Annotated in this window: 49 protein-coding genes and 3 pseudogenes; 22 read left to right on the top strand and 30 right to left on the bottom strand. The window is 41.4% G+C overall.

Annotated features, from left to right (window positions below):
* Both V7L12_RS21325 and cax read left to right on the top strand, forming a co-directional pair.
* On the top strand, positions 1-919 hold a 919-nt coding region (locus tag V7L12_RS21325; RefSeq protein WP_335087281.1), incomplete at its 5' end, for a HEAT repeat domain-containing protein.
* Positions 920-1864: 945 nt separating this feature from the next.
* Positions 1865-2986 carry a calcium/proton exchanger gene (gene cax / locus V7L12_RS21320; protein WP_335087280.1) on the top strand — a complete coding sequence of 374 codons (1122 nt, stop codon included), beginning with the start codon at positions 1865-1867 and terminating at the stop codon, positions 2984-2986.
* A gap of 88 nt (positions 2987-3074) precedes the next feature.
* Here the strand turns inward: cax and V7L12_RS21315 are convergent, their stop codons facing one another.
* Positions 3075-4589: a phenylacetate--CoA ligase family protein gene (locus V7L12_RS21315; protein WP_335087278.1), complete on the bottom strand. Its 1515-nt coding sequence runs from the start codon at positions 4587-4589 to the stop codon at positions 3075-3077.
* Between the two features lie 215 nt (positions 4590-4804).
* Between V7L12_RS21315 and V7L12_RS21310 the strand changes: the two genes are divergently transcribed.
* Complete coding sequence (locus V7L12_RS21310) at positions 4805-6502, top strand: serine/threonine-protein kinase (protein WP_335087276.1); 1698 nt, start codon at positions 4805-4807, stop codon at positions 6500-6502.
* A 64-nt stretch (positions 6503-6566) separates the two neighbouring features.
* Entirely contained in the window at positions 6567-8732 is a 2166-nt protein-coding gene (locus tag V7L12_RS21305; protein ID WP_335087274.1) for a serine/threonine-protein kinase, read from the top strand.
* A gap of 250 nt (positions 8733-8982) precedes the next feature.
* On the opposite strand, the gene V7L12_RS21300 is transcribed toward V7L12_RS21305, so the two are convergent.
* The 3 genes from V7L12_RS21300 to V7L12_RS21290 form a co-directional block, all read right to left on the bottom strand.
* A complete protein-coding gene (locus V7L12_RS21300) occupies positions 8983-9864 on the bottom strand; it encodes a TauD/TfdA dioxygenase family protein (RefSeq protein WP_335087272.1) in 882 nt (293 codons plus the stop codon).
* Between the two features lie 129 nt (positions 9865-9993).
* The gene (locus V7L12_RS21295) at positions 9994-10611 is read right to left on the bottom strand and encodes an NUDIX hydrolase (protein WP_335087270.1); all 618 of its coding nucleotides are present in this window, start codon (positions 10609-10611) and stop codon (positions 9994-9996) included.
* A 292-nt stretch (positions 10612-10903) separates the two neighbouring features.
* Positions 10904-12106 (bottom strand): phosphoglycerate kinase, encoded by a 1203-nt coding sequence (locus tag V7L12_RS21290; protein WP_335087268.1) that lies wholly within the window; start codon positions 12104-12106, stop codon positions 10904-10906.
* Between the two features lie 89 nt (positions 12107-12195).
* On the opposite strand from V7L12_RS21290, the gene V7L12_RS21285 reads away from it, so the two are divergent.
* A complete protein-coding gene (locus V7L12_RS21285; RefSeq protein ID WP_335087289.1) occupies positions 12196-12606 on the top strand; it encodes a universal stress protein in 411 nt (136 codons plus the stop codon).
* Between the two features lie 263 nt (positions 12607-12869).
* Here the strand turns inward: V7L12_RS21285 and V7L12_RS21280 are convergent, their stop codons facing one another.
* The 4 genes from V7L12_RS21280 to V7L12_RS21265 form a co-directional block, all read right to left on the bottom strand.
* Entirely contained in the window at positions 12870-13157 is a 288-nt protein-coding gene (locus V7L12_RS21280) for a CPBP family glutamic-type intramembrane protease (RefSeq protein WP_335087267.1), read from the bottom strand.
* Between the two features lie 33 nt (positions 13158-13190).
* Positions 13191-13463 carry a hypothetical protein gene (locus tag V7L12_RS21275; RefSeq protein ID WP_335087265.1) on the bottom strand — a complete coding sequence of 91 codons (273 nt, stop codon included), beginning with the start codon at positions 13461-13463 and terminating at the stop codon, positions 13191-13193.
* 135 nt (positions 13464-13598) lie between these two features.
* The gene (locus V7L12_RS21270; RefSeq protein WP_334924277.1) at positions 13599-14309 is read right to left on the bottom strand and encodes a GDYXXLXY domain-containing protein; all 711 of its coding nucleotides are present in this window, start codon (positions 14307-14309) and stop codon (positions 13599-13601) included.
* A 163-nt stretch (positions 14310-14472) separates the two neighbouring features.
* Positions 14473-15894 carry a DUF2157 domain-containing protein gene (locus V7L12_RS21265; protein ID WP_335087263.1) on the bottom strand — a complete coding sequence of 474 codons (1422 nt, stop codon included), beginning with the start codon at positions 15892-15894 and terminating at the stop codon, positions 14473-14475.
* A 185-nt stretch (positions 15895-16079) separates the two neighbouring features.
* Here V7L12_RS21265 and V7L12_RS21260 point away from each other — a divergent pair, with 185 nt between their 5' ends.
* Positions 16080-17066 carry an RsmB/NOP family class I SAM-dependent RNA methyltransferase gene (locus V7L12_RS21260; RefSeq protein WP_335087262.1) on the top strand — a complete coding sequence of 329 codons (987 nt, stop codon included), beginning with the start codon at positions 16080-16082 and terminating at the stop codon, positions 17064-17066.
* Positions 17067-17070: 4 nt separating this feature from the next.
* Here the strand turns inward: V7L12_RS21260 and V7L12_RS21255 are convergent, their stop codons facing one another.
* The 7 genes from V7L12_RS21255 to V7L12_RS21225 all read right to left on the bottom strand — a co-directional run bounded on the left by V7L12_RS21255 (position 17071) and on the right by V7L12_RS21225 (position 25572).
* Complete coding sequence (locus V7L12_RS21255; protein WP_335087260.1) at positions 17071-18579, bottom strand: radical SAM/SPASM domain-containing protein; 1509 nt, start codon at positions 18577-18579, stop codon at positions 17071-17073.
* A complete protein-coding gene (locus V7L12_RS21250; RefSeq protein WP_335087258.1) occupies positions 18572-20197 on the bottom strand; it encodes a tetratricopeptide repeat protein in 1626 nt (541 codons plus the stop codon). The genes V7L12_RS21255 and V7L12_RS21250 overlap by 8 nt, the downstream gene beginning before the upstream one ends.
* Before the next feature lie 33 nt (positions 20198-20230).
* Complete coding sequence (locus tag V7L12_RS21245; protein ID WP_335087256.1) at positions 20231-21364, bottom strand: NACHT domain-containing protein; 1134 nt, start codon at positions 21362-21364, stop codon at positions 20231-20233.
* A gap of 51 nt (positions 21365-21415) precedes the next feature.
* Positions 21416-23071 carry a hypothetical protein gene (locus V7L12_RS21240; RefSeq protein ID WP_335087254.1) on the bottom strand — a complete coding sequence of 552 codons (1656 nt, stop codon included), beginning with the start codon at positions 23069-23071 and terminating at the stop codon, positions 21416-21418.
* Between the two features lie 25 nt (positions 23072-23096).
* Complete coding sequence (locus V7L12_RS21235; protein WP_335087253.1) at positions 23097-23987, bottom strand: trypsin-like peptidase domain-containing protein; 891 nt, start codon at positions 23985-23987, stop codon at positions 23097-23099.
* Between the two features lies 1 nt (position 23988).
* Positions 23989-24330, bottom strand: a complete 342-nt coding sequence (locus tag V7L12_RS21230; RefSeq protein ID WP_335087251.1) for a CU044_2847 family protein — start codon at positions 24328-24330, stop codon at positions 23989-23991.
* Between the two features lie 996 nt (positions 24331-25326).
* Entirely contained in the window at positions 25327-25572 is a 246-nt protein-coding gene (locus V7L12_RS21225) for a hypothetical protein (protein ID WP_334819024.1), read from the bottom strand.
* 229 nt (positions 25573-25801) lie between these two features.
* Between V7L12_RS21225 and V7L12_RS21220 the strand changes: the two genes are divergently transcribed.
* Together V7L12_RS21220 and V7L12_RS21215 are read left to right on the top strand one after the other, a co-directional pair.
* The gene (locus V7L12_RS21220) at positions 25802-27778 is read left to right on the top strand and encodes an AMP-dependent synthetase/ligase (protein WP_335087249.1); all 1977 of its coding nucleotides are present in this window, start codon (positions 25802-25804) and stop codon (positions 27776-27778) included.
* A 42-nt stretch (positions 27779-27820) separates the two neighbouring features.
* Positions 27821-28270 (top strand): YlqD family protein, encoded by a 450-nt coding sequence (locus V7L12_RS21215; protein WP_012412623.1) that lies wholly within the window; start codon positions 27821-27823, stop codon positions 28268-28270.
* Positions 28271-28325: 55 nt separating this feature from the next.
* Here the strand turns inward: V7L12_RS21215 and V7L12_RS21210 are convergent, their stop codons facing one another.
* Entirely contained in the window at positions 28326-28847 is a 522-nt protein-coding gene (locus tag V7L12_RS21210; protein ID WP_334819028.1) for a hypothetical protein, read from the bottom strand.
* 625 nt (positions 28848-29472) lie between these two features.
* Here V7L12_RS21210 and V7L12_RS21205 point away from each other — a divergent pair.
* A pseudogene (locus V7L12_RS21205) lies at positions 29473-30270 on the top strand (NmrA family NAD(P)-binding protein); the annotation flags it as partial.
* Positions 30271-30503: 233 nt separating this feature from the next.
* On the opposite strand, the pseudogene V7L12_RS21200 reads toward V7L12_RS21205, so the two are convergent.
* From V7L12_RS21200 to V7L12_RS21175, 6 genes and pseudogenes are all read right to left on the bottom strand, one after another.
* Positions 30504-30836, bottom strand: a pseudogene (locus tag V7L12_RS21200) (ISAs1 family transposase); the annotation flags it as partial.
* Between the two features lie 192 nt (positions 30837-31028).
* Positions 31029-31514, bottom strand: a pseudogene (locus tag V7L12_RS21195) (Uma2 family endonuclease); the annotation flags it as partial.
* Between the two features lie 153 nt (positions 31515-31667).
* Positions 31668-32045 (bottom strand): DUF2358 domain-containing protein, encoded by a 378-nt coding sequence (locus V7L12_RS21190; protein WP_335087247.1) that lies wholly within the window; start codon positions 32043-32045, stop codon positions 31668-31670.
* Between the two features lie 53 nt (positions 32046-32098).
* On the bottom strand, positions 32099-32662 hold the full coding sequence (locus V7L12_RS21185; RefSeq protein WP_335087245.1) for a hypothetical protein: 564 nt from the start codon (positions 32660-32662) through the stop codon (positions 32099-32101).
* 156 nt (positions 32663-32818) lie between these two features.
* Positions 32819-33493 carry a HupE/UreJ family protein gene (locus V7L12_RS21180; RefSeq protein ID WP_335087243.1) on the bottom strand — a complete coding sequence of 225 codons (675 nt, stop codon included), beginning with the start codon at positions 33491-33493 and terminating at the stop codon, positions 32819-32821.
* Between the two features lie 280 nt (positions 33494-33773).
* Positions 33774-34517, bottom strand: a complete 744-nt coding sequence (locus V7L12_RS21175) for an SGNH/GDSL hydrolase family protein (RefSeq protein ID WP_335087241.1) — start codon at positions 34515-34517, stop codon at positions 33774-33776.
* Between the two features lie 240 nt (positions 34518-34757).
* Between V7L12_RS21175 and V7L12_RS21170 the strand changes: the two genes are divergently transcribed.
* Positions 34758-35870, top strand: a complete 1113-nt coding sequence (locus tag V7L12_RS21170) for an endonuclease/exonuclease/phosphatase family protein (RefSeq protein ID WP_335087239.1) — start codon at positions 34758-34760, stop codon at positions 35868-35870.
* Here the strand turns inward: V7L12_RS21170 and V7L12_RS21165 are convergent.
* Positions 35864-36802: a phosphoribulokinase gene (locus V7L12_RS21165; protein WP_335087287.1), complete on the bottom strand. Its 939-nt coding sequence runs from the start codon at positions 36800-36802 to the stop codon at positions 35864-35866. The genes V7L12_RS21170 and V7L12_RS21165 overlap by 7 nt on opposite strands.
* Before the next feature lie 217 nt (positions 36803-37019).
* Between V7L12_RS21165 and V7L12_RS21160 the strand changes: the two genes are divergently transcribed.
* Both V7L12_RS21160 and V7L12_RS21155 read left to right on the top strand, forming a co-directional pair.
* Entirely contained in the window at positions 37020-37244 is a 225-nt protein-coding gene (locus V7L12_RS21160) for an SDR family oxidoreductase (protein ID WP_335087285.1), read from the top strand.
* Between the two features lie 301 nt (positions 37245-37545).
* Positions 37546-39147: an FAD-dependent oxidoreductase gene (locus V7L12_RS21155; RefSeq protein ID WP_335087237.1), complete on the top strand. Its 1602-nt coding sequence runs from the start codon at positions 37546-37548 to the stop codon at positions 39145-39147.
* Between the two features lie 182 nt (positions 39148-39329).
* On the opposite strand, the gene V7L12_RS21150 is transcribed toward V7L12_RS21155, so the two are convergent.
* Positions 39330-39452: a hypothetical protein gene (locus V7L12_RS21150; RefSeq protein ID WP_334924197.1), complete on the bottom strand. Its 123-nt coding sequence runs from the start codon at positions 39450-39452 to the stop codon at positions 39330-39332.
* A 442-nt stretch (positions 39453-39894) separates the two neighbouring features.
* On the opposite strand from V7L12_RS21150, the gene V7L12_RS21145 reads away from it, so the two are divergent.
* Positions 39895-40557: a class I SAM-dependent methyltransferase gene (locus tag V7L12_RS21145; RefSeq protein WP_335087233.1), complete on the top strand. Its 663-nt coding sequence runs from the start codon at positions 39895-39897 to the stop codon at positions 40555-40557.
* Positions 40558-40703: 146 nt separating this feature from the next.
* On the opposite strand, the gene aroA is transcribed toward V7L12_RS21145, so the two are convergent.
* Complete coding sequence (gene aroA / locus V7L12_RS21140) at positions 40704-41984, bottom strand: 3-phosphoshikimate 1-carboxyvinyltransferase (protein WP_335087231.1); 1281 nt, start codon at positions 41982-41984, stop codon at positions 40704-40706.
* A 165-nt stretch (positions 41985-42149) separates the two neighbouring features.
* Between aroA and V7L12_RS21135 the strand changes: the two genes are divergently transcribed.
* Both V7L12_RS21135 and obgE read left to right on the top strand, forming a co-directional pair.
* The gene (locus tag V7L12_RS21135; RefSeq protein ID WP_335087229.1) at positions 42150-43439 is read left to right on the top strand and encodes an RNA-guided endonuclease InsQ/TnpB family protein; all 1290 of its coding nucleotides are present in this window, start codon (positions 42150-42152) and stop codon (positions 43437-43439) included.
* Between the two features lie 100 nt (positions 43440-43539).
* Complete coding sequence (gene obgE / locus V7L12_RS21130) at positions 43540-44568, top strand: GTPase ObgE (RefSeq protein ID WP_334819056.1); 1029 nt, start codon at positions 43540-43542, stop codon at positions 44566-44568.
* 149 nt (positions 44569-44717) lie between these two features.
* Here the strand turns inward: obgE and V7L12_RS21125 are convergent, their stop codons facing one another.
* Positions 44718-47759, bottom strand: a complete 3042-nt coding sequence (locus V7L12_RS21125) for a PAS domain-containing sensor histidine kinase (protein WP_335087227.1) — start codon at positions 47757-47759, stop codon at positions 44718-44720.
* An 89-nt stretch (positions 47760-47848) separates the two neighbouring features.
* The gene (locus tag V7L12_RS21120; protein ID WP_334819060.1) at positions 47849-48043 is read right to left on the bottom strand and encodes a hypothetical protein; all 195 of its coding nucleotides are present in this window, start codon (positions 48041-48043) and stop codon (positions 47849-47851) included.
* A gap of 86 nt (positions 48044-48129) precedes the next feature.
* On the opposite strand from V7L12_RS21120, the gene V7L12_RS21115 reads away from it, so the two are divergent.
* From V7L12_RS21115 to V7L12_RS21105, 3 genes are read left to right on the top strand one after another with little or no spacing between them, the layout of a single operon-like run.
* The gene (locus V7L12_RS21115) at positions 48130-48735 is read left to right on the top strand and encodes a vWA domain-containing protein (RefSeq protein ID WP_335087225.1); all 606 of its coding nucleotides are present in this window, start codon (positions 48130-48132) and stop codon (positions 48733-48735) included.
* Between the two features lie 54 nt (positions 48736-48789).
* Entirely contained in the window at positions 48790-49395 is a 606-nt protein-coding gene (locus tag V7L12_RS21110) for a vWA domain-containing protein (RefSeq protein ID WP_334924209.1), read from the top strand.
* 26 nt (positions 49396-49421) lie between these two features.
* Entirely contained in the window at positions 49422-49814 is a 393-nt protein-coding gene (locus tag V7L12_RS21105; protein ID WP_335087223.1) for a salt stress protein, Slr1339 family, read from the top strand.
* A 91-nt stretch (positions 49815-49905) separates the two neighbouring features.
* On the opposite strand, the gene V7L12_RS21100 is transcribed toward V7L12_RS21105, so the two are convergent.
* A complete protein-coding gene (locus V7L12_RS21100; RefSeq protein ID WP_334908199.1) occupies positions 49906-50247 on the bottom strand; it encodes a winged helix-turn-helix transcriptional regulator in 342 nt (113 codons plus the stop codon).
* A gap of 272 nt (positions 50248-50519) precedes the next feature.
* Between V7L12_RS21100 and V7L12_RS21095 the strand changes: the two genes are divergently transcribed.
* The 3 genes from V7L12_RS21095 (at position 50520) to V7L12_RS21085 (ending at position 53215) form a co-directional block, all read left to right on the top strand.
* Positions 50520-51134, top strand: a complete 615-nt coding sequence (locus tag V7L12_RS21095) for a hypothetical protein (protein ID WP_335087221.1) — start codon at positions 50520-50522, stop codon at positions 51132-51134.
* Positions 51121-51516, top strand: coding sequence for a type II toxin-antitoxin system death-on-curing family toxin (locus V7L12_RS21090; protein ID WP_335087219.1), 396 nt, complete (start codon positions 51121-51123; stop codon positions 51514-51516). The genes V7L12_RS21095 and V7L12_RS21090 overlap by 14 nt, the downstream gene beginning before the upstream one ends.
* A gap of 973 nt (positions 51517-52489) precedes the next feature.
* Entirely contained in the window at positions 52490-53215 is a 726-nt protein-coding gene (locus V7L12_RS21085) for a group II intron maturase-specific domain-containing protein (RefSeq protein ID WP_335087283.1), read from the top strand.
* Between the two features lie 312 nt (positions 53216-53527).
* Here the strand turns inward: V7L12_RS21085 and V7L12_RS21080 are convergent, their stop codons facing one another.
* On the bottom strand, positions 53528-54274 hold the full coding sequence (locus V7L12_RS21080) for a ferritin-like domain-containing protein (RefSeq protein ID WP_335087218.1): 747 nt from the start codon (positions 54272-54274) through the stop codon (positions 53528-53530).
* Between the two features lie 185 nt (positions 54275-54459).
* On the opposite strand from V7L12_RS21080, the gene V7L12_RS21075 reads away from it, so the two are divergent.
* A complete protein-coding gene (locus tag V7L12_RS21075) occupies positions 54460-55029 on the top strand; it encodes a thermonuclease family protein (RefSeq protein ID WP_335087216.1) in 570 nt (189 codons plus the stop codon).
* Positions 55030-55105: 76 nt separating this feature from the next.
* On the opposite strand, the gene V7L12_RS21070 is transcribed toward V7L12_RS21075, so the two are convergent.
* Positions 55106-55987 carry a carbohydrate ABC transporter permease gene (locus tag V7L12_RS21070; RefSeq protein ID WP_335087214.1) on the bottom strand — a complete coding sequence of 294 codons (882 nt, stop codon included), beginning with the start codon at positions 55985-55987 and terminating at the stop codon, positions 55106-55108.
* Positions 55988-56372 lie beyond the last annotated feature (385 nt).

The following is a 56372-nucleotide window of genomic DNA, read 5'->3' as shown; positions in this document are numbered from 1 at the left end:
GCTAGTGGCAGAAAGCTTAGGGAAAATTGACCCTGGCAACCAAAAAGCGATTGATGCTTTGGTGGAGTTAATCGGCAATCCACAACTGGATGATACTACCCGATGGCTAGTGGCAGAAAGCTTAGGGAAAATTGACCCTGGCAACCAAAAAGCGATTGATGCTTTGGTGGAGTTAATCGGCAATCCACAACTGGATGATAATACCCGAAGGCAAGCGGCAGAAAGCTTAGGGAAAATTGGCTCTGGCAACCAAAAAGCGATCGCTGCTTTAGTGGAGTTAATCGGCAAACCAGATACTACCCGAAGGCTAGCGGCATATAGCTTAGGGAAAATTGACCCTGGCAACCAAAAAGCGATTGATGCTTTGGTGGAGTTAATCGGCAAACCACAACTGGATTTTTCTACCCGATGGCTAGCGGCATATAGCTTAGGGAAAATTGACCCTGGCAACCAAAAAGCAATTGATGCTTTGGTGGAATTAATCAGCAAACCACAACTGGATTTTTCTACCCGATGGCTAGTGGCAGAAAGCTTAGGGAAAATTGACCCAGGCAACCAAAAAGCGATTGATGCTTTGGTGGAGTTAATCGGCAAACCACAACTGGATTTTTCTACCCGATACGAAGCTGCAGAAAGCTTAAGGAAAATTGGCTCTGGCAACGAAAAAGCGATCGCTGCTTTGGTGGAGTTAATCGGCAAACCACAACTGGATCATTCTACCCGAAGGCTAGCGGTATCTAGCTTAAGGCAAATTCTGTCAGAGAAACAGATGCCGAGTGTTATCACCGTGTTGAAGGATTACTTATCACCTGAAACTTACAAAAATGACTTTGAGCAATTTAATAATTGCTACAAAGTTATCTGGAAGTACGCCCAAAGTATGCCCTACTCTGCTTTTTATCAAGCTTGGCATCAATAAGAGAAAGTGAAAGATGGAGAGTAGGAAAGAAAAATACTTCCTCCAGCCAAAACATAAGGGAAATGTAGAAACAGCAATCTCTTGTAAAGACGCGATTCATCGCGTATCGTAAGCGTCTCGTAAATCTATCGCGTCCGATCTTTCCGCAATCTAGGGAATGCGTAGGCGTAGCCCGTCGCAGACATCGCCCCTAGTAAAACAGATATTGTAAATAGAATGGCAATGCGATTGTTTTTGCGATCGCCGCGATAAGTTAATTAAAAGACTTCAAATAAAAAAATATCCCAAAACTGACGCAAAAATCTTCTCTATTTCTCCTCTCTCTGCGTCTCTGCGGTTAGTTTATTTGGATAATTTATTTCTTGGAAATCCCTAACGCTCTTTTAAGAGTGATGGAAAAGCGTTAATTGTAATAAGTAGCAATTACAGCAGTCAAAGGGATTAGTTTATTTACCAGCTTCATCCATCTTTAGCCAGTTAGCAAAGTTTTTCGCAGCAGATAAAATTCTTTAGGGAAAGGAAATTTATATACTGTAAGTTCTTTAGTAAGTGTTACAGACAAAGAAAACTGCTTCTATTGTGCAGTTACAGCGTATTTCAGGTAAATGAAGTACACGGGTAGGGGCACAACATTGTTCATACGTGTCAACTTAAGTTCAAACGCTTATCCCGCAGGCCTTTTACCCCCCTTAATCCCCCCTTAGAAAGGGGGGAAACAAGAAAATCCAGTTCCCTCCCCTTTCCAAGGGGAGGGTTAGGGTGGGGTAACGCGGATCGTGATGGGAAGCCAGAGAACTGAATATCACGTCTTTATAAGGGTTTTACGTTAAGTTGATACCAATGAACAATGTTGTGCCCTTACGATAATCTGTACCTCACGCCTGTTGCAATCTGCTGTATTTCAATGAATTAAACAATAGTTATCATTATTAGAGTTATATACTCATGCCAACCGAACTCAAAAATATACAAACTAAAAATCTAATTTCAATAGGTTTGCTAGTTTTCGTTCCTATTGCTATTGTGGCAGAAAAGTTAGAATGGGATGCATTAACGGTGTTTGGACTTTCAGCACTTGCAATTATTCCGTTAGCAGTTTGGCTGAGTAAGGCCACAGAAGAAATTGCTGTGGTTTTAGGGCCTTCTATAGGAGGCTTGTTAAATGCAGTCTTCGGGAATGCAACTGAGCTAATTATTGCTCTAGTAGCTCTCAAAGCAGGCTTGGTAGATATTGTTAAAGCCAGCATTACTGGGGCTATTATCAGTAATTTACTGCTGGTAATGGGGCTATCTATGTTGCTGGGAGGATTACGCTATAAAGAGCAGACTTTTCAGCCAATGGCAGCGCGAGTCAATGGCTCGACAATGACACTAGCAGTGATTGCAATTGTACTGCCTGCAATGGTGATCACTACATCTAATGTGGTCGAGCAAAGCGCTATTACTAATCTGTCGATTTTTGTAGCAGTCATTTTAATTGTAGTTTATGGTTTTACGCTGTTATTCTCCTTGAAGACTCACAGCTACCTCTACGATGTTGGGGTTGTAGAACTAGAAGGTGTTTCTGAAGACGAGGCCGCCACAGAGCAAGATAAACATTCAAAGCCAAACTTGAGCCTTTGGGTTGGTGTTTTGCTTGTGGCAACCATTGGTATAGCGTTCATGTCTGAGATTTTTGTTGGTGCAGTTGAAGAGGCAACAAAAGGACTAGGATTGACACCTTTGTTTACCGGAGTAATTTTATTACCACTAGTTGGAGGTGCAGCCGAATATGTAACTGCTATCCGAGTAGCGATTAAGAACAATATGGATTTGGCAGTATCTGTAGCAATGGGATCGAGTCTACTAGTTGCTTTGTTGGTTGCGCCGCTCCTTGTGCTAGTTGGGCAGGTAATTGGACAACCAATGGATTTAAACTTTAACTTGTTTGAGGTTGTTGCAGTGATCATTGCAGTGGTTATTGCCAACTTAATTAGTTTGGATGGTCGCTCTAACTGGTTAGAGGGGATGTTGCTGCTAGCAACCTATGCTATACTGGGTGCTGCCTTCTACTTCCATCCAGTTTGAGCGCTAATCGGGCAATGGCGCTGTTATGCCATTAATTATATCTGGCTGATTATTAAACGCTTTTTGGAGATGAAAGCGAAACCAAACTCTATTGACGGGTATAACGATGTTTCACCCCAATCGGGAAATATTCAAAATCACCCATTGGCGCTAATGTAACTTGTGGTGTTTGATATTCTGGGGGAACATAATTAGCAAACTCGCTATTTAAGCGGAGCAGTTGTGAAAGAATAGAAGATGCGATCGCTTCCCTTAAAGCTTCACTACCCTCTACTCCTGGTGCTAATTCCACAACTACAGATAAAAATCGATTTTTGTCAGCATCTTCCTTCACCTGCAACACGAATTTACCCGTCACCCAATCTTGAATTACTGGTTGCTCTAATCCCACAGTCACATTTTCTGGATAGATGTTTGCGCCAAAGTAGGAAACTGTAAAGTTAGAACGCCCGAAGACATAAACGAAAGGTAGCTGATGAATACCTCTAGGTGAGTTTTGAGCTTCAGAACGGAGATTTTCGAGTGGGTTAAATCCCCATTCAGCTAAAAATTGCAGCATGGCATCATAACTAATTATCCCGCCAGTATCTAAGATGTCATAGCGTACTAAGGGAATACCGTTATCTCCCGAAAACAGCAATCCGCCATCTTGAACTTCAAAAAAGCGATTGCAAGGATCATACTGTACTAACGTGGGTAAACGCGATTCCCCAAATAAAGCTCTAGCTGCATCAGGCTTTTCTGCCAAAAAACGGCGAATGCTGATACTTAACGGTGTTTCATTACCCAAAACTCCCGCATCCGCAGTGCCGTAGAGTGATGCAAAATCATAACAAGGATTTTGTGAACCAACTCTTTCGCCAACTAAACTCCGCCATTCTTCACTAAATACTTCTCCTGCCATCACTAATTTAATCTGATATTGCTGCCACTCCACACCACGAGCGATACCAGTATCAATCACATCTTTTAAAAATGGCGGGTATCCCAATAACACAACTTGCTCAAAACCTGAGCCTAGTTCTTGGACAACTCGCAAGATTTCTTCTTTGTTGTTACCAGGAGTAATTACAGTGATGGGATAACCTTTGCTAGCAAGATAACGACAGCAATTGGTGGTAAACATCCCACCTACCCAAGTGCCTAAAGAGAAACAAATCACTGCTAGGGTACGTCTGGTATCTGCATAGAAACTATCGTGAAAAATCTGTTCAAAGCGTGTAGCGATTTGGAGTTCATCTGTGAAAAAACGAGGCCAAAATGTCGGTTTCCCACTGGAACCTGATGAAGCAGCTATCATGTCGCACCCTTGGAGTTGTCCGTTGCGGCACAAGTCAGCTAGAGGATAACGCAGTATATAATTTTGTTTAGCGATCGCTGGTAATTTCTGAAACTCTTCCAAGGTTTGAATAGTCGCGGGATTAATTTCCCTTTCTGCTAAAAACGCCTTGTAGGCAGGTACATTCGCCGCCACATCGTGAAATAAACTCAACGCTGCCGAAGTTTGAGTGTTGAGATGCCGTTGCAGTATCGTTTCTAAGGGGGTAGACAAAAAGTCTTCAAATGCTTTAATTACTTGCTGCTGTCTTGATTTGCCGTTCATGACGCTTGCTTATTTATTCTGAAGTAGAACCAACACCGTTTAAAATAATTCGTAATTCGTAATGACGCTTTCTACGAGACGCTGCGCGTAGCTTGCTTCTCTGTAAGAGTACGATGACTCGCTAACGCTGCGCTAACGTAATTCGTAGAATATCCGAAAATGAGGGTATGCGCGTTGTAGTCATTCCATAAAACCTTAATTTATCCTTCAGCACCATGCAGCTCTATTGCAGTAAACAACACACAAATAATGGTAGTAACCGCTTTTGTACCCATTGTGGTGAACCATTACCTCTTGCTGTGGGACAGGTTGTGGATAATCGCTATCAAATTATCCGTCATCTAGGGCAAGGTGGCTTTGGACGCACCTATTTGGCGGAAGATATCAATAAATCCCATCAAATCTGTGTGCTGAAGGAATTTGCACCCCAAGTACAAGAAAATCAAGATTTACAAAAAGCTAAAGAGTTATTTGAAAGAGAAGCCAATGTTCTGAAAAAACTCCAGCATCCACAGATTCCCCGTTTTCACGCCTCGCTACAAGTGAAGATAGGCACTAAAGATTTTTTCTTTTTAGTACAAGATTATGTGGATGGTGATAATTACTACCAATTATTAGAACAGCGTCAAAGTCAAGGAAAGACTTTCAGTGAAGAGGAAGTAATCACCCTTCTGCAACAAATTTTACCTGTTTTATCATACATCCACTCACAAGATGTAATTCACCGTGATATCTCTGCCGATAATCTAATCTGGCGGCGTTCTGATAATTTGCCAGTACTAATTGATTTTGGTGGCGTTAAGCAATTGCCAGCTTCTCAAGGTTTTTGGCGTACCAAGTTAGCTGAAAATAATACTTTGTTGGGTAAAAAAGGCTACGCTCCAGAAGAACAGCTACGGCAGGGAAAAGCCTTTTTTAATAGTGATTTATATTCTTTAGCGGTGACATCACTGGTGTTGCTCACAGGTGAAGAACCACAAAAATTATACGACAGCTATCAGGGAATTTGGGGGTGGGGGAAACAAATCCAAGTGAGTCCCCAACTGGAAGCGGTGTTAAAAAAGATGCTAGCTTATAGACCGAGCGATCGCTACCAACGAGCCGAGCAAATCCTCAGAGATTTACCATCGCCAACTGCGATTAAATCTCTAGGTAATTCTATTACTAGCAAGATTAAGACGATGGTAGTTGCTCCAGGAAGACAACGCGCCAATACTGTTGTAAGTCGATTCCAGAGGCAAACGCAAGCAATTGCTAAACCGGCATCTTTCCCTGTTTGGATTCGCCCTTTTATGATGAGTTTAGGGGGAACGGCTTTAATTGTCTTAACTGGTGCAGGTGCTTGGGCAGTGGTAAATGCAGTGATTAAGAGTGTAACTTCAATTACTATCCCATCAATCTCATTACCGCAAATTCCCCAGTTTCCAAATCCCAATGGTAAACCAGGTAGCGACAAAGGAAATAGCAACCTCCAAAAAATTATCAGTCGTCGTCAAGAGCTAGAAATTACTGAAGGATTTTTTATTCGCACAGTAGATGATTTATTTTATACAAGAAAACCAGAATTAAAAGGACGTAGCCTGACATCTAAATCTGAAGACGCTGGTTTACGAGATGAATGGTCTGGTTTCGCTGACGATTTATTGGATAAATTAGAACAGGCTAACCTAAGTACAGCAGCTCGTCAGAAATTAGGAAACTATAGTCAAAAAGATTACGATACATGGAGACGACAAGCGCGATCAGGGCAGTTTGGGAACTATACAATCGATCAATTGACTAAAGACACAAATGAAAAATTCGATCAGTTGTTTCCCACTCAGCAGCGTAAGAAACTCAATCAACAGACTTTCGGTCAAATTTGGTATGCGATCGCAGCCGATCAAGTCAGTAAAGTACAATCTGGCAAATAAGAAGACTGGGGAAGAATAACTAATAACTAATAACTAATAACTAATGACAAATGACAAATGACAAATGACAAAAATATATTGTTCTAAAGGACATGAAAATTCCTCAGGTAGTCGCTTTTGTCTCCAGTGTGGTGAAATGTTGGATACGCCCATGAGTTATAGTATCCAACCGGGACTGACTTTAAGCGATCGCTATGTGATAGTGCGTCAAATTGGCCAAGGTGGCTTCGGACGCACTTATTTAGCTGAAGATGTCAACCGTTTCCGCGAACTTTGTGTTTTAAAAGAATTTTCCCCCCAAGTTCAAACCGCTTACGTTGTCCAAAAAGCTGAAGAACTCTTTGAAAGAGAAGCGAGTGTTCTTTATAAACTGCAACATCCTCAAATTCCCCGCTTCCGGGAACTGCTGCGGCTAAATTTAGGAGGCAAAGAATATCTGTTTTTGGTGCAAGATTATGTAGAAGGGGAAACTTACAATTCTTTGTTAAATGCCCGAATACAACAGGGTCTGCGCTTTACAGAGACGGAAATACGCCAATTGTTTCTTTCAATTTTGCCAGTGTTGGAATACATTCACTCTCTAGGAGTAATTCACCGAGATATTTCCCCAGATAATTTAATGCTTCGCACTGTTGACAAACTGCCAGTTTTAATTGATTTTGGCGGTGTCAAACAAGTAGTAGCAACCGTGGCTTCCGAATATTACCAACCTGGTATGGTTGCACCTCCGCCAGCGCCAACCTTATTGGGTAAAATCGGATTTGCGCCCCCAGAACAAATGCAAACAGGGTTAGTCTCTCCCCACAGCGACTTGTATGCAATGGCTGCAACAATGTTGGTTTTACTGACAGGAAAACAACCCCAAGAATTAATTGATACTTATACTCTGAGTTGGCAATGGCGACGGGAAGTTAATCTGAGTCAAAATTTGGTACAGGTATTAGATAAAATGCTATCTCCTAGACCAAGCGATCGCTATCAATCAGCCCGTCAAGTACTCCAAGCCCTGAACCCGCCCTCGGCTAACTATCCCCCAACTCAATATCCCACTCCACCACAACCCACATCCGCCACTGTCGCCGTCTCCCCACCTTCCCCAACTCCTACCGAAGCTAAAGCTACATATCCCTCATATCCCTCATCTTCCCCCTCTTCCTCCTGGTGGACGCCAACAAAAACCTTCCTAGTAGCGGCACTAGTCGCTGGTAGTGTGGGATTAATTTGGTGGGGATTGAATGGCAGGCGAGATATCGGGGAAGTCCAACCTAACCCTACAGCCAGCCCTACTCCAACTAGCGAACAACCAACCGATCCTCTAGCGCAATATTCGTCAGCAGAAAGAGAACGCAAAGAAAGATTAAGCGATCGCCGTCAACAATTGGGTATCGACTCTAACTTCTACGTGAACTTGGTAAATCAAGTTTTTTGGGACAGAAATCCCAGTTTACGGGAACGTACTCTCGGTAATGGCCCTGAAGATGAAAGTTTGCGTGCAGAATGGGATAAAACAGCTTCGGAATTGCTAGAAAAGCTTGCACCATTGAGTAATGATGCACGCCAAAAACTGGGAACTTACACAACTGCTGAACGCGATCGCTGGAAAGTTGAAGTCAACAAAATTAACGTTGGTAGTCGTTCTTTGTATGATTTGGCAAATGCTGCTTTCTTAAATGTATTCCCACAGCAGCGTGGTAAAGATTTCCGAAATCAGCCCATTGGACAAGTTTGGTACGGTTTTGTTAGCGATAAACTCAGTGCTATCCTCGACCGTAGCGCTTTCCAGAAACTTGTCTTTGATCCGGGCGCTACTGGCAAAACAGTCAACGGTACTCTTCAACCTGGTGATGGTAAAGTATTCATTGCTGGACTTGCCAAAGAGCAATCTCTGGACTTGAAGCTACAAGGAAATTCCCAAGTTTTGTTATCAGTCTATTCACCCTCAGGCAAAATCCAATTTTTAGAAGATTCTACCAAGCGTAGTTTGTCAACTAAATTACCAGAAAATGGATTTTATGAGTTTGTCGTAGTTTCCACAGCAACGAAACCAGTAGATTATCAACTCACTATTACAGCGGAAAATCCCACTCCTCTCCCATTTCCAACAGCAACGCCCACGGTAACATCCACGCCGACACTAGCCCCCACGCCAACGCCAACGCCAATACCCACGCCTATAGAAACCTCCACACCTGAACCTACACCAATACCAACTCCTGAGACAACGCCTTAGTAGTCTGTCAAGTTTAAATTGATAGGTAAGCAAGTTCGTAGTAAGCACTTTATTCCTTAATTTTCTAAGCACTAAAGTGCTTACTACAAACCCTCTTGCATGAATCAATGAGCTTTCACCCTAAATCCCTCTCCCAAGCTTGGGAGAGGGACTTTGAAATTGGCTCCCCTTCTCCCAATTTTGGGAGAAGGGGTTGGGGGATGAGGGCGAATTTTGCATTTGTGCAAGAGGTCTATTGTAGTAGTGTCTTTCAACTTGTCTCTACTACACCTAAACGCAACGCAATTCGCTGGTGCTTCGTTGAATTGTATGGTGTGCCTCTGTGCATTACCTGTGAGTTGTCCCAAAAAACAATATCTCCTGGCTGCCAAACATGGGAGTAGACTGGCGTGCAGTCTAGAACAGTCGCAAACAAATCTTCCCAAAAACGTTTTGCTGACTCTGGTCGATCTTCCATACCAAGTGCGATCGCAGTGTCCGAACCTAAATATAATCCTTTTTTACCAGTGACTTTGTGAGTGGACACAATGGGATGCAGTTTCTTCGGTATATCAGTATCTACATTGGGTTTTTTAAAAAACACTGGTGGCGAGTGATACATCGACATCTGCTCTAACTGCTGCTGATGTTGAGGATCTAGGTTATTGTACGCTTCTACCATATCAAGGAACTCGGTAGTGTGAGGTTGCCCATCTACACCTTGCGGCACTTGTATTCCATAAAGCATCACAACATATAGTGCGTTCATATCCAGTCCCTCTGTACTGGGGAGACCATCTTTATCATGATGCCATTGCCACGCATATTTATCGGCTGGATTGGGAACTGGCCCCTTCGGATTGCCCAATATATAAACATATTGGCTTTGTAAGTCTGGACTAATATCGGGATCTAATGTTTTAGGAGGGCCGCCAAACATAAAATCACCAAAAGTCTGCTTGGCAAATTCTTTTAATTGTTGTGCGGTAAGCTGCTGCTGTCTGACGACTACAACGCCATGTTTCCAAAGTGATTCTTTTAATTCACGCGACTCTAGATTTGTGAGGCAGTTAAGATTGCAACCGCGCAGGACTTCAATTCCGAGTCTTGAATGGTGCTGGATTAGGTGTGGTTGTTGAGTAATTTGAGTCATTGCTATGCATTTATTTTGGCAGCAAACTATCGAAGCAAACTATATAGTTAATTAGTGTATATAGTAAATTTGTGTAGTAGTATCTTACCTAAAAAAGTTGGCAAAGTATATTAAATATTCAAGGGGCTACTAATCAAAGTCTGTCGGTAAATCTGGTTGGCGATAATGTTGAAAAAGTCGATTTATTTGTACTGGTGTCACACGTCCGAGAGAAAGTTCTGGTAACGCACCTTCAGGGAAAAAACCTACTTCTTCAGTTTCAATACTTGATGATGGAGAACCACCGATAAGTTCACAATGAAAAAACAGCTTGTAGACATAAAACGGTAATGGTGGATGTCCCTGTTTGTTTCTGTCATAGACTGCTAGAAGTTTGATAGCGCGTGCTTGATATCCCGATTCTTCATATACTTCTTTCACAACTACTTCACTAGGCGACTCACCAACATCAGCCCATCCACCAGGTAAAGTCCAACAGCCGTCTACTCGTTCCTTGACTAACAATATAGTATCATCACGAAAAATTGCTCCTCGTACATCAACTTTGGGAGTTGCATATCCTAATTCACGGCTAAATAAATCGAGGACATAGCTGTGTTCTACATTTGAGTAACTCGCCATGATTTCCGTGGCGATCGCTCGTAATTGTTTGTAACGTTCGATATCAAAAGGGTTTTCAGAATAAGTCAAACCATTTTGAGCGATCGCTTGTAACTTTTGTGCCCATTCCAGCCATTTTGTTTCCACAGTTTTTTCTCCTATCTACAGTAGGGGTGCACATCTGTGCATTGGTGTCAACTTAAGCTGAAAGCTATATCAGGTAGGTGTTTTATACATCATCTCACGCCCTCATCCCCTAACCCCTTCTCCCAAGGGAGAAGGGGAATTAAATCTCAGGCTCCCCTCTACTTAGGGGAGAGGGGCTGGGGGTGAGGGTAAAACGTTCTCACCAAGCGGGTTTCACGTTAAGTTGACACCAATGACAGATGTGCGCCCCTAACGATGGTTTAATTACCTGAAAATTGCTGTAACGTCTGTATTAAGCATCATCTAAAGCTGCAATTCCAGGCAATACCTTGCCTTCAAGTAACTCCAAGCTAGCGCCGCCGCCGGTGGAGATGTGGCTCATTTGGTCGGCTAAACCAACCTTTTCCACAGCCGCTACTGAGTCGCCACCGCCAATGATGGTAGTTGTACCAGTTTTACCGATTTCGGCGAGGGTATGAGCGATAGCTTCTGTACCTGCCGCAAACTTATCAAACTCAAACACACCCATCGGCCCGTTCCAAATTACCGTTTTGGTATCTGCAAGGGCATCTTGGAAAAATTTCACCGAATCTGGCCCAATATCCAAACCCATCCAACCATCGGGGATATTCTCAATGCTAACGGTTTGAGAATTGGCATCAGGAGCAAAATTATCTGCCAATACCACATCTGTGGGAAGCAATAAAGCAACGCCCCGTTCTTTAGCCTTAGCTTCCAAAGACTTCGCTAGTTCTAGCTTGTCTTCTTCTACCAAAGACTTACCAACGTTCAAACCACGGGCTTTGTAGAAGGTGAAAATCATCCCACCACCGATGATCAGCTTGTCGCACTTCTCCAGCAGTGTTTCAATCACGCCAATTTTGCTGGAAACTTTGGAACCACCAATAATTGCCGCTAAAGGACGTTGGGGATTTTCAATGGCATTTTGCAGATATTGCAATTCCTTCTCAACCAAATATCCAGCTACAGAAGGGCTGAGGAATTTAGTTACACCTTCAGTAGAAGCATGAGCGCGGTGTGCAGTACCAAAAGCATCATTTACATAAAAATCAGCATTAGCTGCCAATTTTTTCGCAAATTCTGGGTCGTTTTTCTCTTCTTCTTTGTAAAAACGGACATTTTCGAGTAACAGCACTTGACCATTTTGCAACGCGCCAACTTTAGCTGCAACTTCATCGCCAATGGAGTCATCAGTTTTAATGACTTCTTGCCCCAGTAACTCAGACAGACGCTTGGCAACGGGAGTTAGGCGTAATTTGTCATCCACACCCTTGGGACGGCCAAAATGGCTAGTGAGAATGACCTTAGCTCCCTTCTGCGTCAAATCTTGAATGGTTGGTAGAGCAGCGCGAATGCGAGTATCGTCGGTAATGTTGCCTTGATCGTCCACAGGCACATTAAAGTCAACCCGCACTAAGGCACGTTTCCCAGAGATATCAGCCGAAGATAAACTTGCTAAACTTTTTTTGGACACACCAAACTCTCCTGATTGCCTTTTTGTTATTGTTTTGAAAGTAGAACCATCAAGATTTTACCGGAGTCAGGGGTACCCAAGTGACAGATATATTTAAGACAGTATTATTTCCTATCGATCAAAGCCGGGAAACGCGGGAAGCTGCTGATGTTGTTACCAACGTAGTCAAAAAGTACAGCAGTCGCTTGGTGCTGCTGTCTGTGGTAGAAGAACCGCTTCCAGACGCGCCCAGCGCAGACGATCCGATGGTGTCGCCAGAGGTAGTTGCGAAACTGCTGGAAAATGCCCAATCTTTATTTTCTGGGCAAGGAATTCAATCTGAAACCCTAGAAAGGCGAGGCAAACCAGCTTTTACGATCTGCGATGTCGCTGATGAAATTGGGGCAGATTTAATTATCATGGGCTGTCGGGGGCTAGGTTTGACTGAAGAGGGAGCGGATGATAGTGTTACTACTCGCGTGATTAACCTTTCCCCTTGCCCAGTGCTGATTGTGCCTTAGCAGTGTGTTGCTGAATACTGGTATATTTCTAGCGCGATCGCTAATAAAAAGTTCTGCGGTTGTTGTAAAAACGGGGCTGAGGAAGGTTGTCCTAGATTTAGTCGTGCTAAATACAGGCATCAAGTTTTAGCCTTAATCGAGCATTATTGACTTCTGCCTCCTGCCTCCTGCCCCCTGCCTGCTTAAACCTTAGTGTTCTGAATTTTTTGATTATTATCTAATTTTCTGATTTCTCCAAAAACAATTAACCAAACTACTACAATTCAGTGAATTAAAACGATCGCAAATAAAGATCCTGTTAGGTTATATGCAACAGTACATATAACTCCCAAAAATCTAGCTAAAAAAAGAAAAACATGATTATAAAATGTGGCAATTCCAGCTTTATAAAATGTTTTAGCATTCAATGGATGATACAAAACAAATAATAATAAATTCACTATTGCCCACAAAGCCCCTTGAAACCAATTGGTGATTTCGCTAGGATTAGGAAGCAAGAAAACGCGAAACAAGAGTTCTCCAACAATCGCAGGTAAAAAGAAACAACGCAATATTAATAAGTATTTATCAATCCATTTTGCAGATTAAAGTTCCATCTGTAAAAATCCAAATTTCCAACCATAAGGTAGAGCAAGAATACTATAAATTATCAACAGTACAACAACAACTAACCAATCTTTTAGCCTCGGAACTACTAAGGACGCTAAAGTGCGATTTAAAAGAATTGAAAGTGGTGAAATATTGGTGAAGGGAATCTTAATTTGTCCCAACAGTACTGTTGGTGCAATGCGTGTAATATTAGGTTGCCAACCACCGACTTGATTGGTTCGTAATACTTGCATAGTTGCACATAGCATTTCTATGTCTCTACATTCTTTATCACCAAATGTCTAATGACAAACAGAAAATTCTGAGCGTCGTAAGTCGGCGCTCAGAACTTCAAAGACAAACCTGGCGTGGTGTAAACATGCACTGTTTATTTGCCCAACAGTTTAAAAACGATAGTTGCGATCGCGCACCCACATACTAAGTGGCACTGCCTTACCTTGTGGATCTACTTTCGCTTTTACCACAATAGGTGGTACTTGTCCTCTGCGGGCGCGTTGGGCTTGTAAGTCGTTCTGAATCTGCTGCCGTTGGTTTTCTGGGATGTAATATGTTTCCAAGCCGTAGTTAACAGAGCCATCCTGATAAACACCTTTTAAGGCTGCTTGGTTGGCTCTAAGAGTTGTAGGGCGATCGCTACTTACTCGTAACGGTCTCCAAGCTCTCGGAACACCGCGACCAGAAGATAATTGCTCTTGCAAAGTTACGTAAATATTGGTTCCTTCAGGCAATCTTCTGCCGCTTCCACGACCTTTGCTGACTAATGTTTGCCAGCCAGGTAGTCTGCTCAAATTTGAGGTACGGGATATGTTGTAATCTAACGCTAAGGTGTTACCTTCTATTACATTGTTAGGGTCTACAGGTACGGTTTGTAAAATCACCGTCTTACCTGTTACGTCTGTATAAACTGCTTGGGCTGGTACTGCCATAATTAGCCCTGTTTGCAGCGCCAGGGGAGCAAGTAACCGCCAAAAAGGTAAAGGCTTATTCGATTTTTGTTCAGTAGCAATCAAGTAATCCCGAAAAGTCACCTTATTGGAAAATTCGGCTTCGGGAGACAAGGGTTTATTTTTAGATTCAGAAGAAGTATTAGTCATGAGCGTAGTCCTAAAAAGCAGAGGTCTTGAGGAGGTTAAAAGTAACGAGATTAGGACTGACGCAGAGAAACTTAAAAATTTTGATGCACAGAGATTTTGATGATCGGCAGATTTCTGAATTCTGTTAGCGGATAGCTAGGGTTTAGCCCATTCTGAATTTGCCCTACTTTTTACTTGTAGAGCTAGAGCCACCAGTTAGGCGGCGTTCAAACCAGAGTCCAGCACTAATTAAAGCAGAACCGCACAGGACATAGACCAGCGACTTAAAAAGTAAGTCGGTGTCGTACTCCTGCACGCGACTGATAATTTGCAGTGTTACTAACAGCATACCGCCCCAAAAGGAGCTTCTGTTGCTTAATTTCAATCCTTCTTGAATTAGTCCCCAGGCTAATGTTGCAAGAAGTACATTGAAAATAAAAATGCCAAGTTCATCAATCCGACTGATAGTTTGATGCCAAAAAGGTACTATTGCAATAAAGACAAGAAATGTACTAATGACAGCAGTTGTAAAAATCACCTCGCGGCGGGGAGGGTTATTTCTTTGGCGCAGTAGAAACAACCATTGCAATACCGCCAAGCCACTGAGAATCCCTAAATCGATGATCGGCAGAGACTCGAATAAGTTTGTCAAATTCGTTGGCTGATTATAACTATAATCTGGAGATTCCCAGACCCAACGAAAAGACAGAACGTAAAAGACAATGCCGAAGCATACCAACGCTAAATTACGCGCTAGAGATTGAAACAATCTGTAATTTATGGTTGGAAACAGTAAATCATCATAACTCCAGAATAATGCAGGTGGGAGTGCAAAAGCAAAAGATGCCACCCAAGGGGCTATATCAGCATAATTCAGCAGTGGCAGAGGATTAAGGTTAGCTTGTAAGGAACTAGCAAAAACAAAGGCTGCTAGACCAAAAATCCAACGGGATCGACATAAGTAAGCTAAAGGTACAAATACCAGCCATGCCAACAAAGGCAGATGCTGCACTACTAGCCGCGACCAAGTTAACTCACCTGAAGCGTACCATAAGTCTTCTAGTCCAGTCCAGTAGCCGATTTCTACGAGGACAATTGATAGAATTCCTAAAGAATTTAAGCACAAACTGAAAGCCATGACCACAACACCGAATCCCCAAGCGAGAAACAGTTGGGAAGCAGAACCTGCAATATTGAACATCTGGGCCATCAGCAGTAAATTTGCACCGAAGATGAAGGCGCTTAAAATTAACAACCCCTCTCCTAGTAGGCGTTTGCTTCGTTCTGGCTTCTTTCCTTCAGGTGGTCTCCAGCTGTAAAATCCAGTGATGGCGATCGCAAAAAACAAACTCATCATTAGAATAAATTTGATTTCTCGCGATCCTCCCTGCCAGTTTCCTGATACAAAGGTAATTATGCCTAAGCATAAAAGTATGCTACCGATAGCGATCGCGATCGCTTTATTGCGATCGCGTGCAGCAGCTTCCAGGTTTTTAAATTGATAACGTTCTGCTATCTGCTCATACTGCGAAGAACTAATTAATCCTTCATCCCTCCATAATTGTGCTTCTTTGCGTAATTTTTGCGGAAAACTATCTAAGAACATGACCTTCTCCGGTGCAGTGGGGTAGCTTGGCCATTGCGATCCCAATGGCGGTCATTATATTTTGAGTATGAAGCCAAAAGCCTTAATTACATTGTTCTTGTGTAACAGTTTGATTTTGATTCAGATACAACGTACTAATTCGTAATTCGTAATTCGTAATTCGTAATTGATAATTCATCATCTTCATGGAAAAACCTTCTAATTTATTACTTAAAGTCTCGCGGCGTTTGTTCACTCATCTAGATGAGCAAGAAAAATTTATCGAGGCTTTAATGAATCCTCAACCTTTTTCACCTAGTATTCTTTGGTGTCAAGAAAAGCCAGATATTTCACCTTTGGCAGTGGAAACACCAATCTCTTGGCAACCACAATTTATAGACCGCTTATCTCTGGGAGAAAAACCTGGTCAGCATCCCTTGCATGAAAAAGGATATTTCTATTGTTTAGATTTTTCTTCGGTGTTTGCAGCTACTACTTTGTTAGCTATTCCTGAGTCAGTGCGTTTAGTTTTTGATATGTGTGCTGCACCAGGAGGTAAAAGTATCTTCGCTTGGAGAGCTTTAAAACCTGAATTACTCATCAGTAATGAAGTAATTGGCAAACGTCTAGGAATGCTAATTTCTAATTTGAAGCGTTGCCAGATTAGCCCTAGTGCAGTGGTTAATCGAGATTCGAGCATATTTGCCGAAATGTTTCCTGGCTCTAGCAATCTAGTAATAGTAGATGCTCCGTGTACTGGGCAATCTTTACTTGCTAAAGGTGAAAAAGCACCTGGATGTTTTCACCCAACTGCTATTAATAAGAGTGCAAATCGGCAAAAGCGTATTATAGCTAATTCTGCTAAAATTGTTTCACCGCAAGGCTATCTTGCTTATATGACTTGCACATATTCACCTGAAGAAAATGAGCAAGTTTGTGAATGGTTTTTAGAACGGTTTCCCAAGTTTGAAGCGATAAAAATTAGTAATTTAGCCAAATATCAATCGCATTTAACTATGATGCCTTGTTATCGGATATTTCCTCAAGATAGGTTAGGTGCTGGTGCATTTACAGTCCTATTTAAAAATACTAATGAGGATGAAGATGAGCCTAAAGAAATGGATTTAAATACAATTTCTTCACTGTACATCTACCAAAATCTTAAAAAGTCAAGTTATATCATGTCCGTATAATTAGTTATGACTTAGTTGGGGAACTATATTTAATTAGGCGTAACGCTTCTAATCTGAGAGCTTCAGGATAAAGAGCTTTGTAAATATTGCAATTTGGAGATTGAATATCGTAACGACCTGTAGCTTTAAACGTTGCCAGAGAACAACCACCTGTACACCAATATTTCCACTCACATGTACGACAGCCTTCTTTTTCTTCAACTGACAAATTCTGAATACCGGTTTTATCTTGTCGCACAAGAGTTAAAGGATCTTGAGTTTTAGATGAAGATATAGTTTTATGTAGCTGCATCTGGCATTTAGCAATTTGCCCTTTGTAATCAAATACGAGATAGCTTTGCCCAACTCCACAAGTTCGTTTATGAGGAGATGCTAAATTAGCACGATCAATCAATGAACCTAGTAAGCTTCGATTAGGTAATTTCAATTCGATAACTTTGAAAGCTGCCAACATTCCCTCAATTAGCCGAAATTCTTCTAGTTGCAAGTCTTCATAAGAAGCTGACAGTTCGTTTTCTCGATAGAAATTTAAACTAAAGGGTAGATTATATTCTAAGATCCATTCCAGAAGATCGGGTAATCCTTCTGCATTACGCCCACTAACTGTGATGGAAATATCTGGTATTAAACCATTTTGCAAGGCAATCTTAATACCTCGTTCAACATCTTCAAACGATCCCTTTCCGCTTGCATAAGAACGTTGGATGTTGTGGAAATTTGATAATCCATCTAGTGAAATCATTAGACGCAGATTCAAGATTTGTAGCATCTCAATAATCTCAGGCGTAATCAATGTTCCATTACTGAGAACTACTCCATCTAATATAATGTCTCTTTCTGTGCTAAGGAATTGAGCGTACAAATGGAGATCCTTAATTAAAGGAGAGCAGAGTAATGCTTCTCCTCCTGCATATTTCAGTTTGACGCGGTGGTAATTATTTAAGGTTGCAGAGCGAAATGTAGATTCAATAGCTGCTTTACCTATATCTATTGACATATCCTTTGCTATATGCGGAAGGTAGCAGTAATCGCATCTTAAGTTACAACGATCGGTGATATGCAACCATGCTGTTAAAGTTTCTGGTATTTCATTTAAGTTAAATGATGAATAATTATTCGGTGCAATTAAACGTGCTTGATATAATTCCTGAATGGCTACCTGTAAGTCTATTGGGTCAATGTCAGGATGCTCTATTGCAATATCATCTAATTTCTGAGGATTTGTAAATTGTTCGAGTAAAAATATCGCTGATTGATTCAGAACTGCTACTTTATGATAAGTACCATAACAGATAGAATAAGTATCATCTAAATTCATCATCTGCGAGTTAGGAACTCTCACAAACTCTGTGTCCAATATCCCCAGAGAGAATCGGATATCTGAGCTTAATTCTGCTAAAGGGGATAAGTCACAGGCACAATCCCCTCCATCACAGTCGCATTGCCCAGTTGGTACGTAGGTAGAATTAAGAGAAACTAAAATTTGGGGCCGATCAATTTTTTTACTAAGCATGAGAAGATGGCTGTTTTGTGGCACGTATTCTAGTCAGGAACATTTGTTGATCGCACCATTCCTTGAGAGCTTTATGATCTTTCCACTGAGATTTTAGTTGTTGAATCAGAGTTTTAGAAAGTTCTATAGGCAACCGTTCAATTTTCTTTTGGAGCAGATTTAGCTCATGTTTGATCGAATACGGCCCGAAACCTCCATGTTGAAAGATTTGGGGTATTCCTTGAGCATATTTACTGAAAGCAAAGTTGTAGTTAGCTTGTTGAAATGCAACATCACCTTCTATCCGTAACATGCGGCCAAAGTATAGTGTATGGATATTTTGATATGATTGAAAGCGATCGCTAAGTTCTTGTGCATAATCAGAAATATGCTGGTAGGCTTTTGCATAATAATCAAACTCTGCTTTACCTACTAAGCTATCGATGGCATACCGCATGTCATTGTACTCTAAACTAGTCTGATAAGAGCGATCATTGAGTTTTAAAGCTTGGTCTTGTAGCGTGCGATCGCCTGTTTGAAACCCAAGGTGCCAATAGACACTAGCAATTTGGTGCAAAATTCCAGGTAATTCCTCTTCAAGTCCGTATTTCTCTGCCAGTTTCAGGCTTTTTTCTAAAGCATTTTGAGCAAGACTTAGCACATTGAGATCCCACTGCACCTGTGTCACATCCCAAACAGCTTCATTTACTACCTCAGCACTAAACCACTGATTTAAGCCTAACTGAAAGTATGCCCTACACAATATTTGATTATCGTTTTCTTCATTGTCACAACGGCTTAACGCTCGTTCAAGTAGTTGTTTAGCTTTAACATAATTACCATTATCTACCAAAATAGTAGCAGAGGCAATTTCGGCGTTGGCTATTTCGCGTTCACTCTCAACACTCGACCACATATCAATAGCAGCCTTAAAACACTGTTCAGCCTTTACGTAATCTTTTTGTTGTCCGTACAAAAATCCCAAGTTATTCTGAATGCTAGCCATAACTTGAGTTAAGCCTTTGTCAGGAGTATCAATTTCCATAGCAGCCTCCCAACCTAGTTTGTAATATTTCTCAGCTTCCTGAAAGTTGTTGAGTTGTCGATGCAGATAACCAACTAGGTTAGCTACAGCAGGAATAGCGTATGATAGCTTTTTGCCTTGAACTAAGGATAAACACTCTTGTTGATATTTTAAAGCTTCTGCATAAAGGTGTAACTTAGTATTTAGCATTCCCAAGACATTGTAAATATCTGCTTGATGAGAAGAATTAGAAGATTGATCGGATAGCATTCCCTCCAGCTTTACTAGTTCATTTTCTTTTGTCCTCTTATCTTTAAGAGCGTGAACAATCTTTGATTCAAAAATAATCAATTTAAATTTTTGATCGGGATTTAGCTCTGTTTCAAACTGTTTGGCAATCGCCAACAATTGATTTACAAAGCCAAATTTTTTCGATTGGCGGCGTATCCTATCAGTAACTTCGTGCCAATTTTCAAAGCCGATTGTCGGATCGGCATATAAAGCATTCCAAAGCCATCGCGTAGTATTGAATTCTCGCAGTTGCTTAACTTCTTCAATTAGAAACTCGATATTAGCAACTTTATGAGAATCATCAGAGTAACGTTGAACCTCCAATATCCTTTTTTGTGGGCCTAAATCATAATCTTTTTACTCAAAATATTTGGCAGCAATCCGACTATCTCGTTTTCTCCATTCCAAATTAGGGTCAATATCGGCCCATACATATTTCTCAACCAAATCTCGCACAATATCATGTAATGATATTTGAGAACCACCGATTACTGGTTTGATAAAAAAGTAGCTTTGTGCATCAATAAATAATCTTTGAGCATCTTCTGTAGATAGTTCTAATAAATTAGCAATATCAGAGCTATCTAATGGGTAGATACGTGAAAGCAACAGAGTTAACCGATCCATTGATGTCCGAAGCTGTGTAATATGTCGAACCATCTCAGCTTCAAATCCACCAGTTTTTTCTAACCTACTGGGAATAGTTTCTATATCTTCACTCTCTAACCAATCTGGTATTACTTCCCGATAAGCATACTCTACTCCAAATTCAATCATGATCGGGCTACCACCAGAAAGAACTATGATTTTTTTAACTAATTCTTGTCCGAGAGTAAAGTGAAGCTGCTCCTCCTTGCAACGAATGTATATTTGTACATCCTCCTGAGTGAATTCATTTAATTCTAAATAAGTTAATTCTTCTTCTTTGAATGATTTTTCTAGAATTTGATGAGCAATACTAGGGCGACCTGCTAAAATAAATACGGCATTCTCTAATTGATGACATAAATTGCCAATACACTCCCAAACTTGCTCTCGGATCTCTGCTTGTGCTAACTTCTCAACTGTATCAATTAAAAATACCAATCTCTGCTGGCTGGATTTTTGATTAATTTCATCGACCAAGAACTTTTCAAGTTGTCTGCGTTCTTGTTCGTATGCAATTTGACTGAGGCGGTTTTCATCTTCTCGCAGTTGTCGTAACCGGAGCAACCATTCTTTATATGTATAATCGTATAATTGTTTGGCGATTTGAGTGTATAAATCTTCTGCATCTTTAAAAACAGGGATATCGCAATCAATAATTTCACTTGTTCCAATTTGAACTTGGTTTAGACGGGATTTTAATGCATGAAGCAACCAAGTTTTGCCAATTCCACCTCTACCTTCTACTAAAACTACACGCAGTTTATTAGACTCCTGAACAAGGGAAATAATTCGATTTAGATGTTCTGCACGACCAACAAACTCTAATTTATTTAGTTCAGACATAATAGACTCCTATTTAATTGTTGCAAAAATCAGTACACATCTATTACCTAGTTAGTTATTTTGAATGGCTTCATCAAGCTTCTGAATTAAATATCTATAGGGTATGTCATTATATTCATCATTGTGTAGATAGTAATTGACAACAAACTGAAATTCCCAGTCGTTTTCTACTTCAGATTTCAGCGTATAAATAAATTCATGGAATTGCTCTCGATCTGTATTGCGGAATATTCCCAGAGTTTCTTCAACTGTTTTGTCAAAGAAATCATTACGAAGTTCTTGTCGATAAGCCAGACTATTAGGGCCAAAATTGATAAATCCAGCATGTTTTTGAAGACTTTGAAAAAAATACTGCATAGACCAAGTACCCGCAACAGCAGAATTATTCTTTGATTTCAGTTCGTGAATATATTCCCAGCAGATTTGAGCCGCTTCGCTACAAAGCTGTTGAAAGTTATCAGGCGAGGTTTCTCGGAGAAGACCAATAACTAACAGCCGCCGTGTCATTCCATCTTTGATAATCGTTTTATCACGAGTAAAAATAGATGTCTTTGTCAGTTCAGCATTTAATTTAAAACTATCATCACTAAAAGGTAACTTAAATCTCCGAACAGCTTCCTTTAATATCCAAGTCCCATTGAGTATAGGAAATATACTTAATTTTTCAATAGATTCGTATAGATGATTATTTTCTTTTGTCAAGCTTTCTTTAATCTGATCTCTACATTTTTTGAGGTTTTTTTCCCATAATTGGTTGCCATAACTATTTAAAAGCCAACTAACTGTGTAACAACCATCTCGATAAACTTTTAATGCTTCAGCAATTCCTCCTGGATGTCCACCTGTTAAATAGAGTAAGTGTCCTGCGAGTAAAGCAAGACTTTCAGAAGTCATCTCTATAGGCTTAAGATATTTTGTTGCTGTATCCTGAATCACTTCCCAGTTAAAAGGAGAGAGTATTAGTTTAGGAAAAGTCCGATCTAATGGGAGATCGATCAGACAGCGAGCTGCAATCACAACTCGAAGTCTCCGGGAATTATCTTTAAAGAACTGTAATTCTTTCAAACATTTTTCAATTCTCCATGCAAATTCCTTAAAGTCATTAAAAAGTTCATTTAAACGTTGCTTTTGTGGGGCACTGCCATCCAGATCGATTAGCAGCACAATACCTTTTTTGCCCTGTGACTGCCATTTAGCCCAATTTCTATGCAATAATGAGCCTAAACGTTCTCCCCAACTTAAATCATGTCCTTCTGGGATTGTCAAGTTGAGAGAACTTGCTAATCGTTTTTCTAAGTCTTCAATACTTTCATAACTAGACATAGAAGCATAAGCACAACACCATTGTAATTCTTGAAAACGTCCCTGTACCTTTTTGAGAAATTCTGTTTTGCCGTAACCTTCAGGAGCAGTTACCAAACGATAAGGAGGATAATTAATTGTTGTAATCTCATTAATTGCAGCATCTCGATTAGTGAATGGAATATTATCAGGCTTAAGCTCTACAGATTGTCGATTTAGTTGGTTTAACTCTGATTCAGCTTTTTCTATTTCATCAAATTTATCGTCAAGTTGCCTTTGCAATATATTTTTATCTACATCATTAAGCGTCCGTACTATTTGTTTGCTGATACTTTCAATTTCAGTTTTTAAATGAACTATTAACTGCTCTAGATGGTTATTTCGTAAATTTGAAGAATTGTTCATTGCATTTAAATATTAAATTAATGGTTTAATTTATGACACTAAGTTGACTTTCTACTTGCTCAAGTTCTTGTAGGATGGTATTTATTTGGCGTTGAATGATATTGCGATCGCTCGCACTAAGTGTATAGTTAAGTTGATTGTAAGCCGTCTCATAATCACTACTTAGAACGTCAAAGCGTTGTTGCAAAGTTTTGATTTTGAGTTGTTGAACTCTGCTAGGAATAGTCTGGGTATGTGCATTTGACGAAATCGACAAGCCGATTTCATCCCATGCTTCAATCAATACATCCGCAGGAATCATGAAAGCAGTTTTGATATCTTCTCGCCGCTTCTCTGCTGCTACTGCCATCCCAACTACTCCTACAAGGGTTTCATCCCATATAGGCGCACCACTAAAACCTGGCTCTACCCTGTAGCCAGTTACCTTACTATCTTCCAGTTGCACCCATCCCTTACCTTGGCCGTCTCGCAACACACCTGTGGCCCAAACGCCATCATTATGTCCGTTAGGAAAACCGAATATGCGGAAAGGATGCTGCCAAATATTGCTAGCTCTTATTAGCTGGATAGGTTGGGCTTCTGTAGGCAACTCCCCTTCGATTTGCAACCCGGCAATATCTTCAGGCTCAGAGGTTGATGCATTGCTAATAACGGGTTGCCAAAAAATAACTTTAGCTTTTAGTTGTTGTCCTGATGCAATTAGGGGGAAATCTAAATAAATATCATTACTAGGAGCTTCAACTATATCTTCTGGTAAAGATAGAGCTGAAGTAACAACGTGAGCGCATGTTAGCATGTAATTTCGAGTTCGCCCAGAGACTAAAAAACCTACACCAACTACCACACCATTGGCATGAAAAATCCGGGCGATCGCTGACCTAAAAGTTTGAATATAATTATCTGTATTCGTTACCATACTATGCCTTGTCTTGCTTCCATTTCAAGGTAATTTCGTAGTTGGCTTCACCACTTACAGAAGTAAAAATTGCACCCACTGCTGCATTTAACTTAATACCAAACTTAACCTCTACCTCACTAGCAGGTGTATTAAGCTGACTCAATTTGGTGATAATTGCTGAAGCGACAGGTTGTATTTGATCTAATACATCCTCAAATTTATTTTTAGCTTCAACTACCATTTGCCCTGTGTCTGGTCTAGCAACACGTACAAGAGCATTGCTATTTTCTAGCTCATCAACTTCAGCTAAAAACTTCGTGCCATCTTTGAGAGAAAACTCTGCGATCTGTTTCTGATTCATAGTAAAACCTGTTATTTGTAACTAATAGTTTAATGTGTTGACCATCAAAAAAGTTGGCACGAAATATTGTAATCTTATTTAATTTAATGGTTAACTCGTTAAATACTTCTCTAGCAATTCATTACTTTCTTCTCCCATTTCATTAAGCTTTTGCCAATACTCTCCCCACCTATCATTTATTAATTGACAGCTTACTAGAATCTGTCTCATTAATTTTGCGGGGTTACAAAATCCCCGACTTCTTCAAGAAGCCGAGGAGCTCGTAGCCCTTACCTATCAGAATTAATGACATGAACTCTAGTAATCCATTAAGCTAACTTTGCCTGCTACGTAGTAAGCACTTAAGTGATTAACACAAGGACTAAAGTCCTGACTACAAACTTATCTACCCAGCATAGTTGACTTGATAGCCTACTAAAAGTTTGTGAAGTTTCTAAATAAACTGACAAACTTCTTACTGCTTGGGCATTACAAGTTGCTTGACTGTCATGTAATAGATTTAATAATTGTTATATTAGTTATATATGTAGCTTTAGTTCAATTAGTAATTATACTGACTTAGCTAGAAAATTGCTTGAATCTAACTAAGTAGGCAAGAATAAATTAAGCTATATTACGCAATGTAAATTTAATTAAATTTTCTTATTTAACGCTATGTAAAGCCTGAAAACTTTAATACCTTCTATCAGTACGCGCCTTATGGTTATCAACTAATGCCGTATCCGGCTGGTTTAGTGTTTGATGCTGAAGCAGAACGCTGCAAGTTTCCTAAAGAGCCTGTTACAGAATCTGGTACAGAAACAAGTGTAACCAAGTAAATATGAATATGGACTAGGTTTAGTAATCTTTGCAGGAGTTACGAACAAAAATATCCCCGACTTCTTGAATAAGTCAGGGATCTGAAGCTGTCGAAATTAGAATGAATATGTGTTGAAGAGTTAATTGAATTACTTGGTTGTCGGGAGCACTGAGGAATTTTTATTGACAAACAGTCTATCAATTCGGAGAACACTTGGCACAAAAATCAGGACTGAATTTACAAAATTGGCTACCTGTCAATTGGTAAGCTGTACAATAAGGAAAACTGGTAAGTTCAATTTTGGCTGTTTGTAATTTGGAACCATTTGCCAACGCTTCAGTAAGTTTGGTTTTATCAGCCAAAAGGATAGCTAAAATTTTAGGTAACGCTATGCAAGCAGCAATATTGAGCAGCGTTAGCATTATGGCGTCGATAAAATTCATAGGTAATCATCTCCTGTGAAACATAGGCGATTGCTGTTCTTAGATGCAAACACAATCATTGCTTGCACTCTATGTAAATTAACTTTAACATAAATTTTTGTAAATATAAACGTGGAATTCCTGGAATTATCATACACAGAAGGGTATGTGGATAATAAGGCTGGATATTGTAGCGTAATAACAAAATAAGCTGGAAAACGATCAGTTTAAAATCTTTAAGTAAGGTGTTATGTCAACAACCCAAACCGCGTCTTCTTTTTTATCTAACATCAGTGAGCGAGAACGGCAGGCATTAAAGCGGTTGGTAGATTACACAAATGTGGAATCGCTACCAGAAATTTGGCCTTTGGCAGCTCAACGATTTGGTGATGTTGTCGCCCTGCGTAATCCTCACGCTAAACCAGAAGTAGTGATTACTTATACCCAGTTGGCAGAGCAAATGCAACTATTTGCTGCTGGGTTACAGGCGTTGGGAGTAAAGGTAGGCGATCGCATTTCCCTAATTGCTGACAATAGTCCTCGGTGGTTTATTGCCGATCAAGGCATAATGACTGCTGGAGGCGTTGATGCGGTGCGTAGTGCCCAAGCTGATAAAGAAGAACTGCTGTTTATCATCGCTAATAGCGGCAGTACAGCGATCGTAGTAGAGGATTTAAAAACACTTAAAAAACTACAAGACCGCCTCAAAGATTTACCAATTCAAGTGGTAATCTTACTTTCCGATGAAGCACCACCAACAGACGCAACCTTAAAGGTGCTGAACTTTTCGCAGTTACTCGAAGTTGGGAAAAGTCATAATTTTGTGCCAGTCAAGCAAAATCGTGACGCTCTGGCAACTCTAATTTACACCTCTGGCACCACAGGTAAACCCAAGGGTGTAATGCTGTCTTATAACAATTTGATGCACCAAGTAACAACATTTGGGACAGTATTGCAACCAAACGCTGGCGATATTGTTCTCAGTATCCTACCTTCGTGGCACAGCTACGAACGAACCGTTGAATACTACCTACTATCTCAAGGTTGCACCCAAGTTTATACGAATTTGCGCTCCGTAAAAGGGGATTTGAGACAATTTAAACCCAACTACATGGTGGGTGTACCCCGCCTGTGGGAATCGATTTATGAAGGAGTGCAAAAGCAGTTTCGGGAACAACCAGGGAACAAGCAACGCCTAATTAACTCTTTATTGGGTATTAGCGAGAAATATATCAAAGCGCGGCGAGTTGCTCAAGGGTTGAGTTTAAATAATCTTCATGCCTCAACCGTCGAACGATTAGCAGCTAAAATACAAGCATCAGCTTTATTGCCCCTCCATGCCTTGGGAGAACGACTGGTTTATGCCAAAGTTCGGGAAGCCACAGGAGGACAAGTTAAGCAGATGATTAGCGGTGGTGGTGCGCTTCCCAGACACATAGATAATTTCTTTGAAATTATTGGTGTGCAGATTTTGCAAGGCTATGGCTTGACAGAAACTTCTCCTGTCACCCACGTGCGGCGTCCTTGGCGGAATTTGATTGGTGCATCAGGGCTACCACTTCCGGCTACAGAAGCTAAAATCGTCGATCCTGAGACAAAAGCGCCTTTACCAATAGAGAAGCGAGGCTTAGTATTGTTGAGAGGCCCGCAGATTATGCAAGGCTATTACCAAAATCCCGAAGCGACAGCGAAAGCAATTGACGCTGAAGGTTGGTTTGATAGTGGCGATTTGGGTTGGCTGACACCACAAGACGACTTAGTGCTGACTGGCAGGGCTAAAGATACGATTGTATTAACTAACGGGGAAAACATCGAGCCACAGCCGATCGAAGATGTGTGTTTGCGATCGCCATACATCGATCAAATTATGCTCATCGGTCAAGATCAGCGCAGCCTGGGAGCCTTAATTGTCCCCAATGTCGAAGCCTTAGAAAAATGGGCAGCAAGTCAGAATCTAACGCTGGATACGCCCAACGATCAAGTGACTTCCTCAGATAGTCAAAAAATTGACTTCGAGAGTAGAATGATCCAGGATTTATTTCGCCAAGAATTAAATCGGGAAGTCCAAAATCGTCCAGGCTATCGGCCGGATGACCGCATCGGAACGTTTAAACTCATCCTGGAACCGTTTTCCATCGAAAATGGCTTGATGACACAAACACTAAAAGTTCGCCGACATGTCGTCACGGAACGCTATCGCGATATTATTGACGGCATGTTTGCCTGATCATTCCACCTGCTAACTGTAAAGAGTGAACGTGAAATATTTATGGATGTCTCCAAATCTAATTTGCTTCTGAAACGCGTCGTCAACGTCAAAGTTATTGTGACTCCCCTCTGGAAAGAGGAAGTACAACAGCAGCTGCAAACCCAAATCAATCAACTTGACCAGCAACTGCAACAGCTAGACGTTGAAGGACAAAGAGCGATCGCGGCAATTCAAAAGCAGAGTCTGCAACCACCTGGCCCCCAGACCCTGCAACAAATTGACAATATTCAACTCCAAGTCAATCAAAAGAAGAGTGAATTTTTAGAGCAGAAAAATCAGTTGCTGCAAAACCTCCAGCAAGTTCAGTTTCTCCAGCAAGATCAGGAAGTCAACCAATTCCAAATGGAAGGTTTTTTCCGTGTAGAAATCGGTGATAACCTGATTAGCAAAATGCAAGTCGAAATCGTTCTGCGCGATGGCGTTGTAGAAGAAATTCGCGGCGACATTTAAATTTGTCATTTGTCATTTGTCATTTGTTTTGTGACCAGTAACTAATGACTAATGACTAATGACAGATATGATTTAACTTAGTGTGAGAGCGGCTCCCAGCCCAACATTCTACCTGGGAGCCAGCCCAAACAATTTGCCACACTGGAGGTGAGCTAATAAAAAGCGATCGCCCAAAGGTTGTCATCTCCGCTCGATATTTAACCGTCCCAACTGAATTATTACCCCGCTTGATTTGCGTAATCGTCACTAACGCCTGATTTGGTTGCGGATAAACTACCTCTATCTCTCGCGATCCTCCCACTGCTATGTCCCCAAAGGCATTCAGGGCGAGGGTAGTAGGATTACTACCTTGAAGAGATGAGTTGAGCTTTTCTAAAGGTATAGTTTGATAATCGGAACGCTCTGAGAATGCTGCAACTTCCTGAGACTGATGTATTGCTCCCACCTGCTGGGTTTGCTCATCACTAGTCTCAACAATCGGTGCAGATTGCTGCTGCTGGATAATATAAACTCCAGCACCAGCCGTGGCAGAGATACTTAATATCACAATCAAAAAGAATTTTAGCTTTGCCGACATAAAAGTAAACAGGAATTTCAAATAGGTTTATTACCAATTTTGAATTCTAGATTGAACTGCATCCTATATCCTCTATAAAAAGCTCTTGTATCTTAAGTAGTGGTTATGAGGAATATTAAATAGTAATCCCATTTAATCTGTGAGAAACTCGTGGTGGTTTTTGCAAGTCAATGACTAAAACGAGATTGAGCAAGATATTGGCTAACCATTGTGGATAGTTCTGTATTATAGACCTCCAACCCATATTTAGGTTCCTAAAGTCAATCGATTAGTCATTTGTCATTTGTTCTTAGTCATTAGTCAAAAGCTAATGTCAGTAAATCGCAAAGTTTTTCTCAAGGGCTACCCCTACGCCAATTCAATTCATCGTACATATTAGTTCTAAATAATACCTAAATTATTAATAAAACTTATATTAGTGAAAAGAGTTTCAAAAAATGAAATTATAAAGAATGTACAGCCATCTTAATAATTACTATTGAGTTCACCAAAATAACTAGCACTAACCGATTCAGAAACCCTCGCAAACAAAAACGAAATATTTATGAAAGTTATAGTAACAGGTTCTTTAGGAAACATCGGCAAGCCACTGGCAGAGGAGTTAGTACAATAAGGTCATACGGTTACGGTTATTAGCAGCAAGCCGGAAAAGCAAAAAGATATTGAAGCCTTAGGCGCCACCGCCGCCATTGGCTCACTGGAAGACGTTGATTTCCTGGTTTCCACCTTTACCGGTGCCGATGCCGTGTTTGCTATGGTGCCGCCAGACTTTACCGAACCCGATCAGGTAGAGTATTACCGGAGAATCGGCAGCAACTATGCCCAAGCCATTCAACAGTCGGGCGTAAAGCGTCTTGTTCATCTCAGCAGTACGGGCGCGCATTTAGATAATGGCACCGGATTCATCCTCGGTTCTCACCATACAGAAAGCATTCTGAATGAGCTGTCAGACATAGCCATTACTCATCTGCGCCCTACTTACTTCTACACCAATTTGTACAGCTTTGTAGATATGATCAAAGGGCTGGGCTTTATCGGCGCAAACTATGGTGGCGATGACAGGATTGCAATGGTTCACCCAAGAGATATTGCCACCGCCGCTGCACAAGAGATAGAAACACCTGTTACTGGCAAGAAAGTGCGATATGTGGGAAGCGACGAGCATACGGCCAACGAAGCCGCTCACATCTTAGGCATCGCTATTGGCAAGCCGGATTTAAAATGGGCAACTTTTACCAATGAGCAAATGCAAGACGGTTTGGAAAACAAAGGAATGCCGACACATATTGCAGCCAACTTTGTTGAAATGGGTGCCAGCATTCACAGCGGCGCATTACTGCAGGATTATGACCTGCATAAGCCAATTGCTATGGGAAAAGTAAAGCTGGAAGATTTTGCAAAGGAATTTGCTGCTGCTTTTTAAAAAGGTTGATTGTCTTTGTACAAAGAGGCTGTCTCAAAAGGGTCAGCCTCTTTAATTTTTTCATTACAGGCTCACTAGATAGGTAGTTTTGCCGAATCGTAAATAACTCGTCAAGAAGACCTTGGCGTTTGAGTTGACGCCTTTTCGATTTGCTTTCGATACCGCTTCACACTGGACATACTTACACAGGGTAAGCGCATCTCAAACCCTATTGACAAGCGGATTGAGAAAAATCATCTAGAAACAAAGCTGGCGGCAAGAACAGTCAGCATATAATTGTTATCCATCGCGGCTCGATTGGATTTTTGACGATTACTAGGCTTGAATGATTGTTCGAGGTTTAAAGCATTAAGGGCTATTCGTCGTAGCAATGCTAAGTTTTGTGGAGCATGACCAGTACGAACACGACAAGCATCTTCGTTGAATGTTACTTCTTTTGTCCAATGTAAACCGTTTTCAATACTCCAATGTTCTCGAATCGCTCGACCTAATTTGATAGCATCACAGTCTAAACTAGTTAAATAAAACTGAACTTCGCGGGTTGTTTTATTCCAAAGATGTCGTATTATTTAAATTTTTAACTGTTTTTTTTGAGAATTTTAGAGATAGTGCCATATGACTGATTCGCCCAATTCTGATAGATGCCTATTTTATTAGCCTACTACTTAACATCTTTAATACTTCAAATTTTCGTTGACATCATAACTATGTCAACTTTTATGTGTTATTGGTCACATATTTTTATGCGCTTACCCTGATTTACCACCCACTAAACGAAACCCTTGAAACTCCAAAGTATTGGGGTGAAACCAAAAATATTCCGGCGTGCGAAAAGTCTCTTGGTAAAGTTCAAACTTCAGACCTTTATCAACCTTGGCAGTACTATTAGAAAGTAATTCAATAATCACATTCGGATACTTTCCTTGTTCTGGCCATAATACCCAACTTTTGCGGGGGCGATTTTCACAATCCTTGACGACAAAAAAATCTGGCCCTCTAAAGTCTCGCGTGGTAATCTGTTCTGGGCTAAAATAAATCGTTAAATTTCCAGTAGCATAAAAATCAGTACGGTTACGCCACCACCATTTCAGACAGGCCAACAGTAGTTCAATTTGCTCGCGATGTAGATCGCTTTTTAAAGGAGGCTCATCACTCCATAAATCACTAGGGGGAATGATAATATCTTCTGCTTTTGTATGTATAGTTAATTCACCAGGGATTTCAGGATTTTTGAAAGCCGTCATAAGGATTAATGGCTTTCGTTGTTACATCTAGTGTAATAGCAAGACTTCAGTCCTGATTTTGTTCGCGTAGCATTTTGTTAGAGAGGACTAAAGTCCTCACTACAAATTATGGCTATTTTGACGGTCATCATATTATTTTAATCATCGATTTTTTCAAGAGAAAAAATGCTGCTTCACCACATCTAGGCGTGAACAATTCCAATAATCGATATGGGAAATAATCAAGCCATCAGAGTTCAGACCTAATTCACTCCAACCAGGAATAGAGATCCGTGGCTTCCAGGGGAGAGGAGTATTCCAACTGAGTGTCCACTCAGTTTTTATTGTGTCTCCTAAACGTTGAATATTATGTAAGTCCATCTTAGGATTTAAAAACCAAGTTTCGATAAAATTAATCATTGCTTTGTAACGTTTAACACCACGAAATTTATTCAATGGATCTTGAAAATAAACGTTTGGAGTGTAGATGCTGTAAGTTTGATTGACTGGGAATCTTTGATAGTCTTCTTTGAGGATTTCAATGATATCCATGATAGATATATATATCTGTAAATTGGTTTAATATGAAAACTGAAAAATGGAAATCAACCCTCATTCCATAAACGTTCTAACTGACGCCGCCAAGCCGTTAGGACTTCTTCTCGCCCTTGTGAAGTTTGATTTATTTCGCCCATCATTCCTTCGGCGTAAAAGCGTTCTAAGGTTTGCATAGTAGCTTGTAGAGATTGTCCTTGCTGTTTGGCTGCCTGAATAATTTGCCGGATGCGGCTTTCAATTAGTTGATTAAAGACATTATCTAATCTAGCCTGATGGAGAGATAAAAGTCGGTTGATTGCATTGGACAAATCTGCACTCACTAAAGTTCCACTGTGATGTTGAAATACCCCCCAAATTACTCCTTCATATAAAGCGTAACGTACTTCTTGAGTGTCATCAAAGTTGGCTTCTAGGAACTGTTCTAAAAATGGTTGGGCTTCTTGAATGGGGAGAATAGGCAGTAAAACTCGCAGCCAAGTATTATCTTCGGAAAGCAGCACCAACAGCCGAAAAGTAGGAGTGTCTACTTGCCACGATCCAGGAGCAGTCGTAGCAACAGCCGATGTGTCAAATAATTCTGTGAGCGTAGCCGCAATTTCTTCAGGTGTCATAACTTTTTATTTAGATATAGCCTCTAGATTAGCGCAGAGGTGCATCAACTTATTCACCAGAATGCTTACTTATCCAGTCTGAAAACGCAGTGAGGGCGCACAGCTAGGTGTACGCCCCCACGAATGAATGTATTCCACTGAATTGAAAGATGTGATTTAAATAAGCGAATTGCTCAAAAACACGATACCGATCGCACACAAAGCGAAGCCAGCAAGGCTGATTTTCCAGGGTAAAATTCGGTTTATTTCTCCCATACCTATCCCAACACCAATTTCTCTAGCGCTCATCGCAACTGCAAACAGAGTTAAAGTAATACTTAGTATATAGGCAACTACTGGTATCATTCCTGCACCAACAATAGATTCAGCATTAGCGTAACCCTGAAATAAACCAGCACTGATGCCCACCAGAGCAAGCACCAGAAAGTTTAGTTGATTTGGCATCATCAGCATAGTACCAAAAACAATGGTAGAAATGGCGATGGCTATTTCTGTGCCTGGTAAATTTAGCTGAAATATATGAATTACAATACCCAAAACTGTTGCGAAGACAAAACATCCAGCGATCGCAGCGCCACGAACAAACATAGATGAGAGTAAGCCAATCGCAACAATACCAACTAAACAATTTAAGCTAATTACTGGATCTGCCAATCCCCAGAGAAAGGCTTCCCAGCCGTTAGAAATGGTATGGTCAAATGGTGTTCCACTCAATGAACTGAGTAAGCTAATTAAAATTAAAGCTGCGATCGCTCCAATATGGCGATCCATGAACTTTGAGGTATTAAGTTCCCCCCAAGCACGCGATTCGGATAATTTAGTCTTGAACATCGCTATATACCAAATTAGTTTTTAGGTAATTTATACTACCCACCTACCCCAAAAAACTAACGTGGTAATCATGCTAGATTACACTAGTACCGCAAGGCGGAAGTCAAAAGTCAAAAGTATTATGGAATGGTCTTCTAAGGGATTTTAAATGGTTGCTCTATTTACGCCGTGGCGTACTAGCTTCACTAAGTTATCTAAAGCCAAGTTGATTTCAAAGTGAAAAGTCTGAATGCAGGCTAAAAACTTTTTCTTATCTTTTGAACTACACAACAGTCTGTTCCTATATCTTTCTGACGATGTACTCAACTAATTGTTGAATCATTTGGGCATCTGTTTCACCTAAACTTTCCAACTCAATTCTGTTGCTTTCTTGTGGTGTACTAGCATTACTACTATATATACGGCGACTCAATCCGACAGGACTCTTCTCATAAAATGTTGTATAGAATACACATGCTGCTACATACGATCCAATCGGACTAGGGTGGCTTTGATCGGAACTGTAAAGGTTTAATTTCAGATTCGCTTCCTGAATTTTTTGCCAAGCTATTCCCACAGGTGCAACTTTAGCTTTCAGTTCTTTAGCAATGCTCATGTAAGAATCAGTCAATATCTGTTGCGTTTCTGGTTGATTTTGCTTTGCCCAAGTCAAGTAAAAGACTGTTTGGGAATTCACTCGCTTAATCTCGGCATCAAACCTAGTAGCGTACTTATACATTTCCTTGGGATTGGTAATTGGTAAAGTACTTTGCTCTTGCAGTACTACGTAATCCCAGCGTTTTGCTTTCAAAAGCCTGAGTGCTTCACCACGTTTCCAGTGGTTTTTGAGTGTAGCTCCACCAATCACAACCATTTCAGTTTCTAATTTTTTAGGTTCTTTCGCCGAAGCAGCCAACTGTTGTGTCAACCAAGGAAGATCGTTGAAATAGGTATAGCTGTTGCCAATAAATAAAACTCTGATTGCCTGTTGTTCACCTACTGGGAAGGAATTTGCCTGAATCTGCCTTCCTAACGTCTTAAACAAGACAATTATCAGAAAGAGGAATAAACATACATATACTATATTAGTGTTGCTCATCATCCCTGAAATCTTTGCAGTATAACTTAATTCTTGGACAGGATTTTTTGGAAATAGTTCTGACTCTTGATGAGTAGATGAAAGTTTTCCCAAGAGATTGCAAATTTTACCCAACCTAAAACTTTTCTTAACTGAACTGTATTAATAAGAAGACTAATCTAGAAAGTACCTTCATTGGAAGAGACAATGACATTTATCAAATTGCTGCTACTGAGTATTGCTTTTATCTTCTTTGGATGGATTAGTCCACTGCAAGCTAGTTCAATAGCTCAATTGCCAACTCCTTTACCTGTAGTTGCACAACGTGAAACAACATCTTTGGAAAATTCACAGGATGTATTAACTGTTGCAACTTTTAATGTCGAGAATTTAGACCCAAAAGATCAACGCTTTGATAATATTGCCAAAATCATCGGTAATAATTTGAATGCACCAGATGTCATTAGTTTAATTGAAATTCAGGATAATAACGGGCCAACCAATGATAACGTTGTAAATGCAAATCAGACTTACCAAAAACTGATTGCCGCGCTCAAAAATATTGGTAGTCCAGCATACGACTTTGTTGATATTCCGCCTAGCGATGATCAAGATGGTGGAGAACCTGGAGGCAATATTCGTGTCGGTTTCTTATTTCAACCCAGCCGGATAACTCTAGCAAAACTACCCAAAAGAGGCGGTTCATTAGATGCTGTGACTATTACTCAAGGTACAAATGGTCTTGACCTTTCGCTCAACCCTGGTCGGATTGACCCCATCAATGCTGCTTTCGATGAAAGCCGTAAGCCACTTATAGCAGAATTTCTTTTTAACGATCAAAAATTGTTTATCATTGCTAATCACTTTGTTTCTAAGCTTGGAGGTTCTCCCAGCGATGTTAAACGAGTTAAACAAGCCGAAATCGTGAATGAATTCGTAGCGCAACTACTACAAGTTGACCCACTAGCCAAAGTAATTGTATTGGGTGATTTAAACGATTTACCAGATTCCCTACCTCTGAAAGCCTTGAAGGGTAACATTCTTGAGAATCTGACGGATCGTTTACCTGTTAGCGATCGCTTTAGTTTTAAATTTCGTGGAAATCCTGAACTTATTGACCATTTGTTAGTCAGTAAAAATCTTTCCAATGTTGCTCAACCAGAAATTGACATTGTGCATGTCAATGTTGGCTTTAGTAAGCCTGTCAGCGACCACGATCCTGTAATTGCAGCGTTTACATTACCTGCTAACCAGTCCACCTCTGACACCAGACACGCGATCGCAAACCCTTTAAACCCCTTCATTTTCGCTGATCACTGATGAATTTGCGTTGCTTTGAGCATGTGGTAGGTAATGATCAACTGAGTCAGAGCCAGAGGATAACTTTGGAGTGTTTCTCCAGTTGTACCAGCAATTTTACCCAGTTCTGGATTACTTTCACGATCGCAAATATTTCGTAGATGGGGCATATCAGAACAAATAATATGCTCTAGCTTATTCACCTGTTCTAAGGTTGCATGGCCATCAACTTCTAAGACATCTACCGGCTTACTCATATCCCTGTCTAGCCCCAGGCGGATGGCTGAGTCAGAATTACCATAGCTAGAGTTGGTAATTGCAGTGAAATCTGGATGCGGAATTGTCGGACGCAGTACCAGTCGGACATTCAGGTGTCCATTGGTTTCATCATCTTCATCAGTGGGTGGATAGAAACTAATTACTATATCAGACCATTGCCGTTGCGGACGGATAAACTGTGCTGAATCTGGTTCGCGCTTTTCTAATTCCGCTAATACCTGTTCATCTGTGTAGCCGCGCTTTTGGGTGTCTCGTTTAACTTTCCACTTAGCGCGTAGTGTTTCTGGAGGTGCAAGGTAAACTTTAACATCGTAGGAATCACGAGCAGCACGGGTAGAATAACCGAGTAATCCTTCAATAATGACGAATTTATTAGGCTTGATATATTGTGGTGGCTCGAATGTGCCTGTTTTATGGCTGTAAACTGGCTTAAGAATTGGTTGTCCTGTGCGTAGCAGCGACAGATGTTGCTGCATAATATCCAAGTGGTTGCAGTCGGGGTGGAGGGCAGTGATGCCAATTTCTGCACGTTGTTGGCGATCGTAACGGTGATAATCATCTGTACAGATGATTGTGACATTTTCTGGGCCGAGTGCCTGAGCAATTCCCCGCGTTAGTGTTGTTTTACCAGCAGCGCTGTCGCCGACAATACCAAGAATTATTGGACGGCTCATCATACCTCCCAAAATAGAAACAAGTTTAGTAATAAAATTACCTACATATAGTTTTTATTTTAGAAGGGTTTAAGCAAGTAACTCAAACAAAAACTTGGTATGCAATATAAAAACACATAGGATATTTGGGCGATGCCTACGGTGGTCACTGAGCTTGCCGAAGTGCGGTAAACTACGCTTTTTGCATAATAATAAAAATTTACATGATTGTTAGAATATCTATAAAGAAGGCTCTCAACGAAAATTAGCAAAAAGATTTAATGTCAGCTTTGATGAGGCAATTGACAGTTTCCTTGATGAACAGCGCCCTTATATCGAACTCAAACGACGTGGCAAACCAGAAGAAGTAGCGGCTGTGATTGCATTCCTTTGCTCTGAGCAATCAAGCTTTGTGGTTGGTTCTAACTATCGAGTAGATGGTGGCTCGGTTGCTAGTTTGTGAGCGAAGCGGGTGTAGGGGAAAGTAGTACTCGACAAAATGACGGGTGAAGGCAAGCAGGGGAAGCAGGGGGAGCAGGGGAAGAAAAGAACTTGATTTTCTTACCATAAACCCAGCAAAGTCGGTTTGACAGACTACTAGTTCTGAACATAATATGCAAGTTGTTTGTTGTTATATCAATTCATAATGAATGGGTGTAAGACCTTGCATCTGTACTCAGATTGCATCAGGTTTTCCGGGTTGAAATCTATTGCAGGATTTTAAAGAATTGGTATAACTCTTATTCTTAATTTAAGAGTTAATTATGAAACAGATAGAAGCAGTTGTTGCCAATATCAACGATCTAAATGATGGTGAAATGCGACAGGTGTCTGTCGGCAAAACAGAAATTTTACTGAGTCGTATAGATGGAAACTTTTATGCCGTCGGTGCACACTGCGCTCATTATAAAGCGCCATTGGCAGACGGGGTGTTGAGTGGACATCATGTTGTTTGCCCTTGGCACAATGCCTATTTTGACGTGACGACTGGCGACCAACTAGAGCCACCTGGCTTGGATGCTTTAGCTTGCTATGAAGTACACATTGAAGGTGAAAACGTCATTGTCAGTGTACCAGAGGAAACTAAAGGATTGCGATCGCCTGCAATGGCGCAATTCGATCCCAACGTTGATGGGCGGACATTTGTCATCTTAGGCGCAGGTGCAGCGGGTGTCCATGCCGCAGAAGCTTTGCGAGTAGCTGGATATCAAGGGCGAATCGTGATGATTACTCAGGAAAATAAGCTGCCCTACGATCGCACAAAGCTGAGTAAAGACTACTTCATTGGTAAGACATCTTCCGAGGAAATGCCCCTGCGATCGCCCGATTTCTTCAAAGAACACGCCATTGAAGTGCTGTTGAATAAGCGAGTTGAACAGGTACAAACATCGGCAAAAGCGATCGCCTTCAGCAGTGGTGATTCGTTAACCTATGATGCCTTGCTGGTAGCAACAGGAGGAAAGCCACGCCAGCTAGATATTCCAGGTGCAGAATTGGAAAACATTTTGACATTACGCAGCTTTGATGATGCCGATCGGATTTTGGCAGCAATTAAGCAAAAAGGACAAGCGGTAGTCATTGGCTCCAGTTTTATCAGCATGGAAACGGCATCTGGGCTGAGTCAGCATGGCTTACAAGTAACTGTTGTTTCGCCGGATTCTGTACCTTTTAAGAAAACCCTTGGCGAGGAAATCGGCAAACTATTTCAGCAAGTCCATGAAGAAAACGGCGTTTCTTTTAAGTTGGGTAGAAAAGCAGTACAGTTTGAAGGTAACGGCAAGGTAGAAGCTGTAATTTTAGATAATGGCGATCGCTTGCAAGCAGATATAGTAGTTCTCGGAATTGGTGTACAGCCTGCAACAGACTTTCTTGAGGGTGTTGATTTGCATGCTAAAGATAGCAGTATTGTTGTTGATGAATACTTGTGTGCAGCTGATGGCATCTACGCCGCAGGTGATATTGCCCGTTATCCCGATTGGCGTACAAACGAATCGATTCGCGTTGAACATTGGCGAGTTGCAGCACAGCAGGGGCGAATTGCAGCTCATAACATGGTAGGGAAAGCAGTCAAATTTAGAGGGCTTCCTTTGTTCTGGACAATGCAATTCAAGTTTCCGTTGCGCTACATCGGACACGCCCAAAGTTGGGATGAAATAATTGTAGATGGAGATTTGCAAAAACAGGAATTCATTGCTTTTTACATCAAAAACAATCAAGTCTTGGCAGTTGCAACCAGCCATCGGGATACAGAAACAGCAGCTATCTCAGAATTGATGCGCTTGAACCAGATACTAACTGTTGAGGAATTACGGCGTGGTACAGTTGATTTGATTCAAAGACAGCCTCAAGTTAATAACAAGCAATAAGTTTGAGACAAGAGTAATTTGCCACCTCCTGCATATATGACGAACATCACTGAGCGCTACTTCAACTGTGCCACAAAAATGGAATCGCCTAAGTAGGCTCTGAACAAAACTTACAGCAGAATTCAAGTATTTGAACCACATCTGTTGTAGGGGCGCAAGGCCTTGCGCCCCTACCGCGTGGTCTATTTACCTGAAAATAGCTGTAAACTCACGCTAAATCGTTTCGCCAGTTGTCGTTGAGAGCCTTCTTCATTTTTGTGGGCATCAATGACTTTTTGGCGTAGATCGGTGGAGTAAGCTTTCATCTTGATGCACAGCTTGGGTCAACACCTCACGCAGAGCGTTATCATCTTCTTTAAGGTTTGGCATGATTTAAAATATCCTGAGCGATCGCTTTGCTTATCATACTGAGTTGCATTTAAATATAATTTTGACTTTAAAAAAATCATTCACGAGTATCAAAGACTCGTCCACGAATATCAAACACTCGTCCACGAGTATCAAAGACTCATTCACGAGTATCAAAGACTCGTCCACGAGTATCAAAGACTCGTCCACGAGTATCAAAGACTCGTCCACGAGTATCAAAGACTCGTCCACGAGTAAAAAAGACTCGTCCACGAGTATCGAAAACTCATCCACGAGTAAAAAAGACTCATTCACGAGTATCAAAGACTCGTCCACGAGTAAAAAAGACTCGTCCACGAGTATCGAAAACTCATTCGCTATTCTCCATGCCCAATGCCCATGACAACTAAAACATTAGGACTCGAACAAAACCTCCACAACTATTTACTCTCAGTCTCTCTCCGAGAACCGGAAATTTTAACCCAACTCAGACAGGAAACAGCCCAGTATCCAATAGGGAGAATGCAGATTGCTCCCGAACAGGGGCAGTTTTTGGCGTTACTGGTGCAGTTGCTGGGAGCTAAGAAAACTTTAGAAATTGGGGTATTTACAGGTTATAGTTCCCTGGTGGTGGCATTGGCATTACCGAGAGACGGTAAGGTGGTAGCCTGTGATATTAGTGAGGAATTTACAACGATCGCTCAGCGCTATTGGCAGCAAGCAGGAGTGGCGGATAAAATTCAACTGCACATTGCTCCAGCTTTGCAGACTTTGGATCGGCTACTGGCAACAAAAGAAGCAGAAACTTTTGATTTTGCCTTTATCGATGCAGATAAGAGCAACTATGATGGCTATTATGAGCGATCGCTGCAATTAGTGCGTCCAGGGGGATTGATTGCGATCGATAATGTTCTCTGGTCAGGCAGGGTTGCCGACCCCCAAGTGCAAGATAATAGAACTAAAAGAATTCGTGCCTTCAATCAAAAGCTGCATCAAGACCAGCGAGTTAGTCTTAGTTTAGTAGCGATCGCTGATGGCTTAACTCTGGCACTGAAAAAGTAAGTTTAGGAACGTGGATTAAATAAAATGCAAAACTTCATCCTCTATCTTGCTTCCCTCTCCTTTATAAGGAGAGGGATTGAGGGTGAGGTAAGTCAGGGACATAAATTGTGTGTTATTTAATTCTTATTCCTTAGCGAAAATAGCTCTTATTGCTCTAACATTTGAAAGAATCGGGTAAAGTAATCTGGAAAAGTCTTCGCTGTACAACCAGGATCTTTAATTACAATCCCTGGAACCTTCAAGCCAGTGACAGCAAAAGCCATCGCCATTCGATGATCGTGATAGGTTTCAATCGCCGCCGGGGTAATGGGGCCAGGCTGAATTTTTAGTCTATCTGCGAATTCTTCAACTTCAACTCCTAGCCGCCGCAACTCTGTGACAACAGCTTTAATTCGGTCAGTTTCCTTATATCGAATATGTTCCACGTTACGAATGGTAATCGGGGAACTGGCAAAGGGGGCGATCGCTCCTAATGTTTGCACTAAATCTGATATATCATTCATATCAATGTCGATACCTTGCAATTGCTTCGGTCCCGTCACTTCGGTGTAATCATCCGAATCCTTAATTTGGCAACCCATCTGTTCTAAAACATTCAGCCAGAGAATATCACCCTGACAGGATTGTTTGGTCAAATGTTTTACCCGCACCCGTCCACCCGTGACAGCGGCGGCGGCAAAAAAGTAAGAAGCATTTGAGGCATCGGGTTCTACTGTGTAATGTCGAGCTTGGTAACGTTGACCTGCTTTAATCTGAAACTGATTATCGCCGATTTGAATCACCTCCACGCCAAAGTCTGCCATCAGACGACAGGTCATTTTGATGTAAGACTGAGAAACCAATGTACCCTCAACCTCAAAAATCGTATCCTGTTGAGCGTAAGGCGCAATCATCAGCAATGCCGAAAGTTGCTGACTTGTTTGGTTGGCTTTCAAGCGAAAATTTCCGCCAGCGAATCCCTGGCTATAGAGGGTGTAGGGCATAAACCCAGAGTTTCCCTCAAAATTAACAGTTGCTCCACCCGTTTGCAGCACCGTTAGCATGTCACCCATCGGTCGTTCTCGCATCCGAGGAACGCCATCTAGCCGATATTCGCCATTACCCAGTGCCACCAGCGCCGAAATAAATCGTGCTGTAGTACCTGATAAACCCACAAATAAATCTGCCTGTTTAGCTGGGATGTCGCCTCCCCTTCCTGCAACCTGAATCTGAGCCAGATTAGGATTCAGAGTTATGGGAATACTCAATTGCTCTAAACATTTGGCAAAATACTCGCTGTCTTCACTAAATAAGGCATTTTCTAAAATAGAGTCACCTTGTGCCAAAGCAGCGACAAGCAATGCCCGATTGGTAAGACTTTTAGAACCGGGAATTTCTACCGTGGCATCCACTGGCCGATTCAGAGCAGGAATTGCAATGGTATCCACTTTAAACCTCTACGTAGGCGGTTAGCTACAACTTTATAATATTGCCATATTTTGAGCAAAAGGAGCAGGGGAGTAAGGAGTGTGAGTTACAAGTAAATAGTGAGGAATGAGATTTTAAAATATATATTTGTGACAAAGTAAAGATACTAAGGAGATGAAAGTGAAGTGTTACATAAAGTTGTGCAAGTCCGTTTATATCCGTCACAAGAGCAGCAAATTCAATTAACTCAAACTTTTGGGTGTGCGCGTTGGTGGTGGAATTATGCTCTAAATAAATCTATCGAAACTTATAAAGAAACAGGCAAAGGACTTAGCCGTGTAGCACTCAACGCATTTCTTCCTGCACTCAAAAAAGCAGAAGATACTATTTGGTTAGCGGATTGTTATAGCCAAATTTTACAAGCTACAACGCTCAACTTGACTACAGCGTACAAACACTTTTTTGAGAAGCGTGCGGGGTTTCCTAAATTCAAATCCAAGCACGGTAAACAGTCTGTCCAGTATCCTCAAAATGTCAAGATTGTAGATGGCAATGTCAAACTCCCTGGCAATATCGGGATAGTTAAAGCCAAAATACATAGACTCATTGAGGGGAAAATAAAGACTGTTACTGTGAGTAAAACGCCTTCTGGTAAATACCTTGCATCTATCTTGACTGTTCACACAGCGTCTTTGCTAAAAGAAGTAGAGGGTGAAAATCCAATTATTTTAGAAGGGAAAATTTACGGTATTGATTTAGGACTGAAACACTTTGCAGTTGTCACTGACGGCGAAAAAGTTTCCAAGTACGATAACCCTAAACATCTTGCCAAGCATGAGAAAAACCTTAAACGCAAGCAGAAAAAATTAGCACGTAAACAAAAAGGAAGTAATTCACGGTACAAATATAGAAAAGTTGTTGCCAAGGTGTACGAGCGAGTTAGTAATTCGCGGCAGGATTTTTTGCATAAACTTAGTTATAAGTTGGTCAGCGATAGCCAAGCTGTCATAGTAGAAAATCTTCATGTCAAAGGCATGGTACGCAATCATAAATTGGCTGCATCGATATCTGATGTTGGATGGGGAAAATTCACCAACTTCTTAGCCTACAAGCTAGAACGCAAAGGTGGAAAGTTGATCGAGATTGATAGATGGTTTCCCAGTTCCAAACTCTGTTCTAATTGTTTCACTTCAGTTGGTGAGATGCCGTTGGATATTCGTGAATGGACTTGTCCTCATTGCAATACTCATCACGATCGTGATGGGAACGCAGCAACGAACATTAGAGCAGAGGGTATCAGAATGCTTGCCCTGAGCGAAGTCGTTGGCGCAGCCTCTCGTAGAGAAGGGCTAAAGGCGGAAGGTTCAGCCGTCTCTGCTGTAGGAGGGAAGGTAAGTCCTAGTCTTGGGCGAAAGTCTAAGTTTAGGCACTCCCCCGTGATTACAGAAGCTCCTAGTTCAGCCGTAGGCAACTAGGAGTAGTTCACAACTTATAATTTATAACTCGCCCATAACTCGCAACTCATAATTCAGAACGGGTTAAACCCTAGCTATCCGCTAACAGGACTGTAGAAAGATGCAATTTATCGATCAATCAAAAATTGAAATTGAAGCTGGTAAGGGCGGTGATGGTATTGTCGCTTTCCGGCGAGAGAAATACGTGCCGACTGGCGGCCCCTCTGGTGGTAATGGGGGACGTGGTGGTTCGGTTTTTTTCGTTGCCGAAGAAAACCTACAAACTTTGTTGGACTTCAGATACAACCATCGCTTTCAGGCAGAAAAGGGTACTCGTGGCGGGCCAAATAACTGCACTGGGGCAGCAGGAAAAGATTTAATTATTGAAGTTCCTTGCGGTACAACTATTTATGATGCTGAAACTGGCGAACTGCTGGGGGATTTAATTGAACCTAAGCAGACTTTGCTGATTGCCCAAGGTGGTAAAGGCGGACTGGGAAATCAGCATTTCTTGAGTAACCGTAACCGCGCCCCAGAATATGCCCTCCCAGGATTACCAGGGGAAATAAAGCAGCTACGTCTGGAGTTAAAACTTTTGGCAGAAGTGGGGATTATTGGCTTACCAAATGCTGGTAAATCCACTTTAATTTCATCTTTATCAGCTGCACGTCCAAAAATCGCAGATTACCCTTTCACTACCCTGATTCCAAATTTGGGTGTAGTGCGGAAACCTACTGGCGATGGTACTGTTTTCGCCGACATTCCCGGACTAATTGAGGGAGCAGCTCACGGGGCAGGGCTGGGACATGATTTCTTGCGCCATATCGAGCGCACGCGGGTGCTACTTCACTTAATTGATGCCACTAGTGATGATGTGGTTAGAGACTACAACACAATTAAGGAAGAATTACAAGCTTATGGACGGGGTTTAGCAGAACGTCCACAAATTTTGGCACTGAATAAAATCGATGCAGTTGATCGGGAAACTGTCGATTTGGAGGCGTTAGCCACCCAACTTAATCATCTCTCCTACGCCCCGGTTTTTGTGATTTCAGCGGTTACTCGCTCCGGGTTAGAGCCGATGTTACAGGAAATTTGGGGAATTCTCGACCAAATGAAGGTTCCTGAAGAAGTGGAGGCATTTAGATAATTACTAATTCGTAATTCGTAATTACTACTTTTAGAGAGAAAGTAGCTGTTGGCAGCAGAAATACTTTTTTTTACTCATGGGATAAAGCTTTTAAAATTACGAATTACGTAGCTTGCTTCTCGCCAGAGGCGAGTATTATCAATTACGAATTATGTTGATGTATCCTGGATCAGGGGAATCTTAATTACAAACTCAGCGCCTTGTCCTAGCTGCGAAATACATTCTAAGGAACCGCCATGTCTTTCTGTAATGATTTGGTAGCTAATGGCAAGACCCATCCCTGTACCTTGACCGATGGGCTTGGTGGTAAAGAAGGGGTCAAATAGTTGTTTTTTAACATCTTCTGGTATTCCCAATCCATTATCGGTAATCCTAATTGTTACCTGATTTGGCTCCTGTAGTTGGGTGCGAATGCAAATTTGTGGGGAAGTTCTTTGCTCTATGTTTCGGGCATTTTCCCAAGGGATAGGACAAATGATCAATGACTCTTCCAAGGCATCGATCGCATTTGACAAAATATTCATAAATACTTGATTTAGCTGCCCTGCGTAACATTCAACCAACGGTAGCTTACCGTATTCTTTGATTATTTCAATTGTCGGACGTTGGTCATTACCCTTGAGGCGGTTTTGCAAAATCATCAAAGTACTGTCGATTCCCTCATGGATATCAACAGCTTTCATTTCAGCTTCATCCAAGCGCGAAAACGTTCGCAGGGAAAGCACAATCTCGCGAATGCGGTCTGCGCCAACTTTCATTGAGTTGATTATTTGTGGCAAATCTGATTTCAAAAAGTCCAGTTCGATTCGTTCTGCAAAATCCTCAATTTCTAGCACAGGGTCGGGATAATGACTTTGGTAGAGTTGCAAAAGTGAAAGTAAATCTTGGGTGTATTCCTTGGCAGGAGTGAGGTTGCCATAGATAAAATTTACCGGGTTGTTGATTTCGTGTGCCACTCCTGCGACTAGTTGACCCAAGCTAGACATCTTTTCAGTTTGAATTAAGTGAGTTTGGGTGTTTTGAAGTTCGCAGAGTGCAACTTTAAGTTCTTGGGCTTGTTGTCTTAGTTGCGCTTCCGACTTTAGCAGGGCTTCCTTGGCTTGTTTACGTTCTGTGATGTCTCTAACAACAGCTACCCGACAGAAAGGCTCTCCTGTTTCAGGATGTTTAACCATAAACAGGCTGCAATCAGTGGGAATTTCTATGCCCGTTTGAAAATGCTTATAGCGAAACTCGCCTTGCCAGAAACCATGTTGAAATATCAAAGGATTAATTTGTTGCTGAAACTCTGCAAAAGCTTCTGGTGAATAAAAATCAACCAAGAATTTACTTTTGGCTGCTTCCAGGCTACTAAGTCCCACCATCTTGAGTCCGCCGGGGTTCACATAGAGAACTTGCCCTTCCATTGAAGCAATGCCAATAAAGTCGTTGCTGTTTTCAATCAACGCTACAAATTTTTGCTGTTCCTCTTCAGCTCGTTTGCGTTCTGTGATATCTAACACCATTGAGGCAACGCCAATCACTTGGCCATCAGGAGCCACTAACGGGTTGTTATACCACTCACAGACCATCGTCCTACCATCTTTAGTGACGTTCTCGTTGATACTAAAACTTCCTCCACGTTGGGTTAAGAGGGCAGTGATAATCTCATTTACGTACTTTCTGGCGTTTTCAGGTACTATAATTTCAAAGTGATTCCCCAGCATTTCCTCTGCGGTGTATCCAAAGATTCTTTCTGCTACCCGATTCCATATCTGAACCTCAAATTTGGTATTCCATTCAATAATGGCTAAAGGTGTTTGTTCAATTAGCAATGCCAGTCTTTGCTTTGAAGCCTTGAGTTCTGCCTCTGCTTGCTTGTATTCGGTAATGTCGCGATAATACCAAATCCTACCGTAATAGTCTCCTAAAGGTGATATCTCACCACAAGCCCCTTGCTGTTTATGCACGGGTGCAGAATAGCGCTCAAAAATCTTTCCAGACTTGAGGAAAATTTCATCACGACAGCTTTCCTCTGGATGCTGGTAAAGATACTCCACCTTAGCCAGAAATTCGTCTGGATTTACTAGTTTGTCTAGTACCCATCCCAGAAGTTGGCGATCGTCACATGTTTCGAGGATTGCAGCAGGAATTTGCCATAACTGGGAGAATTTCTGATTAAATGATGTAACTGTAAGATTTTCATCAATAATCAGAATTCCGTCGATGGAAGCTTCTTGTTGAGCTTGGAGTACAGCATTCATGCGGTGTAGGTCTTTCTCTGCTTGCTGGCGATTGTGCAGTGCAGCTTGCTGTTCGCTGATGTCGCAAAGCAACCAACGCCAGCCGATCTGCTGACCCTGTGAATTATACATAGCAACCATCCTGATCCGAGCCGGAAAGGCTGTACCTCTTCGTGGCTGTAGATAGACTTCCCAATCCTGCACCTGCTGCAAATTTGCCAGTTGGTTCATAAAGGTTTGGCGGTCTGATTCAGCGATAAACAGGATGAATGGTTTACCTACCAGATACTTTTGTCTCACAGATAGTAAGGCTGCGCTTACATAGTTAGCCTCTTTGATGATGCCGCCTACATCAGTCACTAAGTAAGCATTTGGGGCGAGATCAAACAAATCCTGGTAACGCCGATGTTCTAATTCAGCCGTTTCACGAGCGATCGCTAATTCTTCGTTTTGTTGGCGCAGTTCTTCTAGGGTTTCCTGAAGTGCCTCGCAGGTTTCCATAAGATCAGTAATATCAGTAACTCTGCGAGTCACACCTAGAACTTTACCGACTTCATTCTCTAAAATGATGTCTCGAATACTACCCACCAGAAATTTATTACCAGTCTCATCCTCAAAGCAAGACTTTTTTGTAGAGATGAGATGGGTTATACCCTGAGCATCAGTAAAAATATCCTGGTTCTCATTAGTAATATTTGTGGCGAAAACTAATTCATCTTTTTCCCGGAACACATCAGCTTCTGCTTGCGGAAAAAAATCATAGTCTGACTTACCAATTAATTCTTCTCGGCTATGACCGACGAAATCACAATAGGTATCGTTAAGTAATACCCAGCAATGTTGACGGTCTTTGACAAAAATTGGGTCGGATATGCCGTTGATCGTCTGATGCAGAAATGCCAAGGAGAAGTTTTGCTGCTGCGTATTTTGTTTTGACGCGGGGTTATCTAAGAAACTAGGATGGTTCATACCCGAATTTATCTCTAAAATTTAGCTAAACAAAAGCTGTTTAGCTTTCTGTATGTCAGTATGACTAGCATTTATTATTCCCAGAGTCATTACAGTTGCAACAGAGAATTGGGGACACTTCGACATGGTTCGACTTTGCTCACCAGCCGCTCAGAGCATCGCTGGGGATTGGTAAGATTTTGTTCTCGTAGGGGAACAAAGAGGTTAGGTTTGGTTCGGCGATGCCTGCGGTTTTTGCTAGCCAACGCATTCATCAACTGTGGCGCGGCTTTTTTGGGTAGCATAATTGATACAAAACCTTAAAATGCTTGCGGTATCGTCAAATTCGTAGATTAGACTAGAACCACAGGGTAACAATCAAAGGAAGATTATGATGAGCGATCGCGACTATACATTAATTATTGATAAAAGCGGTAGTATGTCCACACCCGACCAAGTGGGTGGTAGAAGTAGATGGGAAATCGCTCAAGAGTCTACTCTCGCTTTGGCCAGAAAGGCCGAACAGTTTGACCCCGATGGCATCACCGTTTACGTGTTTTCTGGTAGATTTAAACGCTACGATGATGTCACCTCAGCCAAAGTTGCCCAGATATTTCTCGAAAATGACCCTTCTGGCACAACAAACTTAGCAGGTGTACTCCAGGATGCGCTCAATAACTACTTTCAACGCAAAGCAGCCGGTAAAACCAAGCCAAATGGAGAGATAATTTTAGTCATCACCGATGGTGAACCAGACGATCGCAAGGCTGTGTTTGAAGTCATCATTCATGCTACTCGTCAGATGGAACGTGATGAAGAATTAGGAATTTCGATTATTCAAGTAGGTTCGGATGCCCAAGCAACTAAGTTCCTCAAAGCTTTGGATGACCAGTTACAAAGTGTCGGCGCTAAATTTGATATTTGCGATACCGTCACTTTAGACGACTTAGAAGAAATGAGTCTTGTAGATGTATTGACAAACGCAATAACAGACTAATGTGTTGTTTACCCAAGTCCAATAACTGTTAATTCTTAATTGGAGAATTGAATAATGCTAGAAAATCGTGACTATACCTTGATTATCGACAAAAGCGGTAGCATGGCAACCCAAGATCAAAAGGGTGGTAGAACTAGATGGGTTGCAGCCCAGGAATCTACTTTAGCTTTAGCTAGTAAGTGTGAGCAATTTGACCCGGATGGTATCACCATCTATGTATTTTCTGGTAGATTTAAGCGATACGAAAATGTCACATCCAGCAAAGTCTCACAAATTTTCCGAGAGAATGATCCCTCTGGTACAACCGACTTGGCAAGTGTGTTAAAACATGCAACTGATGATTACCTTCAACGCAAAGCAGCCGGTCAAACAAAGCCAAATGGTGAAACAATTTTAGTAGTTACTGATGGTGAGCCGGACGATCGCAAAGCAGTCATGAGGGTGATTATTGAAGCTTCTCGTCGTATTGATCGAGATGAAGAATTAGCCATTTCTTTTATTCAAGTTGGTACAGATCAACAAGCTACCCGCTTTCTTAAAGTCTTAGATGACGAACTTCAAAGTGCTGGTGCTAAGTTTGATATCTGTGACACAATTACTATGGAAGATATGGAAGATTTGAGTCTATCGGAAGTGCTACTCAATGCCATTAACGACTAGCTATAACATTTATAGGAATTGCAAAAATGGATTCCATTGATAAGCTGTTAGCTGAACTCCAAACCGAATACAAAGAAGTACAACCACAACAGCAGTCAAAATCAGCCACACCCAAATCGTTTATTCCATCATCGCCAAAGTCGTCATCTTTCATAGATAATCTTTTGGCAGAAGTTAAGGCTGATTTTGCCCAAGAGGATGCTGCTATTGAGTTAAAAAGACAGCAAGAATTAGAACAAGAACGAATTAGACAAGAACAACTCAAAGCCAAACAACTAGAGACTTTGAAAGTGCAGGCAAAAGAATGGTTAGCCAAAGTAGATCCACTTTCGTCTGAAGGACTTTGGTTTGAAAGGTTTGCTGAAAGTTACCCCTCAAAATTAGAGGCAGCGATTGAATATTTAAGAAGTAATGAATAAAATAATTCGTAATTCGTAATTCATAATTTGGAGAAATCTGCTAGCTAAAATTATAAGGTAGCTAATTATTAATTATTATCTATGCTCAATATTAATGGTGATTTGTTCGAGCTAAATGTTGAACAGCCCATTCGTGCATAGCATAGAGAATTGGTTGCAAAGTTTCTCCTAAAGGTGTTAGAGAATATTCTACTTTGGGTGGAATTTGGGGATAAACTTCTCGATGAATAATGCCATCTTCCTCCATTTCTCTGAGTTGCTGGGTCAGCATCTTTTGCGTAACTCCAGGTAAAGCTCGTTGCAACTCACCAAAGCGTTTGACGCCTGCCATTAATTCTCTAATAATCAAAACTTTCCAGCGTCCGCCAATCACTTTTAGGGTAGTTTCTACTTCACAAGTCAGCCTGAAATGGTTTTCTGCTTCAGCTTTCATAGTTTTTTTGTAGGAAGAACCTGATTCAGGTTTGCTCGGTAGTACCGCTAGTTATCTGATTATTACTTTTTTTAGGTCTTCCATAATCAGTGTAGCAGCTGTGGGAATATGAAAATACAATAGATACTTGCTGTCTTCCGCAGTCAACTGTAGGCAGATGTTTGCTGATTACTGTAACAGTAATCAGCAAAGTGCGATCGCTTGTTTTATAATTGGGTAACTAGCTATCCAATTAAGTAGAGCCTTCCAGCAAGGCAATCGCTCCACACTTCATGCTCACACAGGAAACAATCTCAACACTTCAAGCACAAGTAGAGCGGTTTCAGCAATACCTGGATTTTCCTAATGCACAACATGAAACCAGCGCCAAACTAACTGAAATAGTCAGTACCAGAGGGATCTCGCAAGATGAGCTTAGACAAGAGATAGCTCAACTTCAACAAAAACTTCATAGATTTGTCAAACTGCTTGAAAAAATTCGCGACAGAGCTAGCGTTGGGGAGTTAACAGTACTGTACTTTGTCAAATCCAATTTCCTTTTAAAGGAAATTTTAGACGACGGATACTGGGTTTTATACTGGAGAGAAGACGCGAAAAAAGCAATTGAACTGATAACATCAGCTTCTGTTGCTCTATATAAGGAAATCAAAAACGCAGTTAGCCCTGAAACTCCCAAAAAAGACATCAACTATGTTGTCTTAGAAACCCTAAAACATAGTCTAAACTCACTCATTGAAGCAGGGTTAGGAGTCAACGCGTTCTCCCAAGAGGAGGTTAACGCATTCGATTTAGGAGACATAACTCCTCAAGAATCAGAAACTGTGTTAATCTTCCTATCAACATTGAAAAAATGGGAACCAGTTTACAAGAGACTTGCAGCATCCTAAATTTCTTGGGAAAGAAGACGTAATCCTTATACATGAAGCACTCGTCAGTGAAACTGGCGAGTCATCAAACATAATTAATGAAGGCTTGCTGGACTCTGCTCTTTACTCACCTCAAGCAACTTTTGGGGGAGAGTATTTGCATCCCACAATTTATGAACAGGCATCTGCATATCTATTTCACATAGCCTGCAATCACGCTTTTGAGCAAGGTAACAAACGCGCTGCTTTTGCTGCTATGGTGACTTTTTTAAATGCGAATGATTACGATATTGAAATAACAGAGGAAGAAGCTGAGAAATTAACCGTAAAGGTAGTCACGCATGAAATAAGCAAGGAAGAACTGCCTGCTATATTGAAAAATTACGTGACAAATCTTATTTAACGTCATTACATTGCGATCGCTCTTAGAGAATGTCTGAGAAGTTTTAGATATGTGATTTTACAGCTATTTTCAGGTAAATAGACCACGCGGTAGGGGCGCAAGACCTTGCGCCCCTACAACAGATGTGGTTCAAATACATGAAAACTGCTGTAATTACGCAAGTCGCTTGAGCATCAATCGAATTACGCCAATAGTAGTATGTAGCAACTTGGAGCTAAGAACCGTCAAAAATCTCAGGTTATGCTAAGGAATATAGAGTGCGAATCGTTGGCTAGAAACTAAGACCCATAAGGGTCTGGAGGATTAGCCGCAAGGTACAGAACCTTCTCCCAAAGGGAGAGGCTGCGCCAAGACAACTGAATGACCATGTAGGTGAGAGTTATTATCCTAGAACCCTCAAATCCTACCCCGTAGGTGCAACGGTGAAAGCATCACCCCCAGGTTCGAGATTAGCCATCAACGCCTGAAGCGGGGTGAAAAGGTGTATTCACTGACAGCCTAAGTCGGTAAGCATCGAGCAAAGTACCCATGAGTAAAGTCCCGGCTTGAAGATACAGATTGAATCGTCGTGACCCTAAACCAGCGTAATAAGGCTTCTACGCTGGAGCCAAAAGGCAACGGATAAGGAGTTGGCAAGTTCTATATTGACCAATAAGCACTTCCAATAAACCCGGCGAATAGTATCACTCTAAAGGTACACAGTATGGTCATTCGGAACGAGATAACCTCTCGTATGCTCTCAGGTGGTCGAATACCTGAGTAGGTGCTAACCGTATGCAGCGAGTAGGAGAGATTAAGTCAGAAGCGAATGTCTGGGGTAATGCCCAGAATATGCAAACAGACTTACGGTGATTTGGATGATAAAGTCCCAAGTAGTGAGTAAATATGTCTAATACACAGTCTAAACAACTGATGGTGGAATGGCACTCTATTACTCGTAGGAAAGTATCACTCGAAGCAGGGATTTAAGACAATCATCACCCCAAGCAAGCAGAAGAAAAAGGTACATTACGAACAAATCGCTAGTGTTATTGAAGCTCACAAGGCAGCACCGCAAGCGGCACTAATCAGCCATTTAAACCCAATTATTAGGGGATGGACAAACTACTACGCGACTGTGGTAAGTAAGGTTGCTTACTCAGATGTCGATAACCTCACGTACCAAAAGTTAAGCGCCTGGGCAAAACGCCGCCACTCCAAAAAGAGTAGGGAATGGGTGTCAAAAAGATATTGGCACTCCATAGGCGGTGATAACTGGGTATTCGCAACCAAGAAGGAAGGTTCAACCTCACTTCGATTACTAAACCATGCCGACACCCCAATAGTGCGTCATGTGAAAGTTAAAGGCGAATCGTCACCATACAACGGAAATCTGGTTTACTGGAGTTCTAGAATGGGTAATAACCCAGAAATGCCAAATAGGATTTCAAAACTCCTGAAAAAGCAAAAAGGGAAGTGTATCCACTGCGAAATGTTTTTCCGCGAAGACGATGTGATGGAAGTTGACCATATCATCCCGAAATCAAAAGGTGGAAAGGATGAGTATAAAAATCTTCAACTTTTACACAGACATTGCCACGATACAAAGACAGCCAATGATGGCAGTCCTGGCACAAAATCTGGCTGTAATAATGCCAAGCCTAAGCCCACCAGAAAACTTGAAAAAGTCTCGGAAAAATGGGTAATGAGGTATGCGTGACAAGCACCAAATCACTGAGGAGCCGGGTGAGGTGAAAACTTCATGCACGGTTTTGAAGACCAACGGGGTTGGCGACAACCTCGTTGAGTTTAATAACCCCTGGCTCAATCTTTCGTTAGCCAGGGGTAGTTGATCATTCTGACTTTTAACGGTATTCAGAACACCTCTCTAAATGTCTCTCCTTGTTGGAGAGAGACTTTGAATTTTCCCCTTCCCGTGTCGGGAAGCTTGCTCAGGGGTTAGGTCTTTCGTGGGCTTTTCCACATGACCTGAATTGTCAGGTTGATCATTAGGTACTTAAGATATCTATAATTACGTAGCTACCAACTCAGAATCGATTTCCGACGGCGCACTATCCTGGACTAGCGATCGCGTTTCGCCATTACGCTGGAGGATACCGCTAACCATTGCCAACAAGGCATTTACCTTGCGGGTTCGCCACATATCTACGAGTTCTTGCACTTGAGTTGCAGACATCCGTCCCATCATCGCTTCGTAGAGATAAGCAGCATGTCCAGTTTCATCTTGGGCAATACTTAGCATTCCTAACTTCAAGTTACGAGCGGTTGGCTCGTTATCAGGTAATACTTTCGCCATTCGCGCAAAGTCTTTACTAGCATCTAACTCCAGAATGTATGTGCTAGCCATAAACATATCCCAATCAATCACAGCAGGTTTGAGCTGTTCTTGAGGGTAGCCCTCATAGAATGCTGCAAAAAAGGGACTACGCTGCTGTTGTGATTTTTTTGTGGATGGAGTTTGGGGTTGACGCTTGAAATCTATAACTTGTTTATCCAACTGTTGTAAGGCGTGGGCAAAAATTTGACCATGCTTAGTTTCATCTGATGCATGTTTTGCTAATTTTTCGGCTAGCCATGTATCGCCTTCGGCAGCTGCGCGCTCGCTAAGTGCAGATAAAAACGGCACCGAGCCAGATTCAGCCAACTGAAACCCTGCAAGGATGTTGGGGCGGGTTTTAGAATCACGAATTTGAGCAGCAGAGTAATACGCAAAGACACCTGAACCAGCTAGATGCAGAATGTGAGTCAAGAAGTTCATCAGAAATTGCCGCTAACAATTGCAAGGTTACAATTCTTATACTAATCCGCATTTTCTATTTGGTTGCCGCCAGAGGGTCTTACCATTTTGGATTTTGAATTGCCTGTGGCAGTATATCAACAGTTAACAAAAATATCTTTTCATTTTGCTAGTATCATCCCACAGAGGTAATTTAGGAAGTTTGGATGGAGAAATTAACTAAACCAGTGCGATTTTGGCTTTGTGCAACTATCATAATTTTGGGTTTGATGGGCTGCGATCGCTTTATCGCTACTTCTGGAGAACCAGTTGAGCGAGTCAGTGATGGCGATACTTTAGTAGTCAAAGATGCTGATGGCAAAAATCTTACCGTGCGCTTTGCTTGTGTAGATGCGCCAGAAATAGCTCATACTAATAAAGAAAAGCAGAGTAAACGCATTAGCGATCGCAATCAATTTACTTGGGGTGTGAAAGCTCAAGAACGGGTGCAACAACTGGTGCAACAAGGAGGCGATCGCGTAACTTTGAATATCACTGATCGCGATCGCTATGGACGTAAAATTGCCGAAGTCCGTTTAAAAAATGGCACTTTTGTGCAACAGGTATTAGTGCAAGAAGGTTTAGCAAAAGTATATCGTCCCTATTTAAATAAGTGTCCTAGTAAAGATTTAGTTCAACAAGCCGAAGCTAAAGCTAAGGAGCAACGGCTTGGTGTTTGGAGTGATACTAAATTTGTGAATCCTTGGGAGTATCGCAGTCTATATAAAAAAAAGTAAAACTTGAAAACTCGGCGTTGGATATTTGCGGCATGATTTAGCAACTTTCAAAATTCCCCCCTGCTCCCCTGCTCCCCTACTCCTCTCCCCAAGTTTGCAGTTGCAAATAAACTAGTACCAACGTTGCTGCTAATAACACAGTTGCTCCTGCTGCTGCATAACCAAAATCAAATTGACCAAAAGCCTCTTGGTAAATGTAGTAAACCAGCAGATTAGTCGAATTCAGTGGCCCACCGCCAGTCATCACATAAATTTGCTCAAAACTCCGCAATGTAAAAATTGCGGTAGTAATGATTGCAAATATCACAGTCGGGCGCAATCCGGGCAAAGTAATATACCAAAATTGTTGCCAAGCATTTGCTCCATCCAAATCTGCTGCTTCATAACGACTAGGAGGAATTGTTTGCAACCCTGCTAAAAAAACCACCATATTGAAACCCAGTTGTTTCCAAATACTCATTAAAATAATTACTGGCATTGCCCAAAATGTGTCTCCTAACCAGGGTATGTCTGAAATGCCAAAAAAAACTAAAAGTCCGTTAACTGGCCCTGATGTCTGAAACAGCCAGCGAAATCCCAAACCCGCTGCCACAATTGAAATAATTGAGGGTAAAAAATAAGCACTTCGCAGGATGCCCCGCAAGGGAATGGAGCGGTTTAATAGTACTGCCAATCCCAAGGAGATAACTAAACTGGGAATGATGGTGGCAACCGTAAAATAAAAGGTGTTACCCAGAACTTGCCAGAAGTCGGGGTTGAGTAGCAAGCGCCAATAGTTTTTTAAGCCTATCCAATAAATACCTTTTAAGGTGAAACTACCAGCAGTGAAACTGAGGTAGAACAAATAGGCGATCGGCCAAATAATAAAAACACCCAGCAAAATTAGTGCTGGTGTGAGAAAAATCCAGGCAGCTACTGTATCATTATCCAACCACGACTTACTATATATTTTTGGCATCTATAATTTTCCCTCTTAGCTGTTATGACCCTCCGCCCTGATTCTACCCTTAGCTTGGTTTCTCCCAGCATTAGCGATGTATGCCGACAAATCGCCTCGGGAATTATGGCTTCTGGGAATGGCAGCAATTTTGATGCAATACTGCGTAGGTTTTGCCTAAAAAATAAAAATGTGTAGCGACTGTTTTAAAAGTCAAGCGTAGGCGTAGCCCGCACCTCTATACTTGATTGCGGTGCGACAAAGTTTGAAGTACTCCAACACGACTTCGGAGTACCTCAACACGACTTTCAAGTACCTCAACACGACTTTCAAGTACCTCAACACGACTTTCAAGTACCTCAACACGACTTTCAAGTACCTCAACACGACTTTCAAGTACCTCAAC

This window comes from Nostoc sp. (assembly GCF_036918245.1).
Lineage (GTDB): Bacteria > Cyanobacteriota > Cyanobacteriia > Cyanobacteriales > Nostocaceae > Nostoc.
Note: the sequence above shows the minus strand (reverse complement) of the source record. Positions and strands in the feature narration are given on the sequence as shown.

Excerpts from the sequence above, each read along its gene's own strand:
- V7L12_RS21305 (WP_335087274.1), top strand. The coding sequence starts at position 6,567 with ATGACAAAAATATATTGTTCTAAAGGACATGAAAATTCCTCAGGTAGT.
- V7L12_RS21165 (WP_335087287.1), bottom strand. The coding sequence starts at position 36,802 with ATGAGCCGTCCAATAATTCTTGGTATTGTCGGCGACAGCGCTGCTGGT.
- V7L12_RS21230 (WP_335087251.1), bottom strand. The coding sequence starts at position 24,330 with ATGAATCAGAAACAGATCGCAGAGTTTTCTCTCAAAGATGGCACGAAG.
- V7L12_RS21260 (WP_335087262.1), top strand. The coding sequence starts at position 16,080 with ATGGAAAAACCTTCTAATTTATTACTTAAAGTCTCGCGGCGTTTGTTC.
- V7L12_RS21240 (WP_335087254.1), bottom strand. The coding sequence starts at position 23,071 with ATGAACAATTCTTCAAATTTACGAAATAACCATCTAGAGCAGTTAATA.
- V7L12_RS21225 (WP_334819024.1), bottom strand. The coding sequence starts at position 25,572 with ATGAATTTTATCGACGCCATAATGCTAACGCTGCTCAATATTGCTGCT.
- V7L12_RS21155 (WP_335087237.1), top strand. The coding sequence starts at position 37,546 with ATGAAACAGATAGAAGCAGTTGTTGCCAATATCAACGATCTAAATGAT.
- V7L12_RS21110 (WP_334924209.1), top strand. The coding sequence starts at position 48,790 with ATGCTAGAAAATCGTGACTATACCTTGATTATCGACAAAAGCGGTAGC.
- V7L12_RS21300 (WP_335087272.1), bottom strand. The coding sequence starts at position 9,864 with ATGACTCAAATTACTCAACAACCACACCTAATCCAGCACCATTCAAGA.
- V7L12_RS21185 (WP_335087245.1), bottom strand. The coding sequence starts at position 32,662 with ATGACACCTGAAGAAATTGCGGCTACGCTCACAGAATTATTTGACACA.
- V7L12_RS21095 (WP_335087221.1), top strand. The coding sequence starts at position 50,520 with ATGCTCACACAGGAAACAATCTCAACACTTCAAGCACAAGTAGAGCGG.
- V7L12_RS21220 (WP_335087249.1), top strand. The coding sequence starts at position 25,802 with ATGTCAACAACCCAAACCGCGTCTTCTTTTTTATCTAACATCAGTGAG.
- V7L12_RS21310 (WP_335087276.1), top strand. The coding sequence starts at position 4,805 with ATGCAGCTCTATTGCAGTAAACAACACACAAATAATGGTAGTAACCGC.
- V7L12_RS21190 (WP_335087247.1), bottom strand. The coding sequence starts at position 32,045 with ATGGATATCATTGAAATCCTCAAAGAAGACTATCAAAGATTCCCAGTC.
- V7L12_RS21070 (WP_335087214.1), bottom strand. The coding sequence starts at position 55,987 with ATGCCAAAAATATATAGTAAGTCGTGGTTGGATAATGATACAGTAGCT.
- V7L12_RS21150 (WP_334924197.1), bottom strand. The coding sequence starts at position 39,452 with ATGAAAGCTTACTCCACCGATCTACGCCAAAAAGTCATTGATGCCCAC.
- V7L12_RS21100 (WP_334908199.1), bottom strand. The coding sequence starts at position 50,247 with ATGAAAGCTGAAGCAGAAAACCATTTCAGGCTGACTTGTGAAGTAGAA.
- V7L12_RS21115 (WP_335087225.1), top strand. The coding sequence starts at position 48,130 with ATGATGAGCGATCGCGACTATACATTAATTATTGATAAAAGCGGTAGT.
- V7L12_RS21210 (WP_334819028.1), bottom strand. The coding sequence starts at position 28,847 with ATGTCGGCAAAGCTAAAATTCTTTTTGATTGTGATATTAAGTATCTCT.
- V7L12_RS21215 (WP_012412623.1), top strand. The coding sequence starts at position 27,821 with ATGGATGTCTCCAAATCTAATTTGCTTCTGAAACGCGTCGTCAACGTC.
- obgE (WP_334819056.1), top strand. The coding sequence starts at position 43,540 with ATGCAATTTATCGATCAATCAAAAATTGAAATTGAAGCTGGTAAGGGC.
- V7L12_RS21255 (WP_335087260.1), bottom strand. The coding sequence starts at position 18,579 with ATGCTTAGTAAAAAAATTGATCGGCCCCAAATTTTAGTTTCTCTTAAT.
- V7L12_RS21145 (WP_335087233.1), top strand. The coding sequence starts at position 39,895 with ATGACAACTAAAACATTAGGACTCGAACAAAACCTCCACAACTATTTA.
- V7L12_RS21265 (WP_335087263.1), bottom strand. The coding sequence starts at position 15,894 with ATGTTCTTAGATAGTTTTCCGCAAAAATTACGCAAAGAAGCACAATTA.
- V7L12_RS21270 (WP_334924277.1), bottom strand. The coding sequence starts at position 14,309 with ATGACTAATACTTCTTCTGAATCTAAAAATAAACCCTTGTCTCCCGAA.
- cax (WP_335087280.1), top strand. The coding sequence starts at position 1,865 with ATGCCAACCGAACTCAAAAATATACAAACTAAAAATCTAATTTCAATA.
- V7L12_RS21080 (WP_335087218.1), bottom strand. The coding sequence starts at position 54,274 with ATGAACTTCTTGACTCACATTCTGCATCTAGCTGGTTCAGGTGTCTTT.
- V7L12_RS21235 (WP_335087253.1), bottom strand. The coding sequence starts at position 23,987 with ATGGTAACGAATACAGATAATTATATTCAAACTTTTAGGTCAGCGATC.
- V7L12_RS21315 (WP_335087278.1), bottom strand. The coding sequence starts at position 4,589 with ATGAACGGCAAATCAAGACAGCAGCAAGTAATTAAAGCATTTGAAGAC.
- V7L12_RS21075 (WP_335087216.1), top strand. The coding sequence starts at position 54,460 with ATGGAGAAATTAACTAAACCAGTGCGATTTTGGCTTTGTGCAACTATC.
- V7L12_RS21275 (WP_335087265.1), bottom strand. The coding sequence starts at position 13,463 with ATGCTATGTGCAACTATGCAAGTATTACGAACCAATCAAGTCGGTGGT.
- V7L12_RS21105 (WP_335087223.1), top strand. The coding sequence starts at position 49,422 with ATGGATTCCATTGATAAGCTGTTAGCTGAACTCCAAACCGAATACAAA.
- V7L12_RS21125 (WP_335087227.1), bottom strand. The coding sequence starts at position 47,759 with ATGAACCATCCTAGTTTCTTAGATAACCCCGCGTCAAAACAAAATACG.
- V7L12_RS21245 (WP_335087256.1), bottom strand. The coding sequence starts at position 21,364 with ATGTCTGAACTAAATAAATTAGAGTTTGTTGGTCGTGCAGAACATCTA.
- V7L12_RS21120 (WP_334819060.1), bottom strand. The coding sequence starts at position 48,043 with ATGCTACCCAAAAAAGCCGCGCCACAGTTGATGAATGCGTTGGCTAGC.
- V7L12_RS21180 (WP_335087243.1), bottom strand. The coding sequence starts at position 33,493 with ATGTTCAAGACTAAATTATCCGAATCGCGTGCTTGGGGGGAACTTAAT.
- V7L12_RS21170 (WP_335087239.1), top strand. The coding sequence starts at position 34,758 with ATGACATTTATCAAATTGCTGCTACTGAGTATTGCTTTTATCTTCTTT.